Source organism: Candidatus Thiothrix phosphatis (genome assembly GCF_035668035.1).
Taxonomy (GTDB): Bacteria; Pseudomonadota; Gammaproteobacteria; order Thiotrichales; family Thiotrichaceae; genus Thiothrix; species Thiothrix phosphatis.
Window position 1 is genome coordinate 1 of the sequence record NZ_JAYMYJ010000140.1, and the last position, 46,874, is coordinate 46,874.

44 protein-coding genes and 2 tRNA genes are annotated in these 46,874 nt (G+C 51.9%); 23 read left to right on the forward strand and 23 right to left on the reverse strand.

Annotation, left to right across the window (positions count from 1 at the left end):
- Positions 1–71: 71 nt before the first annotated feature.
- The 3 genes from VSS37_RS16605 to VSS37_RS16615 all read right to left on the reverse strand — a co-directional run bounded on the left by VSS37_RS16605 (position 72) and on the right by VSS37_RS16615 (position 2,569).
- A complete protein-coding gene (locus tag VSS37_RS16605; RefSeq protein ID WP_324697006.1) occupies positions 72–959 on the reverse strand; it encodes a hypothetical protein in 888 nt (295 codons plus the stop codon).
- Positions 960–1,055: 96 nt separating this feature from the next.
- Positions 1,056–2,267: a tyrosine-type recombinase/integrase gene (locus tag VSS37_RS16610; protein ID WP_324697008.1), complete on the reverse strand. Its 1,212-nt coding sequence runs from the start codon at positions 2,265–2,267 to the stop codon at positions 1,056–1,058.
- 228 nt (positions 2,268–2,495) lie between these two features.
- A tRNA-Gly gene (locus VSS37_RS16615) sits at positions 2,496–2,569 on the reverse strand.
- Between the two features lie 54 nt (positions 2,570–2,623).
- On the opposite strand from VSS37_RS16615, the gene mutY reads away from it, so the two are divergent.
- Positions 2,624–3,667, forward strand: a complete 1,044-nt coding sequence (mutY, locus tag VSS37_RS16620) for an A/G-specific adenine glycosylase (protein ID WP_324697010.1) — start codon at positions 2,624–2,626, stop codon at positions 3,665–3,667.
- A gap of 22 nt (positions 3,668–3,689) precedes the next feature.
- Positions 3,690–3,956 carry an oxidative damage protection protein gene (locus tag VSS37_RS16625; protein ID WP_324697012.1) on the forward strand — a complete coding sequence of 89 codons (267 nt, stop codon included), beginning with the start codon at positions 3,690–3,692 and terminating at the stop codon, positions 3,954–3,956.
- A 36-nt stretch (positions 3,957–3,992) separates the two neighbouring features.
- Here the strand turns inward: VSS37_RS16625 and VSS37_RS16630 are convergent, their stop codons facing one another.
- Complete coding sequence (locus tag VSS37_RS16630) at positions 3,993–4,586, reverse strand: DUF1131 family protein (protein WP_324697015.1); 594 nt, start codon at positions 4,584–4,586, stop codon at positions 3,993–3,995.
- Between the two features lie 112 nt (positions 4,587–4,698).
- On the opposite strand from VSS37_RS16630, the gene VSS37_RS16635 reads away from it, so the two are divergent.
- Positions 4,699–5,577, forward strand: a complete 879-nt coding sequence (locus VSS37_RS16635; RefSeq protein ID WP_324697017.1) for a 5'-3' exonuclease — start codon at positions 4,699–4,701, stop codon at positions 5,575–5,577.
- A 4-nt stretch (positions 5,578–5,581) separates the two neighbouring features.
- Here VSS37_RS16635 and VSS37_RS16640 read toward each other — a convergent pair whose 3' ends face one another.
- The 4 genes from VSS37_RS16640 to VSS37_RS16655 form a co-directional block, all read right to left on the reverse strand.
- A complete protein-coding gene (locus VSS37_RS16640; RefSeq protein ID WP_324697018.1) occupies positions 5,582–7,483 on the reverse strand; it encodes an ATP-binding cassette domain-containing protein in 1,902 nt (633 codons plus the stop codon).
- A gap of 3 nt (positions 7,484–7,486) precedes the next feature.
- Positions 7,487–7,900 carry a type II toxin-antitoxin system VapC family toxin gene (locus tag VSS37_RS16645; protein ID WP_324697020.1) on the reverse strand — a complete coding sequence of 138 codons (414 nt, stop codon included), beginning with the start codon at positions 7,898–7,900 and terminating at the stop codon, positions 7,487–7,489.
- Positions 7,897–8,136 (reverse strand): hypothetical protein, encoded by a 240-nt coding sequence (locus tag VSS37_RS16650; protein WP_324697022.1) that lies wholly within the window; start codon positions 8,134–8,136, stop codon positions 7,897–7,899. Before VSS37_RS16650 ends, VSS37_RS16645 begins: the two co-directional genes overlap by 4 nt.
- A gap of 78 nt (positions 8,137–8,214) precedes the next feature.
- Positions 8,215–9,120, reverse strand: coding sequence for an Lcl domain-containing protein (locus VSS37_RS16655; RefSeq protein ID WP_324697023.1), 906 nt, complete (start codon positions 9,118–9,120; stop codon positions 8,215–8,217).
- A 198-nt stretch (positions 9,121–9,318) separates the two neighbouring features.
- Between VSS37_RS16655 and VSS37_RS16660 the strand changes: the two genes are divergently transcribed.
- From VSS37_RS16660 to VSS37_RS16680, 5 genes are all read left to right on the forward strand, one after another.
- Positions 9,319–9,552 carry a DUF2789 domain-containing protein gene (locus VSS37_RS16660; RefSeq protein WP_324697024.1) on the forward strand — a complete coding sequence of 78 codons (234 nt, stop codon included), beginning with the start codon at positions 9,319–9,321 and terminating at the stop codon, positions 9,550–9,552.
- A gap of 313 nt (positions 9,553–9,865) precedes the next feature.
- Positions 9,866–10,072: a hypothetical protein gene (locus VSS37_RS16665; RefSeq protein ID WP_324697026.1), complete on the forward strand. Its 207-nt coding sequence runs from the start codon at positions 9,866–9,868 to the stop codon at positions 10,070–10,072.
- Positions 10,073–10,362: 290 nt separating this feature from the next.
- Positions 10,363–11,301: a nucleoside recognition domain-containing protein gene (locus VSS37_RS16670; protein ID WP_324697028.1), complete on the forward strand. Its 939-nt coding sequence runs from the start codon at positions 10,363–10,365 to the stop codon at positions 11,299–11,301.
- A 46-nt stretch (positions 11,302–11,347) separates the two neighbouring features.
- Complete coding sequence (locus tag VSS37_RS16675) at positions 11,348–12,238, forward strand: ABC transporter ATP-binding protein (RefSeq protein ID WP_324697030.1); 891 nt, start codon at positions 11,348–11,350, stop codon at positions 12,236–12,238.
- A complete protein-coding gene (locus VSS37_RS16680; protein WP_324697032.1) occupies positions 12,235–13,272 on the forward strand; it encodes an ABC transporter permease in 1,038 nt (345 codons plus the stop codon). The genes VSS37_RS16675 and VSS37_RS16680 overlap by 4 nt, the downstream gene beginning before the upstream one ends.
- A 34-nt stretch (positions 13,273–13,306) precedes the next feature.
- Here VSS37_RS16680 and asd read toward each other — a convergent pair whose 3' ends face one another.
- Entirely contained in the window at positions 13,307–14,428 is a 1,122-nt protein-coding gene (asd, locus tag VSS37_RS16685; RefSeq protein ID WP_324697033.1) for an aspartate-semialdehyde dehydrogenase, read from the reverse strand.
- Between the two features lie 289 nt (positions 14,429–14,717).
- Between asd and VSS37_RS16690 the strand changes: the two genes are divergently transcribed.
- Entirely contained in the window at positions 14,718–15,938 is a 1,221-nt protein-coding gene (locus VSS37_RS16690) for a GGDEF domain-containing protein (protein ID WP_324697034.1), read from the forward strand.
- Between the two features lie 100 nt (positions 15,939–16,038).
- Here the strand turns inward: VSS37_RS16690 and VSS37_RS16695 are convergent, their stop codons facing one another.
- The gene (locus tag VSS37_RS16695) at positions 16,039–16,455 is read right to left on the reverse strand and encodes a hypothetical protein (RefSeq protein WP_324697035.1); all 417 of its coding nucleotides are present in this window, start codon (positions 16,453–16,455) and stop codon (positions 16,039–16,041) included.
- Between the two features lie 420 nt (positions 16,456–16,875).
- On the opposite strand from VSS37_RS16695, the gene VSS37_RS16700 reads away from it, so the two are divergent.
- Positions 16,876–17,652: a hypothetical protein gene (locus tag VSS37_RS16700; protein ID WP_324697037.1), complete on the forward strand. Its 777-nt coding sequence runs from the start codon at positions 16,876–16,878 to the stop codon at positions 17,650–17,652.
- Positions 17,653–17,768: 116 nt separating this feature from the next.
- Here VSS37_RS16700 and VSS37_RS16705 read toward each other — a convergent pair whose 3' ends face one another.
- Entirely contained in the window at positions 17,769–18,215 is a 447-nt protein-coding gene (locus VSS37_RS16705; RefSeq protein ID WP_324697039.1) for a hypothetical protein, read from the reverse strand.
- A 52-nt stretch (positions 18,216–18,267) separates the two neighbouring features.
- Here VSS37_RS16705 and VSS37_RS16710 point away from each other — a divergent pair, with 52 nt between their 5' ends.
- Both VSS37_RS16710 and hrpA read left to right on the forward strand, forming a co-directional pair.
- Positions 18,268–19,014 carry a trypsin-like serine peptidase gene (locus VSS37_RS16710; protein ID WP_324697040.1) on the forward strand — a complete coding sequence of 249 codons (747 nt, stop codon included), beginning with the start codon at positions 18,268–18,270 and terminating at the stop codon, positions 19,012–19,014.
- 79 nt (positions 19,015–19,093) lie between these two features.
- A complete protein-coding gene (hrpA, locus tag VSS37_RS16715) occupies positions 19,094–22,828 on the forward strand; it encodes an ATP-dependent RNA helicase HrpA (RefSeq protein WP_324697041.1) in 3,735 nt (1,244 codons plus the stop codon).
- 1 nt (position 22,829) lies between these two features.
- On the opposite strand, the gene VSS37_RS16720 is transcribed toward hrpA, so the two are convergent.
- From VSS37_RS16720 to wecA, 12 genes are all read right to left on the reverse strand, one after another.
- Complete coding sequence (locus VSS37_RS16720) at positions 22,830–25,088, reverse strand: GumC family protein (RefSeq protein ID WP_324697042.1); 2,259 nt, start codon at positions 25,086–25,088, stop codon at positions 22,830–22,832.
- A 120-nt stretch (positions 25,089–25,208) separates the two neighbouring features.
- Positions 25,209–26,672: a mannose-1-phosphate guanylyltransferase/mannose-6-phosphate isomerase gene (locus VSS37_RS16725; protein WP_324697044.1), complete on the reverse strand. Its 1,464-nt coding sequence runs from the start codon at positions 26,670–26,672 to the stop codon at positions 25,209–25,211.
- A gap of 20 nt (positions 26,673–26,692) precedes the next feature.
- Positions 26,693–27,661: a GDP-L-fucose synthase gene (gene fcl, locus VSS37_RS16730; protein ID WP_324697045.1), complete on the reverse strand. Its 969-nt coding sequence runs from the start codon at positions 27,659–27,661 to the stop codon at positions 26,693–26,695.
- A gap of 6 nt (positions 27,662–27,667) precedes the next feature.
- Positions 27,668–28,816 carry a GDP-mannose 4,6-dehydratase gene (gene gmd, locus VSS37_RS16735; protein ID WP_324697046.1) on the reverse strand — a complete coding sequence of 383 codons (1,149 nt, stop codon included), beginning with the start codon at positions 28,814–28,816 and terminating at the stop codon, positions 27,668–27,670.
- Positions 28,817–28,828: 12 nt separating this feature from the next.
- Positions 28,829–29,641 (reverse strand): glycosyltransferase, encoded by an 813-nt coding sequence (locus tag VSS37_RS16740; protein WP_324697048.1) that lies wholly within the window; start codon positions 29,639–29,641, stop codon positions 28,829–28,831.
- Positions 29,634–30,122 carry a PssE/Cps14G family polysaccharide biosynthesis glycosyltransferase gene (gene pssE / locus VSS37_RS16745; protein ID WP_324697049.1) on the reverse strand — a complete coding sequence of 163 codons (489 nt, stop codon included), beginning with the start codon at positions 30,120–30,122 and terminating at the stop codon, positions 29,634–29,636. Before pssE ends, VSS37_RS16740 begins: the two co-directional genes overlap by 8 nt.
- Positions 30,097–30,582, reverse strand: a complete 486-nt coding sequence (pssD, locus tag VSS37_RS16750) for a PssD/Cps14F family polysaccharide biosynthesis glycosyltransferase (protein WP_324697051.1) — start codon at positions 30,580–30,582, stop codon at positions 30,097–30,099. Before pssD ends, pssE begins: the two co-directional genes overlap by 26 nt.
- The gene (locus tag VSS37_RS16755) at positions 30,536–31,816 is read right to left on the reverse strand and encodes a hypothetical protein (RefSeq protein ID WP_324697053.1); all 1,281 of its coding nucleotides are present in this window, start codon (positions 31,814–31,816) and stop codon (positions 30,536–30,538) included. Before VSS37_RS16755 ends, pssD begins: the two co-directional genes overlap by 47 nt.
- A gap of 144 nt (positions 31,817–31,960) precedes the next feature.
- Positions 31,961–33,112, reverse strand: coding sequence for a glycosyltransferase family 4 protein (locus VSS37_RS16760; RefSeq protein WP_324697054.1), 1,152 nt, complete (start codon positions 33,110–33,112; stop codon positions 31,961–31,963).
- A 17-nt stretch (positions 33,113–33,129) separates the two neighbouring features.
- Positions 33,130–34,611, reverse strand: a complete 1,482-nt coding sequence (locus VSS37_RS16765; RefSeq protein WP_324697056.1) for an oligosaccharide flippase family protein — start codon at positions 34,609–34,611, stop codon at positions 33,130–33,132.
- A 74-nt stretch (positions 34,612–34,685) separates the two neighbouring features.
- A complete protein-coding gene (locus tag VSS37_RS16770; protein WP_324697058.1) occupies positions 34,686–35,807 on the reverse strand; it encodes a DegT/DnrJ/EryC1/StrS family aminotransferase in 1,122 nt (373 codons plus the stop codon).
- A 29-nt stretch (positions 35,808–35,836) separates the two neighbouring features.
- The gene (gene wecA, locus VSS37_RS16775) at positions 35,837–36,877 is read right to left on the reverse strand and encodes a UDP-N-acetylglucosamine--undecaprenyl-phosphate N-acetylglucosaminephosphotransferase (RefSeq protein ID WP_324697060.1); all 1,041 of its coding nucleotides are present in this window, start codon (positions 36,875–36,877) and stop codon (positions 35,837–35,839) included.
- 918 nt (positions 36,878–37,795) lie between these two features.
- Between wecA and ruvB the strand changes: the two genes are divergently transcribed.
- From ruvB to VSS37_RS16830, 11 genes are all read left to right on the forward strand, one after another.
- The gene (gene ruvB, locus VSS37_RS16780; protein WP_324697062.1) at positions 37,796–38,863 is read left to right on the forward strand and encodes a Holliday junction branch migration DNA helicase RuvB; all 1,068 of its coding nucleotides are present in this window, start codon (positions 37,796–37,798) and stop codon (positions 38,861–38,863) included.
- On the forward strand, positions 38,847–39,266 hold the full coding sequence (gene ybgC, locus VSS37_RS16785) for a tol-pal system-associated acyl-CoA thioesterase (protein WP_324697063.1): 420 nt from the start codon (positions 38,847–38,849) through the stop codon (positions 39,264–39,266). Before ruvB ends, ybgC begins: the two co-directional genes overlap by 17 nt.
- Positions 39,263–39,949 carry a protein TolQ gene (gene tolQ / locus VSS37_RS16790; protein WP_324697064.1) on the forward strand — a complete coding sequence of 229 codons (687 nt, stop codon included), beginning with the start codon at positions 39,263–39,265 and terminating at the stop codon, positions 39,947–39,949. The genes ybgC and tolQ overlap by 4 nt, the downstream gene beginning before the upstream one ends.
- The gene (gene tolR, locus VSS37_RS16795) at positions 39,946–40,374 is read left to right on the forward strand and encodes a protein TolR (RefSeq protein WP_324697065.1); all 429 of its coding nucleotides are present in this window, start codon (positions 39,946–39,948) and stop codon (positions 40,372–40,374) included. The genes tolQ and tolR overlap by 4 nt, the downstream gene beginning before the upstream one ends.
- A gap of 45 nt (positions 40,375–40,419) precedes the next feature.
- Complete coding sequence (gene tolA, locus VSS37_RS16800) at positions 40,420–41,718, forward strand: cell envelope integrity protein TolA (RefSeq protein ID WP_324697067.1); 1,299 nt, start codon at positions 40,420–40,422, stop codon at positions 41,716–41,718.
- A gap of 5 nt (positions 41,719–41,723) precedes the next feature.
- Positions 41,724–42,953, forward strand: coding sequence for a Tol-Pal system beta propeller repeat protein TolB (gene tolB / locus VSS37_RS16805; protein ID WP_324697069.1), 1,230 nt, complete (start codon positions 41,724–41,726; stop codon positions 42,951–42,953).
- A gap of 23 nt (positions 42,954–42,976) precedes the next feature.
- A complete protein-coding gene (gene pal / locus VSS37_RS16810; RefSeq protein WP_324697071.1) occupies positions 42,977–43,561 on the forward strand; it encodes a peptidoglycan-associated lipoprotein Pal in 585 nt (194 codons plus the stop codon).
- A gap of 4 nt (positions 43,562–43,565) precedes the next feature.
- Positions 43,566–44,471, forward strand: a complete 906-nt coding sequence (gene ybgF, locus VSS37_RS16815) for a tol-pal system protein YbgF (RefSeq protein WP_324697073.1) — start codon at positions 43,566–43,568, stop codon at positions 44,469–44,471.
- Positions 44,472–44,581: 110 nt separating this feature from the next.
- Positions 44,582–44,800: a hypothetical protein gene (locus tag VSS37_RS16820; RefSeq protein WP_324697075.1), complete on the forward strand. Its 219-nt coding sequence runs from the start codon at positions 44,582–44,584 to the stop codon at positions 44,798–44,800.
- Positions 44,801–44,806: 6 nt separating this feature from the next.
- Entirely contained in the window at positions 44,807–46,663 is a 1,857-nt protein-coding gene (locus tag VSS37_RS16825) for an AAA family ATPase (RefSeq protein WP_324697076.1), read from the forward strand.
- Between the two features lie 134 nt (positions 46,664–46,797).
- A tRNA-Lys gene (locus VSS37_RS16830) sits at positions 46,798–46,873 on the forward strand.
- The last annotated feature ends 1 nt before the right edge of the window (position 46,874 follow it).

The following is a 46,874-nucleotide window of genomic DNA, read 5'->3' on the forward strand; positions in this document are numbered from 1 at the left end:
TTACACTCCTATCATGGGTAGGCAATCCCTATGCTATGGGTATGTAAGGTGGGTATGTCGATAATTTTCTATTATCCCGCTCTATCCTGCCCAAGAAAACCTAACGCCCTACGACAAGTATTAAAGGTTGACGCCGCTACTCCTGCTTTTAATGCATCACCCCTGAAAGACTTTAATTGTTCATCACTCATTGGAGTATTCGATACAATTCCGTTTTCACTTGCATAACCTTTCATCCATGTTGTTACCTTTTCCGTGGTATTGAGCTTTGTATCATTGTTATTCATGGGAAAAGATTTACGGTTTTCTCTCGCATCTCCACCTTGCAAGGCTGATTCAAAATCTTCCTTCCATACCAACAAATCAGCCAGCCTTATAGGCAAGCTATCTTCCCGCGATTGCCCGTCTAAAGTTTTGCGCCATTCCTCACGGTTGGATTCTTCCCCGTCTATCCAGTCCATTGTTACATGGTAATCGCTGGCAAGCTCAAACCGCCGGTATCCACCACTCCAAGATTCATCAGGCACATAGAAAACACTGCACCTCACTTCCTGAATATCAGAGTTAGCCAATGCGCTGACCGCGCCAGCAGGCACAAAGAACACCCCCCAGCGTTGCCCCAGGTAATCGCCCTGTCCCATGATTGGCTCGGCCACCATTTCGCAATTGTCGCAAAATTCCGGAAATTCGCTTTCGTCCGCATCCTCCAGCGCCAGCCGTTCGCGTTCCTCATGAATGGCAACACACTGTCTGCAATTCGCTCCCTCTTGCAGCTCGTGTTCGCGCTCCCAGGTATTCACGGGGTAAGTAACCCGGATGCAAAACCGCGTAAACGATTCAAGGCAAAACAGCAGCGCCCAATGTAGATCAGCATAACCGTTATCCACTTCAGCAAGGCGATGTGCAGCCTGTTCCAGCGTAATCAGCTTGCCTATCTGCATGGTTTCGATTGCGGACATAACACCCCTTCATGGTGTTTCCTTCAAATAAAACCAGCGTCAGGCGGGTTGAAGGTTTCCCGCTTTTCGGTAGCTACCCTAGACGCTGGACTTAAACTATAAACCGTTACGTGCCTGGAACGGCATCACCTTCTCCCCTGCCTTTTGCGAGTCGAGAAAATTAGCCCACCATTGCATCAGCTCGACACGCTGGGGCATGTATTGCGCCATGTAATTGTAAGACCCGGCTATCTTGTTGCGCTCGGCATGGGCAAGCTGTTTTTCAATATGGTTATGGTCAAAGCCAGCATCATGCAAGGTGCTGGAAGCCAGCGCCCGGAAGCCGTGTATGGTGGTGCGGTCGCTCCACCCCATGTGACGCAATACCGACAACAGCGCGTTGGAGCTTAACGGCTTGGTGCGGTGGTAGGTGTAAAACATGTACTTGGAATCACCAGTGAAAGGCCGCAACTCTTCCAGCAGTTGCAGCGCCTGCCGTGGTAGCGGGATTATGTGCGGGTCGCCCAGCTTCATGTGTTCGCCTGGAATGTTCCACAGCGCGTTTTCAAAGTCGATTTCATCCCATTCCGCCGCAATGATTGATCCAGTACGGGCAAAGGTGATCAGGGCGAATTGAACCGCCCGCCGCATCACTTCGGAACGGTAGGATGCAAGATCATTCAGGAAATCGGGCAGCTCTGCCAATTTCAGCGCCTTGAAGTGCTTGCCGGTTTCCTTCGCCTGCATGGCTTCGGTCAGATCGGGCACGGGGTTATATCTGGCCTTGCCGGTCGCCACGGCGTAGCGCATCACAGCGCCCATACGTTGCTTGATCTTTCGCGCCTTGTCCAATGCGCCGCGCCCTTCCGCCCTGCGGATGACTTGCAGGAAATCCGGCGCTTCCAGATCGGCAATAAGCCGCCCGCCGATATAGGGGAAAACATCGTATTCCAGACACGCCAGCACTTGCGCCGCATTGGTCTTGCTCCACCTGGCTAACTGGTTCTTGTGCCATTCCAGCGCCATATCCTTGAAGGTTTCACCACGCCCGCGAATCCTGGCCCGCTTCTTTTCGGTGTTAGGGTCTATGCCCTGCTCTATCAGCCCCTTTGCATCCAACATGGCCACCCGCGCCTGCCGTATCGTCACCCGTGGGTATTCGCCTATGGTAAGGATGGATTGATTACGGGTTGCCGGGTTGCGGTAACGGTGAATCCATACCTTCTTGCCGTTTGGCCTGATCTCCAATTGCAGACCGTCACCATCGTTGATACGGTACGGCTTATCTTGTGGCTTGGCGTTGTCGATGTGTATATTTTTCAGGGACATGGAGGAACCATACATTAAGTATTAACAGTAGGTTACAAGCTTTCATACACACCGGAACACACGCGCCAGCAGTACGACTGAGAACCATACTAACTTAACACACAGAATTACACACGTTTTTGCTGGCCGTTAGCGTCCATTGCCGGACTTTACGGAACAAACGAAGCAACTTAACTACTGGTTTTTATATGAATTTAGGACTTTTTCGGACTTTGCAGGAAGCAAACTTGGAGCGGGTGAAGGGAATCGAACCCTCGTATGCAGCTTGGGAAGCTGCCGTTCTACCATTGAACTACACCCGCATGCTGAAATGTCGCGTAAGCCCGCAATAGTAAAATGTTTGCAGCAAGATAACAATGGCAGAAAACGATTTCTCCGCCCGTGTGTTGGCGTGGTTTGACCAGCATGGACGCAAGGATTTGCCGTGGCAGCACAACCCCACCCCTTACCGCGTCTGGGTGTCGGAAATCATGCTGCAACAAACCCAAGTCGGCACGGTCATCCCCTATTTTCAACGGTTCATGCAACGCTTCCCGGACATCCAAGCTCTGGCGGACGCGCCGTTGGATGATGTGCTGCAACACTGGGAAGGGCTGGGCTACTACAGCCGCGCCCGCAACCTGCACAAGACAGCCCAAATCGTAAGCAGCCAGCATGCAGGCGAGTTTCCCGCCGATATTGACGCAATGGGGACACTGCCCGGCATTGGCCGCTCCACCGCAGGCGCCATTCTTTCCCTCAGCCTTGGCCAGGCACACGCCATTCTGGATGGCAATGTCAAACGGGTGCTCGCCCGTTACCACGCCATTGACGGCTGGCCTGGCGAACCCCGCATCCAGAAAAGCCTTTGGCAATACGCCGGACAACACCTGCCCGCCCAGCGCAACGCCGATTACACCCAGGCGATGATGGACATGGGCGCAACCCTTTGCACCCGCAGCAAACCGGCCTGCCTGCTATGCCCGCTGCAAACGGATTGCGCGGCACGCCAACAGGGCAATCCGCAAGACTATCCAGGCAAACGCCCCAAAAAAGATTTGCCGGAAAAAACCGCCATCGCCCTGCTGTTGCGCAATGCCTGCGGCGAAATCCTGCTACAGAAACGTCCGCCAACCGGCATCTGGGGCGGGCTGTGGAGTTTCCCTGAATTTGCCGACGCAACCGGCATGGCCGAATGGCTACAACAAGCACACGGGCAAACCCACATCATTGCGCAGCGACTGCCCGCCCTCACCCACACATTTTCCCATTACCGCCTGCATTTGCAGCCCTTGCAGGTCGATTTCGACACGCAGCCAGCGCGGATAATGGAAGGTGATGGCTGGCTCTGGTATAAAGCAGGCACCAAATTGAACGGCGGGCTGTCAGCGGCAGTCCGCCAGTTTTTCCGGAACACATGATTGTTAAACCTGAGGAATTCCTATGACACGCATGGTGAATTGCGTCCATTTGGGACGCGAAGCAGAAGGGCTGGAACGCCCGACCTACCCTGGCAAACTGGGGGTACGCATTTATGAACATATTTCCAAGGAAGCGTGGGGGCAATGGCTGCGCCAGCAGACCATGCTGATCAATGAATACCGCCTCAGCCCAATCAACCAGAAAGACCGCAAGTTCCTGGAAGAGGAAATGGAAAAGTTCTTCTTTGGCGATGGCACCAGCAAGATCGACAATTACAAACCGGAATAACCGCTGTGGGGCGTCGGTTGCGCCCCATGCCTCCCCTCAGTTCCTGGCAGGCGGCTTCCAGATAATGGCTTCCAGCCGCCAGTCCGCCAGCACATCCTTGGGTGGGACAGACCCATCCGGCCCATTCCAGTTACCGCCAAACAGATAAAGGACATTGCCGGTTTTGGGCGCATAGCAGAGCGTCTTGCCGGACAGCTCTTCCGCACCCGCCGCGCATTCTTCAGTGCTGCCAGCCGCATAAATGTCGCGGAATTTGGTACCGATGCTGTGGCCGAGACGGTTGCCGATCAGGTTGTCCTGCACCATGACGGAAAAGATTTTTTTCTCCTGCGCATCCGGATTGATGGTCAGCAACTCCTTGATGTCCTTCTTGACCGTGATGACATGGTACGGTCGGCCTTCGCTGTAATTGGTCTGTTCCGTCACATTCAAGCTTTGGAATGCCATGCCAATATCATGCAGGTTGAACGGCGTATTGGCATTGATTGGCCCCACCCCATCCACTGACAGCATTTCCAGCGGCGTCACTTCGGGCAGTGTGTTCACTGCCGCTTTCTCATTGCATCCTGCCGCCGCCAACAGTGTGGAAACCGCCACAACCATCCGCCATTTCACGCATAACTTCAGCATACCTGCTCCTCTAATTCATGACCTGAGCCATTCTTTCATAAAAACCCCACCCATGCATTTCTATAGCTGTATGTTTTATAGTCTGTAATTCACCCTGCAAGCGGAAAAACCCATGCCTGAAAATCCTGCCTGGTTGGTTGACGCCAGCATTTACGTGTTCCGCCCGTGGTTCGTGCGTGACCCTGTCCCCTTGGATCGACAGGGCAATCCGGCCAACGCCGTGCTCGGCTTCCTGCGTTTCACCTACAACCTATTGAAGACCGAACAACCGCAGCAGATCGGCTTTGCCTTCGACACCAGCCTGCATACCTCCCAGCGCAAGGCCATTTACCCCGGCTACAAAGCCAACCGCGCTTCGGCGCCGGACGAATTGAAACGCCAGTTCCAGCTTTGCCGCGATTTTCTGGATGCGCTCGGCATTGTGCAGGCCGCCAGCCACCATTATGAAGCGGATGACATTGTGGGCGCGTGGGCGCAACGGCAGCGGGAAAGCGGCCACGCCTGCATGATCATCAGCGGCGACAAAGACTTGGCGCAACTGGTCGGCGAACACGACATCTGGTGGGATTACGGCAAGCGCAAACCACTGCCGCCCGGTGGCGTGAAAAAGGAATTCGGCGTATGGCCACAGCAGATTCCTGACCAATTGGCGCTGGCGGGTGATGCGGCGGACAACATTCCCGGCGTTCCCGGCATTGGCATGGCAACTGCCGCCAAGTTGTTGCAGAAATTCCAGACGGTGGACATCCTGCTGTCACGCATCCCCGAAATCGGGCAGATGAAAACGCGCGGGGCCAAACGGCTGCAAGCGCTGGTGGATGAGCATCAGGCGACTGTGCGGCTGGCGCGGCGGCTAACCGGCATTGAATGCGAAGTCCCGGACATCCCGTTGGATTTATGGAGAAAGGAAAAGGATTTGCCCCGCCTGCAAGCATTATGTGAACTGCTGGGCCTTTCTGACCAGCAGTTCAGGCTATGGGCAGCGGTCTGACGCATCACAATTCAGACATTGCCGCGTCGTACTCCTCGCTGGCCTCCATCCATTCCAGCTCGACCGTTTCCAGGTGGGCGTCAAGGGCGGCTTTGTCCTGAAGGATTTGTTTCAGCTTGACCTTGTGGCCTTCGGTATAAAGCTCCGGGTCGCCAAGCAGCCCTTCCAGCAGGCGTTTTTGCTGGTTGAGCTTGTCCATGTCGGCTTCGAGCTTTTCCACTTTGCGCTTTAAGGGCTGGAGCTGTTTGCGCTTTTCGGCAGCTTCGCGGCGCTGGTCCTTGCGTCCGGCGGCGGTGTGCGCGGCGGCGGGTTCGTCTGACGGCTTGGCGGTGGCGGCCTCTTCAGCGCGGAAGCGGTTTTGCAGCCACACGGCGTAATCATCGAGGTCGCCGTCAAATTCGGCAGCTTTGCCGCCATCAACCAGCAGCAACTTGTCAGTGACGGTTTTCAGCATGTGACGGTCGTGCGAAACAATCACCATCGCACCCGAAAACTCCTGCAAAGCCATGCTGAGGGCAAGGCGCATTTCCAGGTCAAGGTGGTTGGTCGGTTCATCAAGCAACAACAGGTTAGGCCGTTGGTAAATCAGCAGCGCCAGCGCCAGCCGGGCTTTTTCACCGCCAGAAAAGGGCGCGACCGCTTCATCCACCCGTGCACCCTGGAAACCGAAGCCGCCAAGGAAATTGCGCAAATCCTGTTCCCGCGCCTGTTTGTCGAGTTCGCGGATATGTTGTAAGGGCGTGTGCCCAGGATCGAGCTGTTCCAGTTGATGCTGGGCAAAGTAGCCGATCTTGAGGTCTTGCGCCTGCCAGCATTCGCCGTCTTGCGCGGGCAGTTCCGCAGCGAGGAACTTGATCAGGGTGGATTTGCCCGCACCATTGGGGCCGATCAGGCCGATACGCTCACCGGCGAGGATTTGCAGTTTCACCCCGGCAATGATGGTTTTGTCGCCGTAACCAACTGCCACGCCCTGCATATTCAATAACCGCTCGGGCAACTTCTCCGGGTCGCGGAAACTGAAGTGGAATTGCGAATCGACGTGCGCGGCGGAGATCACTTCCATCCGTTCCAGCGCTTTCAGGCGGCTTTGCGCCTGCCGTGCTTTCGTGGCTTGGGCGCGGAAACGGTCGACATACTTTTGCATGTGTTCGCGTTCGCGCTTCTGCTTTTCGTAAGCCGCTTGTTGCTGCGCAAGCTTTTCCGCGCGGGTGATTTCGAAGGTGGAATAGTTGCCGGTGTAGAGCGTGAGCCTGCCCTGCTCGATATGGGCGATGTGGGTGCAGATGGCGTCGAGGAATTCGCGGTCGTGCGAAATCAGCAGCAGCGTGCCCCGGTAGCTTTTCAGCCAGTCTTGCAGCCAGATCACGGCGTCGAGGTCGAGGTGGTTGGTTGGTTCGTCGAGCAGCAGCAGGTCGGAACGGCACATCAGCGCCTGTGCGAGGTTGAGGCGCATCCGCCAGCCGCCGGAAAAGCTGCTGACCGGGCGGGTGATTTCCTCCGGCTTGAAGCCGAGGCCGTGCAACAAGGTGGCCGCGCGGCTTTCCGCCGTGTAGCCGTCAATGGCGTCGAGGCGTGCGTGCAGTTCGCCGAGGTGCGCGCCATCGGCCTGGGCGATTTGCGTTTGCAGGCGGATGTATTCTTCGTCGCCGTGCAGGGCGTAGTCGAGCGCGGTCTGCTGGCTGGAAGGCGTTTCCTGCTTCACATGCGCCAGCACCCAGCCGGGCGGCTTGCTGAAGTTGCCGGAATCCTGCGCGAGCTCACCCCGGATCAGGGCGAACAGGCTGGATTTGCCCACGCCGTTCGCGCCGGTCACACCGACTTTCTGGCCGGGGTGGATGGAGAAGGAGGCGGATTCCAGCAGCGGCTTGGAGCCACGGCGGAGGGAAAGGTCGGAGAAGACTAGCATGGGTCAGTGGGATTCTTTGCCAAGGAAAATGAGGTTTTGCGGGATATTTAACTGGCGCGCTTTGTTACGCATCCGGCGATCAAAGGTAACAAAGCCTTTCACATCATGGCTGGTGGCAAAATGCAGGGCATCGGCAAAATCCATCCCCCCTTCATACCATTCCAGCGCCTTGCCGACAGCCTTTTCATCCCGTATTGAGACATTGGGCAAACCCAGAATACGTCGAATCCAGCTTACGACTTCTTCTCTTGGCATGTTATACGTGCTTTTTGCCGCCAACACCCACACCGTTTCGAGTAATACCGTGTGCTGTACAAGACAAGGGTTTTCATCGAAAAAAGTTGCGGCGACCAGAGCTTGCTCCCGGTCGTCATTGACCACGTAACGCACCAGCAGGTTGGTATCAACAGCAATCATTTATGTAAACCAGCCTGTTCCTCGATAGCGGCATCCATTTCCTCAATCGTCAGGACTTTAGCTTGATAAGCAGGTCTGTTTTGCGGCCAATCTATTTGCGTGGGCGGAAACACGGGCTGTGGTTTCTGGGCATCAGACTGTTTACTCAGCAAAAAATCCAGAAAATCCGCCAACTCCAGCAACCGAAAGGCATCCAGTTGTTGCGCTTTCTGGAAAATCATCTCTGCATTGACCATTTGAATTCTCCCGGCTTTAACCATAGCGCGAGTATATCACCGAACTCACACTGACTACCGCAGAAGCAAAAAGCAAAATCACTGACCGGAACGGACTAACCGCACAGAAAAGTCAAAGTTGCGGTTGCTCCAAAGGTCGAGACCGCTGCCGAAGTAGACAACCCAGGCGCCGGATGCATCTTTTTCTGTTGATGACCAATACCACCGTGCCGGGGTATTTGGAAATGCCGTTTGGTTAATGGCCGGATGCTGCTTTTTATCCACCAGGGTTTTCAACTCGTCGATGGTTGGCATCCGCCAGTCGCTATAACCCGCAAAGCTTACCCCCTTGCCAAATTTCGACATGGCGTCATCCCATGTGTATGTGGCAGGTTCGCCACCGCAATCCACACCAGTTTGCCCTTCGCTACAACGCTTCCACATCAGTCCGGTTTCGGTATCGGTTACCGTGCCGTTGTTGTGGATCATGTAGCGGCCTGCAACGAGTCCATTCCGTTTCCCCTCTTCCATCTGGCGGGGCGCAGGCACTTCCGCAGGAGGCCTGGGTGTTGCGGGGCAGGAGGAGGCGGGCAGCCCCGCTTTCACCGCCAGCAACGCCCGCCAATCCCGTGCCCCGCAAAAATCCAGCACCTGCAAATGCCGTAGCCACAGCGGATAACGCACCTTTTCCGCCAGCACCGGGATCACAGGGATGCCGATTTCTTCCGCCATGCTGACTTCGTTATGCACCCATTTGGAAGTACGTATTTTTTCGGAGACAACCAGCACCATCACGTCGCTGGTTTCCAGTTCAAACTCCAGTTTGTGATACCAGACATCGCCGGGTTTCAGGCCAATCACATCGCGGAACACGGCAAACCCGGCAGACTGCAACTGCTGCTGGATTTCGGCTGCCAGATTTTCACCGTGGCTGCCGTCGCGGGCGTAGCTGATAAAGGCTTTGGGTATAGGAATGCTGATGGATTGAGAAAATGGATGCTGCATTAATAGCAGACAAACGGCGGGATGTGAATGCTGGTATACACGCCTTCCGGATCTGGACACTGATTCAACTACGCAAAGCAGCGGAATTAAGGCATGAGGCCATGATGTGGGATTATGGAACACCCGACGCCCACCAAGATTGACAATGGCGGGACGCCTCGGAGCCACAATGTCGAAACATGACGGAGGACTTTCCCCATGATGACTGAGCATATCTACCATATTTCCACCTTGTTTGAGCAGCTTGGCTTGTCCGGCGAGCACGAGGCCATTGACAGTTTCATCAATGACCACCCGCTTCGGCATGATGAGTCGTTAATCGAAGCCCCATTCTGGACGCCTGCCCAGGCTGGTTTCTTGGCGGAAGGTTTACAGTTGGATTCCAATTGGGCGGAAGTGATCGACGAACTGAATGTCCGCCTGCATGGCTGACTGGCCTCATCGCAATTGTTGGCATTCGATTCCGCAGGGGCACACATGCAATTTTCACAGCGCCCGCCACGCCGGGCGCAAGGCAGTCATTTTAGGCCTAAAACTGATTGCTCAGGTTAAGCAGTCAGAAGCTGTATTAATATCAGCATTCGCCTGATTATGAAGGCAAATTTCAGATTGGACAGAAAATAATCGCAAAACCCTGGAAAATGTGTTAACCATCACGGAATTCCTCGAATACCTCCCGCATAATTCACCCCATGCAAGACGCACTACCCTGACTGACCCAATAAATTTTTGAGGAGCCACTAAAATGATCAAGATCGTTCTGACTGTTACTTTATCCCTGATGATGTTCGCTGCGGTGGCAGCTTCTGACCAACTGACAGCGAATGCATCCTCTGCTCATAAGCTCCAAGTCATCGTCCAAAATGAAACCATTGGCCCTGGTGCTTGCCGTCTCCATTTTGAAGACAACACCACTAAGGACGTGGCCTGCGCACTGGTCGAAGGCAAATGATTTTTTGATCCTTCATCCTGCCCCTACCGGACTCCAGGGGCGGGATGAAGCTTGTCCCCACCTCCCCACGCTCATCCTCCCCTATATAAGCCACCCGTTCTGGCGCAACTCAAGCCAACAAAAACTCACCATCACCTTGCCAGTAACCGGCACCCCTTCCCAGCAGATTTATTTTACAAAGGTAAGCCCAGTAGCCGTCTATTTCCAAGATATAACCCATCTTGGCTCCTTCAGGCAGGGAATATGTGCCATTATCCCTGCAACTTCCCCAATATCATACTGAAACGCGCATGGAATCCATTATTCAGGTCATCCTGGAGGCAGGCCGCACCGGCGTTGACCTTGCCCTCTACACGCTGTTGCCCATCATGGTGGTGATGCTGGCGCTGATGAAGCTGCTGGACGCCTGGGGCGTGCTCCTGTTCATTGCCCGCCTGCTCAGTCCGGCGCTCAAACCGTTCGGCATTCCCGGCCTGGGAATTTTCGCCGCCGTCAAACTGCTGCTGGTCAGCTTCGCCGCCCCGGTGGCGACCTTCGCCCTGATGGGGCAAAACGGCGTCTCCCGCCGCCATCTTGCCGCCACCCTGGCGATGATCCTGGTCATGACACAAGCCAATGTGCTGTTCCCGCTGGCAGTTTTCGGGCTTGATGTCGGCGTGGCGCTGGCCACCTCCGTCATCGGCGGCCTGCTGGCGGCGGCCATCACCTACCACCTGTTCGCCCGCCAACCCGGTTGGGATGAGGAAACCACCAGCGCGGATGCAGCGCCACCCACTTCCCATGCCCACAAGAACGCCATCCGCATCCTCTCGGACGGCGGCCTGGAAGGGCTGAAAATCGTGGTCAACTCCATCCCCATGCTGGTGCTGGCGCTGTGCTTCGTCAATGTGCTCAAAGCCAGCGGGGCGATGGCCTTGCTCAGTGGCTGGCTGGCACCGCTGATGGCCTGGCTAGGGTTGCCGGAGGCTGCCGTATCGCCCCTGGTCACCAAATTCATCGCTGGCGGCACCGCTTTTATGGGCGTCGCCATGGATTTGCTGCGGCAAGGCAGCCTGACGGCAACAGAACTCAACCGCATGGCCGGTTTCGCCACCAACCCGCTGGATATTGTGGGTGTCGCCATTTTCGCCAGCGCAAGCCCGCGCGTCGCCGAAGTTGTCCGCCCCGCCCTGTTGGGCGCAGGCGTCGGCCTGCTGGCACGGGGCGTAATTCATCTGCTGATGTATTGAATTTGTGCCATCATTCCCCCCGTTACCCATCACTGACAGCATGAACATGAGCATTCCGATTCTCGAAGTCCGCAACCTGCGCAAGCATTATCCCGGCGTCAAAGCCGTCGATGGCGTGGATTTCGCCGTGCGCCAGGGCATCTGCTTCGGCCTGTTGGGGCCCAACGGGGCGGGCAAGACCACCACCATTGAAATGATGGAGGGCATCACCAAACCCACCTCCGGCGACATCCTGTACAAGGGTGAACCGCAAGGCGCGCGTTTCCGCAATGAGGCGGGCATCCAGTTCCAGTCGACGGCGTTGCAGGATTTCCTCACCGTGCGCGAAAACCTCAAGTTCTTCAGCAGCCTGTACCCCAGCGGCCTGCCGCTGGAGGAACTGGTGGACATTTGCCGCTTGCGTGAATACCTCGACCGTGACGCCAGCAAGCTGTCCGGCGGCCAGCGCCAACGCATGCTGCTGGCGCTGGCGCTGGTGAATGACCCGGACGTGGTGTTCCTCGACGAACCCACCACCGGCCTTGACCCGCAGGCGCGGCTGAATTTCTGGGAACTGGTCAACAGCATCAAGGCGCGCAACAAGACCGTGCTGCTGACCACGCATTACATGGAGGAGGCGTACAATTTGTGCAATGAAATCGCCATCATGGACCATGGCAAAATCATCGCGCACGGTTCCCCCGACGACTTGCTGGCGACACATTTCAAGGATGTGATCATCGAATTGCCGCAGCGCGACTTCCCCGCCGCTGCCCACAGCATCCCGCACCGTCACCTCGACAAGGTGACCGGCACGGTGGAAATCGTCACCCAGGATGTCAACGGCACATTGGCGCAGCTCATGCAGCATGGCGCGTCACTGGCGGGGTTGCAGGTGCGCCCACGCACCTTGGAAGACTTGTTTCTGGAACTGACCGGCAAGGAGTTGCGGGCATGATCAAACGCATCTGGGCAACCTTTTTCGCCCGCACCCTGGAATTCGTGCGTGACCGCTCCACGCTGGGCTGGAATTTCATCCTGCCGGTGGCATTGGTGTTCGGGCTGGCATTCGTGTTTTCCGGCGGCGGGCAACCGCTGTTCAAGGTTGGCGTCGTTGCTGACCACCTCAACGCCGCAGCGCAGCCGGACACCAACTTACACCCTTTCCTGCAAACCCAGCATGTGGATTTCTACACCGTCCCGGTGGATGCCGTGGACGCCGCCGTGCGTAAAGTAGGCAGGCATCAGGCCGACATGCTGCTGGATTTGCGCGCCGGGCAGATGCATTACTGGGTCAACGACGATTCACAGAAAGGCTATTTCCTCGCAAAACTGCTGGCGGCAAGCGATGGTTCCAAGCTGACGCAACAAAGCGTGCGGGGGGAAGAAATCCGCTACATCGATTGGGTGGTGCCTGGCATCCTGGGCATGAACCTCATGTTCAGCTGCCTGTTCGGGGTTGGCTTCGTAATCGTGCGCTACCGCAAGAGCGGCTACCTCAAGCGCCTCAATGCCACACCGCTGAATGCGGCTGAATTCCTGCTGGCGCAAATTTTTTCCCGCTTGCTGCTGGTCATGTGCGTCACCAGCATGGTGTTTATCGGCACCAACCTGTTCATGCATTTCACGATGGAAGGCAGCTACCTGAACTTGCTGCTGGTGCTGTTTGTCGGCGCTTTCTGCCTGATTTCACTGAGCCTGCTGGTGGCCGCGCGGGTGAGCAGCGAGGAATTGGCGGGCGGCCTACTCAATCTGTTGACGTGGCCGATGATGGTGTTGTCCGGCGTATGGTTTTCGATGGAGGGGACTAACCCGGTCATGCAGTGGTTGAGCCAGTTGTCACCGCTGACCCACATGCTGACGGCGGCGCGCGCCATTATGCTGGACGGGGCGGGGCTGGCTGACATTACGCCCCAGTTGCTGACACTGGCGGGAATGGCGGTGGTATTCCTGCTGGTGGGTGCCGCCACCTTCAAGTGGACAACGGACTAGGAGGGAGCACACTCCCTCCTACCGCCATCACTGGTTATTGGCCTGTAAATTCCAGTGCGATCTTGAGCATGCGGCGCACAGGCTCCGCCGCTCCCCACAGCAACTGGTCGCCGACGGTGAAGACTGTGAGGTATTCCGGCCCGATATTCATCTTGCGGATACGGCCAACCGGAATATCCAGCGTGCCGGAAGCCTGCACCGGCGTCAGGCCGTGCAGGGTCGATTCCTTGTCATTCGGGATGACTTTGACCCATTCGTTGTGGCTGGCGATGATGGCTTCAATTTCCGCCAGCGGCAGATCCTGCTTCAGCTTGATGGTGATGCCTTGGGAATGGCAACGCATCGCGCCGATACGCACACACTGGCCATCCACCGGAACGGTGTCGGCTTCAGCCTTGCCCAGAATCTTGTTGGTTTCCGCAATGCCTTTCCACTCTTCCTTGGTCTGGCCATTCGCCCACGCCTTGTCGATCCACGGGATCAGGCTGCCAGCCAATGGCGCGCCGAAGTTGGCGGTGGAAAGCGAGCCATCATTCAATTTGGCCGTCACCTTGCGGTCAACATCCAGGATGGCGGAAGCCGGGTCAGCCAGCAGCTCGCCCACTTCGCCATGCAGTTCGCCCATCTGGGTCAGCAGTTCACGCATATTCTTCGCGCCCGCGCCGGAAGCCGCCTGATAAGTCATGGAGCTGACCCACTCAACCAGCCCTTTTTCAAACAGGCCGCCCAACGCCATCAGCATCAGGGAAACCGTGCAATTGCCGCCGATATAGTTTTTGACGCCATTTTGCAAACCTGCGTCAATCACCTTGCGGTTGACCGGATCCAGCACGATGATGGCATCGTCTTTCATGCGCAAGGTGGAGGCGGCGTCAATCCAATAGCCATCCCAGTCAGCACGCAGCTTGTCATAGACAGCACTGGTGTAGTCGCCGCCCTGACACGAGAGGATAATGTCCATTTCCATCAGTTTGCTGATATTCATGGCATCTTCCAGCGGTTGCGCGCCAAAACCGACATCCGGCCCAGGCTGACCGGACTGGGACGTGGTAAAGAAGACCGGTTCAAATCCCTGGAAATCATTTTCGGCACGCATCCGTTCCATCAATACGGAACCGACCATACCACGCCAGCCAACAAAACCTACTTTGAGCATTGCAAACTCCGTCAATCAAGGAATACAGGCAGCCCCACTGTTGCGCCCGGGGATAAACGGGCGATTGTAGCACCCTACCAAGTGGAGAAAAATAGCTGAAATTTATCCTAACCCCAATCAATGAGTAGTTTTTGTGCTTGTCATTGATCATAAATAAAATCTATTATTATCCGCGTAAAACCAAATAAATAGGCAATCACCAACGAGATGCACTATATTCAGCTTTGGCTTTGACAGGGGCGTCATACCAAGGCACAGTAACCGATGCAACAACCATGACACGATTTCAATGAATAAGAAAAAAGCAAGCTCACCCTTGCACACATCGCCACTGATCCTGCAAGGGCAAATAACCTTTTTATCCCGCCATGGCTCCATATGGTTTTGGGGCAACATATTTGCCGCCAACCTATTTGTGCTGCTGCGCTGGGTGGAAGGTGGCGAAAGCATGGCTTTATTGCTGGTTTGGCTTATCGCCATCGTCGGCACCAATATTATGCGCTGGACATTTGGCCAACATTTCCTGCCTTCCCAACACTACTCTCCAGAAGAATTGCAACAATTCGGGCAACGTTATCTGATCTATTCAACCCTGATCAGCGCCTTGTGGGGGGTTTCCGGCTTTATCCTGTTTTCGCAGGACACGCTAGTCCAGGCCATGCATGTCATCCTGCTGGCAGGCGCTGTCGTCGCCGCCATGCCAGTCCTGGCCCTATCGGGCTTTGCCTTGTATGTACAAATCGGCGCCATTCTGTTGCCCATCACCCTAAACCTACTGCTCATGGGCAATTCCGTCACCCAGCACTCGCTGGCGATGGCGGTGACGCTACTGGGTGTTTTGCTGGCGATGGCATCCCGCTCCATCACCAGCCTGCTCAATGATTTGCACGCCGTGCAGATACAAATGCAGGAGCAGGCTCATACCGACCCGGTCACCCAGATTGCCAACCGCCGATTTTTCGATAATATTTTCAAGACTGAATGGCGACGGGCAGCCCGTGATGGCCATGCCCTCTCCCTATTGATGATTGATGTTGACCACTTCAAACGCTACAACGACCGGCATGGGCACCATGCAGGCGACCAATGCCTGCAAATCATAGCCCAATGCATCAAGGCCGTGGCGCGTCGGGCATCCGACGTGGTGGCCCGTCACGGAGGGGAAGAGTTTGTGGTCCTGCTGCCTGACACCAGCTTGGACGATGCCTTCACATTGGCGGAACGCTTGCGTAAGAGTGTTGAGGAGCAACGCATTCCGCATTCTGACGGCTCCATTCCGCGAATTGTGACTGTCAGTGTCGGCGTTTCCAGTTGCACACCCAATACGCCCCGCGAGACCCAGGTCATGGATGACAGCCCGGTTACGTATCCTGCCATGCTGCTCAACACCGCCGACCGCGCCCTGTACCGCGCCAAACGCAATGGGCGCAATCAGGTGGCCAAGGAAAATTGTGGCGATGGCGTCATCGTGCTGTCAACGCCGCCAGCCAGCGCCACCCATGCGGCTTGAACGGCAGAATGCACCCAACCATTTGAAATAAGTATGGAACATATCAGTCAATAATATTTTTCTTCAGAAAAAAACATGCTATAAAGCATTTAGCTGCTTTTCAGGAAAGCACAAGAATACGGGGAATGTGCTGGTCTTCATGAATATAGATAAAGAACAAGTGATTGCAGAACTGGAACGCATTCTTAACAGCCCCCAGTTTCGTTCCAGAAAACTGATCAGGACATTCTTGCACTACGCCGTTCATGAAACCCTGGAAAACAGGGGGGACAACCTGAATCAGTACACGATTGCAATCAATGCATTGGGCAAGACGGCCGACTTCTCCCCTGTCTACAACCCAGTAGTCCGTATCGAAGCGGGGCGTTTGCGTAAATTGCTGCACGACTACTATAGTGAAAACGGCAGACACAACCTGATTGCCATCAGTATGCCAAAAGGGTCTTATCAGGTCAGCTTCCGGATAAACAACCATTTCCTGTCTGTTCTCTCCGCACAAGAAAACTTGGCGCCGCATGTGACGGAAGGCCCCCGGATAGCTGTACATTGTCAGGCAACTGACCCACAAAATGACGGAATATATTCTGTCTGCCATAAAGTGCGTAATGATTTGCTCCTGATCATGAGCCGTTTCCGCAATATCCGGCTGGTATCATCCCTGCCTGACGCGGCTCCGCCATCCCCTCCCCCTTCACTGGACTCCCTGCAACAACACAGGGTCGATTATATTCTGGTCTGCAATGTCCAGACGCACACATATAGCCTAGAACTGTTTTGCACCCTTACCCATATTCCCAGCAATGAACTGGTATGGACAGACATGCTCTCGCTACCGGCGCCATTTGAGCAAACTGACCTGGATACAGCCTACCTGCAAATAACCGCCAACACGATTACGCTCCATTCCGGCGCAGCATTGACGCATTGGGCAGGATATATGCAAAGCCTGAAGCTGTCGCCTCTCCCCGCCCACCACCATGTGCTGGTGTCTTACCTGGAATTCTTACGGAATGTCAGCTGTGAGAACTTTGGCAAAGCGCTCAAAACATGCCAGCAACGCCTCGAGCGCTTCCCGGCTGACGCCATGGCTCTGACTATTCTTGCCCGCCTGTGCGGCTATGATTATGTGCTGCAATACAATCTGGTCGCTGATAGGGAAACTGTCTGGCTGCATGCATCCCGCATGGCCATGAAGCTGGATCCCGGCGGGGCCGAGCCTCATTCTGTTTTCGCCCATAATTGCTTCTGGCGTGGTGACGCCGAGCTGTGCCGATCAGAACTCGAAATTGCCAGAAAAATCAATCCATTTGACACATCCATAGAATATCTTTACGGGCTTGGCCTATATCTGCTGGGCGATCAGCAAGCGGGCATGCAAGCCATCAATACATTGATGGCGATCCCATTCGCCCATCCAGACTGGTACCATATCCTGCCGTTCCTGCATGCATTTGATCAAGGCAATTATCAGGAAGCGCTGGCTTTGGCGGAACGTATCCAGCAATTTGGGTTATGGGGGGAACTGGCACGCTGTGTGAGCTATTTTAAGCTAGGGCAGATTGGACGCAGCATTGAAGAACTACAGAATTTATCCCGGCATAATACCAACTTGCCAGATAGCGGCATCACGGACAAACGGTCAATATTTTCATACAAAGCATTTAAAAAACTATTAGATACATTGATAGAAATGCAACAAACTTTACCAAATTGATAATACTATTGATTAATATGCAGATTAACCCATATTCTTCAATTATTAATGCTGAATGAATTAATTTATTGTATCGACTTGTAAAAAAATTAATTTAATTTATTGCCAAAAGAATCCTATAAATCAGCGTAGTTTATCCAACGATGATCGCGGGGATTTTTTATTATGCACATGAGTTCGCACGCAAATGCGCGACAAACAGCTGTATTGGCAATTTTTTCAATAATAACAACGCTGGTGACAGGCTGTAACCAGCAGGATGCGGCGAATGCCGTCCTACCCACCAGTACAGCGGCGGCGGCGCTGGCGGCCCCTACAATAACCACCGCATCAGTAGCCCCCACGGCAACATCCTCCAGCCCAACAGTAGCTGCGGCATCCACCACTACCGTCACCTCCAGCCCGACAGTCGTGGCCGCATCCACCACCACCACAACCCCAACAGCTGGCTCAGAAACTACAACCAACAACACTTCGCCAAGCGCTTCAAGTTGGCAGTATGGGTTGATTTCCAGCAACGGCAAGAGCTTCAACGCCAATAGCCTGAACCAAAACAGCTCCATATCAGTCGGCTCCACTGGCGCTAACGGCAGGCCTGAACTTGAAGGTGCCGACATGACGCCCCTGACGCCGGAAGAGCTGACCGCCATAGACGCCAACGCCCCGGCAGCGCGGATCATTTATGAATCCATTTTGGGGGCCGACACCCGCTTTCAGGTAATGCCCACCTCCTACCCGGAGCGCGCCGTTTCCCTCATCACCTATAATGGCAGCACTCATTGCACCGGCTGGCTAATCAGCAAAGATACCCTGGTCACCGCAGGCCATTGCGTCCATAGCGGCGGCTCCAGCGGCAAATGGGGAAGCACCGCCGCCTTCAGGGTTTACCCAGGATACTCCAGTAGATATGCGCCTTATGGTTTTTGTGACGCCAGGGAGTTGTACTCATCCGCCGGTTGGGTTTTGTCAGGCGACAGCAACGCCGATATTGGGCTCATCAAGCTGAATTGCTCTGTAGGCAATTCAACCGGCTACTTCAGCTATTTTGTAGCCGACGCTGGGGATGGCAAACTGGTCACAATCAACGGCTATCCTGGCGATAAAGAGGACGCCCACCAACAATGGGCAAGTTATGGCACCATACTGCGCTCTACCGCCACTAGGCTTTATTACGACAACGACACAACAGGCGGCATGAGCGGTTCGCCAATTTGGGTCAGAGGCGTGGATAACAGCATCGCTTGGTCAATCGGCATTCACACCAATGGGGAAGACTCCGCGCTGTCCCCCAACAGCAACTCTGGAACCCGCATTTCACAGGACATTTTTGACCTGATGACAGCTGTGAAAAACCTGCCATAACAGAATGTCCGCAACGGCAGGTGAATCAGGCAAAGCGGCGCGCTACAATGCCCGCTTTGCCTGATATAGTCGTTTCGCTGTGAGTAAAGCTGACCAACGCCGCCTGCTGCGCCTGCAAAACCTGCCCAAACCGGAGTATCCTGAAGAACTGCCGGTCGCGGCGCGCCGCCAAGAAATCATCGCGGCCATCGCCAAACATCAGGTCGTCATTATCTGCGGCGAAACAGGCTCCGGCAAAACCACCCAGTTACCCAAGATGTGCCTGGAACTGGAGCGGGGCATCAATGGCTTTATTGGCCATACCCAACCGCGCCGCATCGCCGCCCGCAGCGTCGCCGCCCGCATTGCAGAAGAACTCAAAACCTCGCTGGGCCAGCAGGTAGGCTACAAGGTGCGCTTTCACGACCGTTGCTCGCCGGACAGCTACATCAAGCTGATGACGGACGGCATTCTGCTGGCTGAAATCCAGCAAGACCGTTTCCTCAGGCAATACGACACCCTGATCATCGACGAAGCGCATGAACGCAGCCTCAATATCGATTTCCTGCTTGGCTACCTGAAATGGCTGCTGCCGAAACGGCGTGACCTGAAAGTCATCATCACCTCCGCCACCATTGACCCGGAACGCTTTTCCCACCATTTCAACGGCGCGCCCATCATCAATGTTTCCGGCCGCACCTACCCGGTGGAAATCCGCTACCGCCCGCTAGTGGACGTGGATGGCGAGGAAGAATTCGAACGCGACCAAACCGAGGCCATCCTCGACGCCGTGGATGAATTGGGACGTGAATCTCCCGGCGACATTCTGATCTTCCTGCCCGGAGAACGTGAAATTCGTGAAACGGCAGAGGCATTACGCAAGCACCATCCGCCCGCCACCGAAATCCTGCCATTGTATGCACGCCTATCCTCAGAAGAACAACACCGCATTTTCGAGCCGCATGGCCGCCGCCGCATTGTGCTGGCGACGAATGTGGCGGAAACCTCGCTCACGGTTCCCGGTGTCAAATACGTGGTGGATAGCGGTTATGCGCGCATTTCCCGCTATTCCTGGCGCGCAGGCGTACAGCGCCTACCGATCGAGAAAGTGTCACAAGCTTCCGCCAATCAACGCTCCGGGCGCTGTGGCCGGGTCAGCAACGGCATCACCATCCGCTTGTACAGCGAAGAGGATTTCAATAACCGCACGCCCTTCACCGAGCCGGAAATCCTGCGCACCAATTTGGCGGCGGTCATCCTACAACTGGCGACCATGTGGAATGCGGATGTTGAGGATTTCCCGTTTGTTGAACCGCCCGACACCCGCCTGATCCGCGACGGCTACAAGCTGCTGTTTGAACTCGGTGCGGTGGACCGGAACTTTAATGTCACCCACATCGGCCATCAACTGGCGCAGTTGCCCCTGGATCCGCGCTTCGGGCGCATGCTGCTGGCCGCGCAGGAAAACGCCGCGCTACGGGAGGTGCTGATCATTGTCAGCGCCCTGACATTGCAAGACCCGCGTGAACGCCCGTTGGACAAGCAACAGGCTGCTGACGAAAAGCACAGCCGTTTCAAGGATGAGCAATCGGATTTCCTGGGCTTCCTGAAATTATGGGATTACTTCCATGAACAGCGGAAACACCTGTCACAGCGCAAATTCCGCGACTTATGCAGCAAGGAATTCCTCTCATTCATCCGCCTGCGCGAATGGCGTGACATTCACACCCAGTTGCACCAGATGCTGGTGGAAATGGGCGGCAAGCCAAACACGGAAGAAGCCAGCTATGACGCCATTCACCTCAGCTTGCTGATGGGCTTGCTGGGCAATATCGGCTTGAAGGATGAAGACCGCGAATATCAAGGTGCTGGCGGCCGCAAATTCCACATTTTTCCTTCCTCCGGCCTGAAAAAAAAGCTGCCGCAATGGATAATGGCGGCGGAATTGGTGGAAACCTCACGTTTGTTTGGCCGCACCAGCGCCCGTATCCAGCCGGAATGGGTGGAAAAACTCGCCTCCCACCTGCTTCGCCGCCATTACAGCGAAGCACATTGGGAGCAACGGCCTGCACAAGTGGCCGCATTTGAACGCACGACCCTTTACGGCATCACCCTCACCCAACGCCGCAAGGTCAGTTATGGGCGCATCGATCCACCGGTTTGCCGGGAATTGTTCATCCGCCACGCACTGGTGTACGGTGAGTACCACACGTCCGCCCCATTCTTCCAGCACAATGCCAACCTGATCGCTGAAATTGAGGTGTTGGAAGCCAAAGCCCGCCGCCGCGACATCCTGACGGATGAGCAATGTTTATATGACTTTTATGACCGGCTGGTTCCCGCCCATGTTGTCAACGGCCATTCGTTTGAACGCTGGCGTAAAAAAGCTGAACAGACGGCTCCCCAACTGCTGTACCTGACCCGCGATTACCTGATGCAACGCGCCGCCGCGCATGAAACGGGCAACCAGTATCCAGATCACTTGCAGACACAAGGTTTGAGCTTGCCCCTTAGCTATCATTTTGACCCCACAGCGGCGGATGACGGCGTGACAGCGCGCATTCCCCTATTGGGGCTGAACCAGCTTGCCCCGATCCGTTTCGAATACCTGGTGCCTGGAATGCTGGAAGAAAAAATTACAACCCTGATCCGCAGCCTACCCAAACAAGTACGCAAACAGTTCGTTCCAGCACCCGATTATGCCCGCGCCTGCATGGAGGCCATCCAACCAAGTGAATCCGTTCCCCTGCACATTGCTGTGGAACAACAGCTGCTACGCATGACTGGCAGCCGCATTCCTCCTGAAGCTTGGGCAGAGATGGACTTGCCCCCATACCTGCTGATGCGTTTTGAAGTGGCGGATGAAACCGGCAAGGTTATCCGCAGCGGACGCGATCTGGATGCGCTACGTGGCAAAGTGCGCCAGCAGACGCGCCAGGAACTCGCCACCCGATCCGCCCAGTCCATTGAGCGCAGTGGCATTACGGCCTGGGACTTCGGGGATTTGCCGGAAATACACTGGCTGGAAGCAAGCGGAGCCAAACTGCGGACTTGGCCTGCCCTGGTTGACGCCAGCTCCCCCAACGGGAACCAGCACGTTGCCATCCGCCTGTTCGACAATGAAACCGACGCCGCCGCAGCGCATTGGCAAGGCGTACTGCGCCTATTCCTGCTGGCTTTGCCTGCTGAGACAAAAAGTTTGCCGAAGCATATACCGTACATGCAGACCCTATGCCTGCACTACGCCGCCACTGGCAAATGTGAAGAATTAAAGGAAAGCATCACCCGTTTCGTCTTTCGCCAAACCTTTTCAACCCATCTGACAATCCGTCAACAGGGCAGCTTCGAGCATGCATTGGCGCAATGCCGCCCGCAAATTTTCCCCCAAACCCAGGAAGCAGCCCGCCTGCTGACGCCTGTACTGGCCATGCACCATGAGTTACGTAAGCAGTTGAAAAGCAGGACGCCGCCCTCCTGGCTGGAGGCGCTGAACGACATCAATGACCAACTCGCTCATCTGGTGTATCCCGGTTTTTTGGATACAACTTCCCCCGAGGAGTTACGGCATTTCCCGCGTTACCTCAAAGGCGTTCAAAGGCGTTTGCAAAAACTGGCCGAGAACCCGGCCAAAGATAGGGCGTTACGGCTGCAAGCACAGCCCTACTGGGATCAGTGGAAAGAACGGCAGAAACCGGAGGGAAACAATCCAGCGCTAGCAGAATACCGCTGGATGTTGGAAGAATTTAGGATTTCCCTGTTTGCGCAGGAATTGGGAACCGCAAGGCCGGTATCGGCCAAGCGGTTGGATGAATTATGGAAACAGTTGGCGCGCTGATCTAGTGAGTCGCCACCATAGCTGTCTGGCTACTGCGCGGATAGCGGCTAGGGTAACCATAATACTTATTGGAAACTTCCGGCGACTTCATCTTGGTCAGTACAGTGCCAATAACATGGCATTGCGCCTGCCCCAACCGCCCGAAGGCATCCTTTAGGTTACGCTTGCGCGTCTGGCTGTAAGCACTGACGAAAATGGTGTTGCCTGCGCGATTGGAAATGATCAACGCATCCGCCAGCCCCATGACAGGTGGGCCATCAACGATGATATGGTCAAACATACCTTCCGCTTCGCTCAACAACGCCGTGAAACGCTCACCCGCCAGCAGCTCGGTAGGATTGGGAACCGCAGAGCCTGCTGAAATGGCAGAAAGATTCTGTACGGTTGTTTCCTGAATGATGTCGCCAATCTCCTTTTCACCCAGAAGAAAATCACTGACACCCATACGATTCCCCAACCCAAGTTTGTTATGGGCCTCAGGATGACGCATGTCGCAATCAACCAGCAGGACTTTCTTGCCTGTATAAGCAAAAACCGTAGCAAGATTAACTGCTGTAGTAGTTTTGCCCTCTCCTGGGGATGGGCTGGTGACATTCACCACCAACCCCAAACCATGGTGTGAAGGAGCCTTCATCATAAGAATGTTTTCACGCAATGATCGGAAAGCCTCAAGCATGAAAGAACTGCCCACCTGCCCCCGCAGCGCCAACACATTCTTGTTATTCCGGCCAGAGATATAAGGGATGACACCCAACACAGGCAAAGAACCGACAGCCCGCTTCATATCTTCAACGCTTCTCAAACGGTCATCCATAATGTCAGCCAAAATAGCGGCCAATAGCCCCAGCAACAAACCGATAGCGGCCCCCATGCCCAGGTTCATTGGAATATTGGGGGCATATGGCTTGCTAGGCACACTGGCTTTATCAACAATCGCCACATTGCTCGCCCCGCTATCTTCCGCTAACCGGACTTCATTTAATCGCGTCAGCAAGCCTTCATAGTTACGGCGGTCTGCCTCAACCTTACGCTGTAGGGTATTGTAGTCAACCGACTTATCACGTTGACCCATCAACACCCCTTCCTGCCGTTTGACCTCAGCCGTAAGCTCCCCTTCGCGTTGTTTGGCAGCCTCATATTCCGCTTTCAACTTGCTGCGGGCAGTTGTGTCAATACTGGCGGATTCCCTGGCAATATTACTGCTCAGTTCATTAATTCGGCCTTGCAACTGCTGCATTTCCGGGAAACCTGGCTTAAACAGACGGGACTTATCATTATATTCCGCCTGTGCCTTCGCCAATTCCTCCTTGAGAATTTGTATCGCCGGGTTTTCTAATGTCCTGTCGGCACCCGCCACATTTTTGGAACGATTATAAGCTGCCTCAGCCGCAATCCTCGCCCCTTTAGCATCAGTCAAAGCTGCATTCAAAGAATCCAATACACCCGATGCTGAAGAACGGTCACCATCCAACGTAATAATTCCCTGAGATTTAGCATACTTCACTAATTTACTTTCAGAGGTTTCCAGTTCTTTTTTAGCCTCTTCCAGTTTTTTGGATAATGTCTCTTTAGTATGGGCAACCCGTTCATTGCGCAAATCAAAACTCATTTGTTTGTAGCCGTCAGCCAGGGTATTCACCACATCGGCTGTCAACTTAGGATCTGTATTATCAAAACTAATTTTGAAAATCTGTGAGTTTTCAACTGGATAAACGGATAAGAAATGTTTGAAGTTTTCTTCAACTGAACTGAGCTTATGCTCAACCTGGCTATCGCCACTAATGCTTTGTTTAACCCCTGTCAACCAGCCATAAAGTTTTTCCTTCAATGAGTCACCACCTTCAAAACGGGAAGCAACGCCCAACTTGTCGATAGTGCTTTTGGTTAACCTCTCGCTGTTCAAGAGTTCCGTTTGGGTTTGGTAAAACTCACGCTCACTCATAGGGGCACGGGCGGCATCCGCCCCATCACCCAAGTTCAATACCCGCGCATCATCTGGTGTTACCTGCAAAGTTGTGGTGGCACGGTACACATTTGGAGACAGAAGTGTAATAATAACGGCCAGAGTAAAAACGCTAATAGCAGTACCCAACAGTAACCATTTTCGCTGCATCAGCCTACGCCATAACTCCCCAAACCCAAACTCTTCAGTTTGGGGGCGGGGAGACACATCCTCAATAGGAATGTACTCAATAACCTGACCGCCGCCTGTTGCCCTTACATCGAGACTTTTCGATTGGCTTGTATAATAATTTTCCATTTCTGCTCCTTGAGCATTACTGCTATCGACCGATTTTTTCCATCTATTAGAAATTTCTGTAATAGACTCAATAGTAGTACATTATGAAACCCAGATGATGCCTGAAAGTTACCCTATCGTTCAGGATGGCTCGTTACGGCCATATTGATCCTCCAGCCGAACAATATCATCCTCACCTAAATAACTGCCTGACTGGACTTCAACCAATTCAAGTGGAACCTTGCCAGGATTCGCAAGGCGATGTGTACTGCCAAGCGGTATGTATGTCGACTGGTTTTCGGTAAGCAAAAACGTCCTATCATCACACGTAACTTCTGCCGTCCCCTTCACCACAATCCAATGTTCCGCTCGGTGATGATGCTTTTGTAGGGACAATTTCGCACCCGGCTTGACTGTGATCCGCTTCACCTGGAAGCGCTCGCCCATATCTACAGAGTCATAACAACCCCACGGACGGTTTACCAAACGATGGACGATGGCTTCGCTACGGCCTTCTGCTTCCAGCGCGGAAACAATTCGTTTGACATCCTGTGCCTTATTTTTATGGGTGACCAATGTCGCATCTTTGGTTTCTATCACCACCAAATCATCCACGCCAACCAGTGTAACCAAACGGTCTTCCGTAAACACCAAATTATTACCAGCATCGTGTACCATAACGTTGCCGCGCAATACATTATTAGCAGCATCACGCGGACAAACATCCCACACCGCCGACCAGGCACCAACATCATTCCAACCTGCACTCAGTGGCACCGTTGCCGCATGATGGGTATGTTCCATCACTGCATAATCAATGGAATCAGAAGGACATGTCGCAAATGAGGCTGTGTCCAAACGGATAAAATCCAGATCCCGCTGCGCCAGTTTAAATGTTTTCTGGCAAGACTCGAGAATATCCGGTCGAAATGCCTCCAGTTCATGCAAAAAGACGCTCGCTTTGAACATAAAAATGCCTGAATTCCACAAATGCCTGCCTCCATGCAGGTAGGCAGTGGCGGTTTCGACATCCGGTTTTTCTGCAAAAGCGGCAACCTGCCAAGCATTCTCAAATCCCACAACCGCTGAACCCCGCTCAATGTAGCCATAGCCGGTTTCCGGTGCGGTTGGTGTAATTCCAAACGTCACCAGATAGCCATTCTCCGCTAAAGCACTGGCATCCAATATGGCTTTCTGAAAAGCACCCACATCAGGAATGACGTGGTCAGCAGGCAGCACCAGCATGACAGGATCCTGCTTCACTACCCCATCACCCTGCTGTCCAGCCCTTTCCAACAGGCACAAGGCAGCCACGGCCACAGCAGGTGCCGTATTACGCCCTACCGGCTCCAGCAAAATCCCCTGGTGTTCCTGACGAATGCCCTGCAACTGCTCGGCCACCATAAACCGATGTTCTTCATTACAAACAACAACTGGCAATTGTTTGCCAGGAATTCCATCAAGACGGTCTAGCGTGGATTGAAACAGGGTGCGGTCTTCCTGAATGAGAGGCAGGAATTGCTTAGGACGCAGTTTGCGTGAAACAGGCCACAAGCGGGAGCCGGAGCCACCCGACAAAATCACAGGGGTTATTGGGGTTGTCATCTCTACACCTTCTTTAGTTTTTAAGATTGGCGGAAATCGCCTTGATGCTCCACAAACCATTCATAGGTTGCCCGAAGACCATCAGGCAATGTGATTTGCGGCTCCCATCCCAAACTTTTGAGACGGGATACATCAAGCAGTTTACGGGGAGTCCCATCTGGCTTGCTGGCGTCAAACACGATCTCACCCTCAAATCCGACCACCTCCGCCATCAACTCTGCCAATTGGGCAATGGTACAATCTGACCCTGTACCTACATTAATATGTGAAAGCATTGCAGGAACCAGTTCTTGGTATCCAACATCGTCCATTTCCATCACATGGATACTAGCGGCCGCCATATCGTCGACATGCAGGAATTCACGCCGTGGCGTTCCTGACCCCCACACCACAACCATAGGAGCTGCGGCCAGCTTAGCTTCGTGGAAGCGCCGCATCAACGCTGGAATCACATGCGAGTTTTCCGGATGAAAATTGTCATTAAAACCATAAAGATTAGTCGGCATGACACTACGATAGTGAACGCCATATTGACGATTATAAGACTCGCACAATTTGATACCCGCAATCTTCGCAATTGCATAGGGTTCGTTAGTGCATTCCAAAGCCCCCTGTAACAATTCAGATTCTGCAATAGGTTGCTTTGCAAACTTTGGATAAATACAGGATGAACCAAGGAAAAGCAGGCGTTTAACGCCTGCTTTATACGCTGAATGGATGATATTGCTTTCGATCATCAGATTTTCATAAATGAAATCTGCTGGATAGCTATTATTGGCATGAATCCCCCCGACCTTTGCCGCCGCCAGATAAACCTGATCGACTTTCTCCGTTTCAAAGAACGCATCAACCTCTTGTTGACAAGTCAGGTTCAATTCCTGCCGCGAGCGCAGCACCAACTCAACATCTGGACGCTGGGATAGTGCACGGACAAGCGCGGAACCAACCATCCCACGATGACCGGCGACATAAATACGGGTTTTTTTCATGCTCAATTACTCGTGATAGGACATGATACGATGGCCATGGTCTTTTAAATGCTTTTCCTTCAGCATCAACTTAAGGTCAGAAGCCATCATGTCCTGCACCAAAGAACTCAGGTCATGTTTTGGCACCCAACCAAGTTTTTCCTTGGCTTTGGTTGGATCACCAATCAGCAATTCAACCTCAGTCGGGCGGAAATAACGCGGATCTACCGCCACTACTTCACGACCAGCCTCCAAGCCGTGCTGTTCTGGTTGTGCGCCGGTGGCCGCTTCGTAAACATCACGGTCAAAACCAGCTATGATTCCTTTTTCATCAACACCTTCGCCCTGGAAGTCAATGGTGATGCCAGCACGCGCAAAAGCCATGCGTACAAACTCGCGCACTTCGGTTGTCACCCCAGTCGCAATCGCCCAATCTTCAGGGTCAGGAGCTTGTAGGATCATCCACATCATCCTGACATAATCCTCTGCATGTCCCCAGTCACGTTTGGCAGACAAATTCCCAAGATAAAGATTATCTTGTAAACCTAACGCAATTCGGGAAGCTGCACGGGTAATTTTACGGGTTACAAAGGTTTCACCCCGTAATGGCGATTCATGATTAAACAGGATACCGTTGCAAGCAAACATATTGTAGGCTTCCCGGTAATTGACCGTAATCCAGTAAGCATACAGCTTCGCTACAGCATAAGGAGAGCGAGGATAAAACGGGGTTGTTTCTTTTTGTGGAATTTCCTGAACCTTACCAAACAACTCTGATGTGGATGCCTGATAAATACGAGTTTTTTCTGCAAGATTTAGAAACCGAACCGCCTCTAGAATACGTAGGGTGCCAATACCATCGGCATTTGCCGTATATTCTGGAGTATCAAAAGACACATGAACATGACTCATCGCCGCCAAATTATAAATTTCATCCGGTTGAGCCTGACTGATAATACGAGTCAGGTTCATACTATCGGTCATGTCTCCATAATGGAGGAAGAACCTTCGGTCAGAAGCGTGAGGATCTTGGTACAAATGGTCTATGCGATCAGTATTCAACAATGATGACCGGCGTTTGATCCCATGTACGGTATAACCCTTTTTCAAAAGAAACTCGGCCAGATAAGCACCATCTTGGCCAGTGATTCCGGTAATTAAGGCTGTTTTGCTCATAATTATTCCCTATCAGATAACTTGATTGTTAAAAGTTGTTTTGCTACGCATAAACAAATATAACGGGTAAGAAAATTGTTTCAAACCCATCAGACAAATGGAGCGAGCAGCATACAGCCCTGAAGACAGATATGAACAGAGGTCATTTTCAACCCTGAGCCTGAAATCCTCCATAATGCCAGAAATACGTCTACTGTTTGAAACGCCCGTCATGTCAAAACGTGAGATAACCATATCCAACATTTTTATACTGGATTGATCACCAAGCATTTTTACCGCCCGAATAATATAGTCGTAATCAGCTGAAAGCTTATACTCAAGGTCATAGCGCAACTGCGCATAACGGTAATGAAAAAGCATCGACTGATGATGACAGAACATCCCCTTTTCCAAATTGATTTCACTGTTCGCCGGTTTGACGATTTCTTTACCTTGAGCAAACTCCTCGCAAGCATGCCCATATACAATAGCTGGTGGCTTCTCTCCGAACACACTGATTTTCTTATTCAATTCAACAAGTGTCTCCGCCTCAAATAGAGAGTCACCGGAATTCAGAAAGCAAAAATAATCACACTCTGTCATTCTTTCAATGCCTTTATTCATCGCATCATAAATGCCACGATCCGACTCTGAAAACGATTTGATATTTTCGTGCTCACTAGACAACTGCTCAAGATAAGCCTTGCTACCATCATTGGAATCGCCATCGATAATAACGCACTCCCAATATTGATAAGATTGAGCAAGCAAGGAGTTAACTGTACGTTTCAAACCTGATAGATTATTATAACAAATTGTCACAAAGAAAAACTTTTTATTATTCATAGATATACCTCAAAAGGTCACGTACCGCATTGAACTCCACTTTTTCATAGGGCTGTAAATTCTGGGTCGTTCTGTCTATTTCAGTAATCGCCATAGCAACATCACTAACGTTCTGGCAAACAGCACACAAATTATTAGACTTTACATACTGGGCTAACTCTATCTGATGCTTATCTGCACGTTCCGTATTGGGAACAACAAGCACACGCATCTTTTGCTCCAACAACATGAAAATAGTCCCAGCTCCAGCATGGGTAATGAAAAAATCATACTCGGATAATCTGTTTTTCAATCCTTTATCAAAATCAAAAAATGACTTATACCTAGGTTTATATGCGCCATCTCCCGTTTGCAGAGTAATATCAAATCCACCCTCCAACTCCCGGTTTTCATCAATGTTTCGGACAAGCGAATCAAAACCGGTAGTTCCCGTTATAACCAAAATCCGCTTTCTTTTAGAGGCGCCCTGCAAATTCGGCATCGCGATACAACTCCTTCAATGATTCATTCTGTACAAAAAATTTCGTACTAAATGGGGAACATGCTTTTCCCGATAGACTTTTGCTGGTGAATCGACACCAATCCTCAAAGAAAATTCGTTTTTTGACATTAAGCAACTTGCAGACCATAAATACAGGAATACAAATACCAGGGCCAAACCCGATGACAGCCTTAGGCTTATATTGATGAACTAATGTTACTGTCAAGGCTACTGCTTTCAAATAGGCGCTAGCAAAGCTGAAGGGATTGAAGGAAGCATTTTTATGGCGAATGGGCGTAACTGTATAAATTTTTTCAATTGAATCAGCTTTCATTGTCACTGTGTCAGTCACATGAATAAATTCAATTTTTGGATCAATCGCCTGCATCTGTCTCATCAAGCGCATAGCTTGGTCATGATGACCACCCTCGCCGTACACAAGCAATATACTTATGTTCATAGCTCACTCCTTGTAATCTGGTTAATATTATTAGAACTGCAATTCCTTCAGCGCCACGTCCTAAAATATCGCCAAATGGAATCAACATGAAGTTGGCTATCAGTAATGCCATGAAAATAATCGAAAAATCATTTTTATACTTCAAGTACAAAAAGTATGCAATCATAATTAAGAGAAAACATAACGGTAAAAGTAAAATACCATACTTAAATAAAAGCCCTACCAATCCGACATCTGATACATACATGTTAATGCCATAAATTGATAAAAAACCGCCTGCAAACTGTAAGGATACTGCTCCATGAGGCAAAAAGAAATCACTCAAAGTTTCACCCAACATAACCTGAAACTCACGATTTCTCTGAAAATCATAAAAAAACACCGGATCATGAAAGGCATATGCGTAAAGATAATAAGCAAAATAGCCCAACAAAAATAATACAGGAACAACTATCAATGCACTAATATTAACCTGTTCAACTCTACGACGAAGGACAATTATCCAAAAAAAAGTCAAGCCAATAACCAAAGATAAACTGCGCGTTTGGTTAATATATAACATATATAAAGCTAATAATAAAATCGGCAGCCCCATTTTCAACCATTTGCCACGAACAGCTAAATAGTATGGATACAACATTACTAAGAAACCGCCCTCCATAAACCTAGTTTCAAAACGTGTATCTGTTGCAACGAAGCCTTTTTCAAACTGTTCTGCATGAATTGAAAATGAAAAACCTGAGTTGCGAGGAATCCATCCATAGGCATTAGCTACAGACCAAAATAAAGCAAGATAAAAAAGGTACATCAATACATTTTCAAGGTCGATTTCCCCATAGCCTTTCCTTGATCCAATAGATGCCATTACTAAGAAATAAGCCAGGAAAAGGAGAGTGCGCCGTTCTTCCAAAAAACCGAAAGATAATGGCTGGTGATAATGTAAATAAGCAAAGATAGGCGGCATCAGGAACAACGCACCTACCATCGCCAATAAATACCAGTCAGCAGTATCTAGCTCGCCCCTCCTCAGCATAAGCACATAGGCAACCGCCAACAGTGAAACGGCAATTACGCCCTCCCGCAGAAAAACCAAACCAAAACGATGATCGTCACTAAGGAAAAAAAGGCCAGACACTACAGCAAGTATTACCACCAGCATGAATTTATCAAGCATAGACGCAACCAGTGCTGTAGACGGAAGCGGTAGCTTCAATACTGTAGCTTTAGGATGCATATGAATTCCTATCCATTAAAGCAAAGTAACATATAAATAGCACTCAAATGCCATAGCAAAAGATTGGCACCTTGACTTGAGCGCCAGTCCGGAATTAGGGCTATGAAAACCGTTAACCTGATAAAGCATAAAATTTTAGCCGAATCACATATCAATTATACTAATAATTTTCTTTGCGTAACCCTTGTGGTCAAAATTCTCAACTCGCTGTTTACCTCTTACAGCAAGCTCTGCCGCTAAACGATCATTACGCAAGATTTCCAATATTTTTTTAGCCATATCATCTGCATCGTTCGGATCAAAGATTAATGCCGCATCGCCAACCTGCTCTGGTAAAGCTACAACGTTTGAGCAACATACAGGCACACCCAAAGCAAATGCTTCATAAATTGGTATGCTTACACTTTCAAACAACGTGGGCATAACTAACATTTTTGCCATTTGATACAAATACGGTATGTCCTCGTAATCAACATAACCTAAATGCTTCACCTTGTGCTCAAGCCCCAACTCCTTTATCTTTGCAACAAGTTGGGGATAATTATCTTGTTGGGAGCCGGACAAAATTAGACTAACATCCTCATCAGTCTCCCTGACAATAATATTGAAAGCCTCCATTAACTTGACATGATTCTTGTGAAACCAACACTGGGCAGGATAAAATACATAGTGATCTGGCAAGCTATACTTATTTTTAACCATCTCAAAGTTATCAACTTTAGTCTCATAACGCAGCAAGAAATCAGGTGGTGGTGATTGTATAATCGCAACTTTCTCACTTTTTACGCCTAAAAAATTCATGATGTCATTTTTGACGTAATTTGATTCGCAAATAACTGCATTGGCCGACTGAGCTAATGCTTGATTTCTTAGCTTACGTTTAAAGCGCTCGATCCAGGAAAAAGCATGAGGGTAATATCTCTCCTGCATATCATGCAGCGTAAAAATAAACGGCTTTTTTACAAATAAATGAGGGTATACCGAAGTCGCTGGTGAGACAAACAAATCAATATCAGCAAATGCATCCCTTTCTTCTTGACTAATAAAGAAGGGACTATGCATTTTCAATAATAATTGGGAGAAAATGATGATCTGATTAACTACCGAACGATTCGAGGGCGTAAGCTTTCTGACCTCCAAACCATAACCATCGAATCTATTATCATCTTTGTCTGCAAAAATAATGTAGGTGTTCGACTCATCATTTGCAAGCGCATCAACCATTGACTGGATATACTGAAAAATCCCTCCGCCATGCATGGGATAAAACGTTAAAATGCCCACCTTTTTTTTCATATTTCACAAACAACTCTTTAGTTATTAATTATTTGTCCAAACCGAAGCCGTACTTTCTCTCTAAAAAAGAAAAGCAGCGATACCGAGGCAATTCCAGTCAAAATCAGACCATCAGTCAGGATAATCAGTATTTTACTTATTATGTGGAGATGCACCTGGCCAAGCACAAGCACAATAAATGCCCCACAAACGACAAATAAACCAGTCAAAAGTAAATACTCACTAAACTTATGACCGATATTACGTTGCACCCACATATAAAAGAATGGCATTGGCGTCAACAAAAGAAACAATGACATTGCTGCACCATTATAGCCATAACGGTCAGTCAGAAAATAAATACCTATAATATAGGCAACAGTCCCCAGAGCAGAGCTAATCGCTGTCACCTTAGCATTGCCCATACCCTGTAATGCCCAATACGCCACGACAGTGTTGGATTGAAAAAAGAAGTAGAGTGCTATAATTTGCAACGTCAGTGTACTTTTAGTAGCGAACTCTTCTGAAATCCATATTCCAAGAAAAGCCCCTCCAGAGGAAATCAACGCTACGTTAATAACCATACTCGCAAGAAACACCATCAGCATTGACCGCTTATAGAGCATCAGTTTTCCTACGCTATCATTTAAGGAGGATAATTCACTAAAGCGTGGGAAAGTAATCTGGCTAAGAACCTGGATGATTCCATTTGCCATTTGAGCGATAGTATGAGGAATCTGGTAATAAGTGACGGCCTCTGTTCCCAAAATTGCGCCGATGATAAACTTATCCAGCCTTGACACCATTCCACCCAAAAAGTTGCTGACAAAGGTATAAATGCTGAACCCAATCATTTCAGCGAAGATATGCTGGTCAAATGACAAACCCAGACTCACACCTTTGGGCAGAACCTTTTTACCTAACACATAGCCACTAACCAATGCCACCACCTGTATGAAAACATATCCCCACAGGATAACCGGTAAGGAATATCCCATGAACAACAATGCCGTTGCCAACACCACCCCTGCAATATTGGCAGAATTCTGGATAACAGCCGGAACATCAAATCGATGATAAGCCCGAAAAATGTTCATAAAGAACTGATTGATGTAGCTGAGAAGAAATGCCAAGGCTGTAATTGACAACGCTTTGGCAGCTAAGGCGGCCTTCACTGTATCATTATAGATCAATCCACCCAAGGAAGAAGAAAAGACGATCAACAATATAGCGATAAATAAGCCCAACACGACATACATCATCAGGGCAATATCCAGCACTGGCTTGATTTTCGCACGCTCTCCCTTCGCCTCATATTGAGATACATACTTAACGATGGCTTGCCCTACGCCGAGATCGATGAAATTCATGAAACCGATGAGAGAAATACAAATGATGTAAAGGCCATACACATCCTCTCCCATGAACCTGATCATCAGAGGGATGGTGGCCAAAGACGCCACTAGCGGCAAGATATAACCGAGGCCACTGAATGCAATGTTCCTGTAAATATTTTTCATTATTTAAGCAACTCTAGGGGTTTGGCTGTTCAGGCCTCCATCTCGAGGCCTGATGTCAACATTCTAGCTTCTTATCAGAACATTTCCATACATTTCCTGACAGCCGAGCACACACGTTCAACATCCCGCTTTTCCATATCGAAGTAAGATGGGAGATTTATGCCCATTTTGTAAATCCGATACGTGACTGGCGTATCAACATCTGGATAATCGTTCATCGCAGATAACGGGTAAAAGAAAGGGCGACTATCTACGTTAAACTCACGCAAGTTTTGCATAAATCTATCTCGGCTGGACTCATCAGCCCCATCAATTTCCGCGATAATCATCCAATATACATTCTTAGCCCAAGTTGCTGTCCTATTGAGATGAATACCAGGAACATCCGCCAAGAACGCTTCATACCAAGCAAAAATATCCTGTTTTTTCTGAAGAATCTCATCAATACGCTCAAGCTGGGCCAAGCCCAAAGCCGCTTGCAAATTAGTCATTCTGTAATTAAATCCAACCTCGGTATGCCAGTAACGCTTGGTTGGACTCATGGCATGGTCACGCAAATATTTCGCATGCAAGTATAATGATTCATCATCAGTGGTGATCATTCCACCTTCACCGGAAGTAATGACTTTGTTTCCATAAAAACTGAAGCAAGCACAGTCACCCCAAGAACCCACTTTTTTCCCATTTACTTCAGCACCATGAGCTTCCGCAGCATCCTCAACGACTAATAAATTGTGCCGATGGGCAATCTCCATGATAGCAGGCATATTAGCCGGGTGGCCATAAAGATGGACTGGAATGATAGCCTTGGTCTTATCAGTGATAGCTGCTTCGATAGCGGCAGGCGCAATACACAACGTTTCGGCATCAATATCCACCAACACTGGCACCGCTCCGATGTACTTGACCGCATTGGCTGTTGCGACAAAAGTCAAATCAGGAATGATCACCTCATCCCCTGCCCTGACACCTAATGCAACCAACGCGAGATGAAGTGCGGTTGTGCCATTGCTGCAGGTAAGCGCATATTTGCTACCGCAAAATTCAGCAAATTTTTCTTCAAATGCAGTGATATATTCACCCAGCGACGAAACCCACCCCGAGGCAATAGCCGCAGTCACATACTCAATCTCTTTTTTGGTGATAGAAGGTCTGGAGACGGGCAAAAAACCATTGTTCTGTTGTAGTTGGGTCATTTGGTTTGTTTCCTTATATTTGGATGACTTTATTGAGACAACTGTTTATTCAAACGTCTTATTCTGAAGGTATACAACGCGAAACCGGCCAGGAAGACACTGAAGATAATAACCTCTCGCACGCCACTTACCTGCATCGCGATGCCTGCAACCGCAAAAAACGCCGATAAAGTGCAAATTTTCAGAAGGGCTGCACGTTTGTTGTCATCGCAGGAATCCTGCAGGATATGGTGGAGATGCGACCTATCAGCGCTGAATGGTGACTGACCACGGCGGAGCCTGTCCACAATAACCCTCACCATGTCCATTAAAGGGAAAGCAATAAGCCACAAAGCTGTTGATGCTGAAAAGCTAGCCTCCCTATCGGCAGTTGACTGGGTTCCTTGAATCAATAACCAGACCACAGTGAAACCAATCAGCATTGAGCCGGTATCACCCATGAAAATCTTCTTGAAACGAACACCAAAATTAGCCATCAGATACGGTATGAGCGCCACAGAAAGAATTAAGGCAAGATTCATATTGTCCATATCATTATGGAGAAAAAATAAGATCCCCATACTTGCAAACGTGACAAGCGAAGAAACCCCTAACAGCCCATCAATTCCATCTATCATATTAAATGCATTGATTGCACCAATAACAGCTAGAACCGTAACAAAATACCCAGCAATGCCAAGATCAACATTTCCAAGCCCAAAAATATTGCCCAACGAGTGGATATACATACCACTGCCAGCGCACATGAGAGCAGCAACCACACTTTGAATCAGGAGCCGTAAACGCGGCGACAAATCTCGAGCATCATCTGCAACACCCAATACCACCAATAAACTGCTGCAAACAAGATAAGTGAGGGAACTACTATTTGGCGTAATGAATAGTGAAATCCCCATCACCACCCCGATATAAATCGACACCCCCCCAATCAGAGGAATGCGTCCATGATGGAATTTACGATGATCGTTTGGAATATCAACGAGGCCGAACTTCTCTGCAAATGGAGTTAACAGCAAAATCGACAGCGATGATATCAAGGAAACCAATAAAAAAATGCCTGCGATACTCACTAGAACCTCCTGTTCACAACAGCATATACGCCATTTTCACATCCACTGTACAAAACAGCTGATAAAACGCTACCGCCCTCCAAGGCTACCTCCTGGCGAATCAATATCGGACGGAAAATCTTCCTATTTCTCATAAACCATACACCCGAAGATTTGCGCCATGGCAGCCCATTCACACTCACCAACCCCCCTTACAAGTTCATTACAGTTAAGAGTATTTGTCGGCAAGTTTTCATATTTAAGACTATAATCAATAAGATGACAACATAGATAGCCACAAATAGAAGCCATCACAACCTCACCATTCATGATCAGTTCTCAAATGTGCGCCAAGGTGCGACTCCATGATAGAAAAAACTTATGACACTTCTGCCCCTTCATAAATTGCATCAATTAATCGATGCATAAGCATAGTATAATGTTTTATAGAAATATAGCAATGCTCTTTATTACCGGGTTCGGCACCATCATTAGAAAATAATATTAATCCCTGTTTATCAGCACTCATTACCGTGTTAACTGTTTGGATTTTTGATGGCAATATTCTATGAAAACATAAGAAAATCATATAAATATAAGAAACCTTAATGCCTTGTGACAAACTATAGTTCGTTTTTCCACAATTTCCGTTTATTTTTTCCTTTTTCGATTCATTATTTTGATCATAAGGGAGAGAATAATCTTCTTATCCGCTTATTTAGGCATTATGACTATTAATTGATCAGGAACATATGGCTTACCCTAGCTATTCTTAAAATTTATCGATGTGGCCTCACAATGAAACAGATGGTCAATGGGTCATAAGTAAATACATTCCAATAATTTAGTTTATGCGCCAACCCGCTTCCAACGGTGGCACATACAAGTTCAATGCCGCTAAAATGTTGTCGATAAATGGATACACAAGCACCCTTGATCATGGATAAACAAGATTCCCGCGTCATTTCTCCACAGTCCCTACGTGAAGAAGATCGGATTGATGAAAATATTCGCCCACGAAGGTTACAAGACTATATAGGCCAGCCTGTTGTGCGGGAACAGATGGAAATCTTCATCCATGCAGCCCGTCATCGCGGCGACGCATTAGACCATGTCCTCATTTTTGGGCCACCTGGGCTAGGGAAAACAACCCTTTCCCACATTATAGCCCACGAAATGGGAGCCAATCTGCGCCAGACCTCGGGGCCGGTGTTGGAAAAAGCTGGTGATCTTGCCGCCTTGCTAACCAACTTGGAGCCACACGACGTACTTTTTATTGATGAGATCCATCGACTCAGCCCAATGGTGGAAGAAATCCTGTACCCGGCGATGGAAGATTTCCAACTGGACATCATGATTGGTGAAGGGCCTGCGGCCCGTTCCATCAAACTTGACCTTCCACCCTTCACACTCGTCGGTGCCACGACCCGTGCCGGTTTGCTTACCTCGCCACTACGCGACCGTTTCGGCATCATCCAACGGTTGGAGTTCTACAACGAACAAGATCTTGCCTACATTGTCATGCGTGCGTCCGGCATTATCGGTGCCAAGATCGACCCTGATGGCGCACATGAAATCGCCCGCCGTTCACGCGGCACCCCCAGAATCGCCAACCGCCTGCTGCGCCGGGTGCGTGATTACGCCCAAGTCAAAAGTGACGGCGTCATCAGTTCCGAAATTGCGGACAAGGCCCTCAATATGCTGAATGTCGACCACCAGGGGTTCGACCACATGGACAGGCGGCTGCTGCTGGCGATCATGGACAAGTTTGACGGTGGCCCAGTCGGCGTCGATAGCCTAGCGGCCGCAATCGGCGAAGAGCGTGGCACCATCGAAGATGTGCTGGAACCGTTCCTGATCCAGCAAGGCTATCTGATGCGCACCCCCCGCGGACGGGTCGCCACCCGCAGGGCTTGGCAGCATTTCGGGCTGAACATGCCAAGCACTATTGAATCCATCACTGGCGACGATGACAAGGAAGGCAAAAACCTTGAGCTGTTCGAATGAGTTCACCCTGACAGTCCGTGTCTACTATGAGGACACGGATGCGGGCGGCGTAGTCTACCACGCCAATTATCTGCGTTTTATGGAGCGCGCCCGGACTGAATGGCTGCGCCAGCTGGGTTTCGAGCAAGACCAATTGGCCAAAGAGATGAATATTGTATTTGTCGTTGCGGGCTTGGAAATCACCTACCGTAAGCCTGCCCGCTTCAATGACGCCTTGCTGGTCAGCGCCGCCATCGAAAAAACTGGGCGCACCCAGATCATTTTCAGCCAAAAAATTTGGCGGATAAGCTCAGATAATTCGCCCGAACTATTGACAACCGCCAGCGTCAAAGTAGTCTGTGTCGACTTGGGCACATTCCGTTCAACAACTATTCCGGCACTAATAAGGGAACTCCTTCCGTGACAACTGACCTTTCCATTTTCAAGCTGATCATGGATGCAAGCCTGGTCGTCAAGATCGTCATGGCTTTGCTGGTGATGGCCTCCTTGCTATCGTGGACGCTGATTATGGTCAAATCCAGCGCCATCAGCTCCACCCAACGCAGCGTGGAAAAGTTCGAGGAACGTTTCTGGAGCGGCGTTTCCCTGAACTCCTTATATGAGGAGTTGTCCCAGAAAATGAACCGGCGCGGACTGGAGCGCATTTTTTTCGACGGCTTCCACGAATACAAGCGCGTGCTCAACGTCGACCCGACATCACGCTTGTCGGTGACCGACTCGGTGCAACGCGCCATGCGGGTGGCAGCCGCCAAGGAAGTGGACGACCTCGAGCAAAACTTGGCTTTTCTGGCCACAGTAGGCTCCACCAGCCCGTATGTCGGCCTGTTTGGGACGGTATGGGGAATCATGAACTCATTCATTTCACTAGGGCAAATGCAGCAGGCCACCCTCGGGGTGGTCGCCCCCGGCATTGCGGAAGCGCTGATCGCCACCGCCATCGGCTTGTTCGCCGCCATCCCGGCGGTCATTGGCTACAACCGCTTCAGCGACAAAATTGACCGTCTGATCGTCAATTACGACAACTTCCGGGAAGAGTTCACCGCATTGCTGGAACGCCACGCCTCGGCGCAAAGGAAAAGCGCGTGAGCACCCCTTGCCGCCGCAAACGCCGCGCCATGGCGCAGATGAATGTGGTTCCCTACATCGACGTCATGCTGGTGTTGCTGGTGATTTTCATGGTGACCGCGCCAATGATGCAGACCGGCGTCAAGGTTGACGCACCGGATGCGCAGGCGGAAGCGCTAGACGCCGACAACCAACAGGAACCCTTGACCATTTCAGTTGATGCCAACGGGCATTTTTTCCTGGATGACGGCTCCGAAGTCCCAGCGGACGGCGTTACCCGCTATGTCAGCTCCCAACTGGACGACAAGGCTGAACGTCCTGTCTATGTACGGGCGGACAGCACGGTGGAATACCGTTACTTAATGAATGCAATGGTCGCGGTGCAACAGGCAGGCGCAAAAAAAATCGGCTTGATGGCAGACCCCACGCCTCCCGACCAACGCTGACCACCTGCAACCGCAATGATCTGAGAAGGGCTAACACAAAAGATCATGTTTAAAGAAATACGCAACAAACCACAGGCGCTACTTTGGGCCATTCTACTGCACGTAGTCATCGTGCTGGTGCTATTACTCAGCTTCAAATTGACCGACCGTCCGTCCACAACCTCAGACAATGTCCCTGTACAGGTCGTCACCCCAGATGGTGAAACAACCGAGAAACCAACCGAAGACGAAGCTGCCCGCACCGGCCTGACCGCCAAGGAACAGGACGCCTCACCGCAGCAGCCTGACAAACAGGAAGCAAGCGCCGAGCAGGCACGCCAGCAACAAGAGGCCGAACGGAAAGCTGAAGCCGAACGCCAGCAACAGGAAGCGGAACAGAAAGCGCAAGCCGAAGCCGAACGCCAGCAACAAGAAGCACAACGCAAAGCCCTGGCAGAACAAAAAGCACAGGCGGAAGCCAAAGCCGAACGCCAACAGCAGGAAACACAACGCAAAGCCTTGGCGGAACAAAAAGCGGCGGCAGACAAAGCCAAAGAAGCCGCCCGCCAGGAGGCCGCCGAGGAAGAACGCGCCAAAGCCGAAGCCCACCGCCGCGCCGAGGCCAAGGCGGAAACCCGCCGTCAAGCGTTAGCGGAAGAGAAGCGCCAGCAACAGGAAGCTGAACGCCAAAAAACCCAAGCCGCCAAGGCCAAGGCGGAAGCAGAAGCCGAAGCGCTGGCGGACAGGAAAGCCCGGGAAAAAGCCGCCGCCAAAGCCAAAGCTGCGGAAGAAGCAAAAGCCGCCGCCAAGGCCAAAGCCGCGGAAGAAGCAAAAGCCGCGGCCAAAGCCAAGGCTGCGGAAGAAGCAAAAGCCGCGGCCAAAGCCAAGGCTGCGGAAGAAGCAAAAGCCAAAGCGGCCGCAGACGCAGAAGCCAAAGCCAAATCTGAAGCACTGGCGCGCAAAAAAGCCGCTGAAGAAGAAGCCCAACTGGCCGCCGAACGCGAACGCTGGAAAGCGGCCGAAGCCAAACGCAAGGCTGCCGAAGACGAAGCCCGCCGGGCTGCCGCTGCGGCAGCAGCCGGCCCCAGCGCCAGTGAGTTGGGTTCCGCCCGTTCCGCCTGGGCCAGCGCCATCCGCCGCAAAGTCAAAGGCAACTGGAACCAACCATCCGAGCATTTCGGCATGTCCGGCACTGCCCGCATCAGTGTGCGCTCACCCGGAACCATCAACCGCTTTTCATTGTCCTGTAAAGGCAGCCCTGCGTTCTGTGAATCACTCAAAGCCGCCGTCCACAGCTCTGATCCGTTGCCCAAGCCGGAATATAGCGAGCTTTACGGCGATACCCTTGTCATTACGTTTGAGTAACAGTCATGAAAAAGAAACTGCTGACAACCCTCCTGCTTTCCGCCAGCGTCTTGCTTCCAGCCCTGACAGCGGCGGAGGAATTGCATATCCGCATCGACAGCGATGCTTCGGCGGATGGCACCCGCATCCTGGTGACGCCTTTCAGCCCCTTATCAAAAGTGATCGAAGCTGACCTGCAACGCAGTGGCCGCTTCGCCCTGGTTGACCCGACCCGCGCTGGCGGCAGTTCCTCACCCGAAGCCCTACGGGCGGCGGGCGCGGAATACGCCGTGGTGGGCAGCCAATCCGGCGGGCTGGATTTCCAGCTGATCAATGTCAACAGCGGCCAGGCAGTCGGCTCATTCCGCATACCGTCCCACCCCAACCAACGGCGCATGGCACACAAAGCCGCCGATCTGGTCTTTGAAAAACTGACTGGGGTGAAAGGCGCATTCGACACCCGCATTGCCTACGTTTCCGCCAGTGGCCCGGCCCGCAACCAGACCTACCAACTGATCGTGTCGGATTCTGACGGCTTCAACCCGCGCACCATCGTGTCTTCACGCAAGCCGGTCATGTCGCCAAGCTGGTCGCCGGATGCCCGGCAACTGGCTTATGTGTCCTACGAAAGCGGGCGTCCGGTCGTGTACGTGCAAGATTTGGCATCCGGCGGCAAACGCGCCATTTCCGACCCGAACCGCTCCAGCATTTCACCCTCATGGTCACCGGACGGAAACTCAATCGCCTACAGCGTGGCGGATCGGGGCAACTACAATATCGTGGTCGCCAATGCCAGTGGCGGCGGCGCGCGCCAGATCACCAATACCCGTGGCATCAATGTGGAGCCACAATGGGCCAGCAGCAATACGCTGGTGTTCACCTCTGACCGTAGCGGGCAACCCCAGCTTTACCAGACCGCCGCCACTGGCGGTGGGGAAAACCGCATCTCCTTCTCGGGCGGCTATAACGCGGGCGCCAGCATCGCTGGCAACACCGTGGCAATGGTGCAGGAGAGCGGCAACACCTCCAAAATCACCCTGATGAACGCCGCCACCAAGGAAACACGCACCATTTCACGCGGCAGCCAGGATGATTCACCCGCCATTTCCCCGAATGGCGTGATGGTGCTGTACGCCACTGACGCAGGTGGGCGCGGCTCATTGGCGGTGGCCAGCGATAACGGCAAGGCCCACCAGATCCTGTATTCACAGGCGGGCGATGTACGCGACCCTGCCTGGTCCCCCTATCTTGATTGATGACGAATAGCGAGATGAGTGTCATGAACATGAAATTATTGGCTTCTTCCGTACTGGCTGTTGCGCTGGCCGTATCCGGTTGCGCACCCCAAACAACCGCGCCGGGAACAGGCGGCGGCGCAACCGGAGGTTACGGCGCAGGCACTGGCGGCGCTGGCAATAACAACCCCTACGGTTATGGTTACGGTTCTGGGGCTGGCGGCTCTGGCTCCAATTACGGGGCTGGCAGTGGCGTTTACACACCGGCGGAGTTGAGCAACCCAAACAGCATCCTGGCGCAGCGGATCATTTATTTCGACTTCGACAGCTCCAACATCCGCCCGGAATACATGAATATCCTGAACGCCCACGCTTCCTTGTTGAGCGCCTACCCCAACTTGCGGGTGCGCCTGGAAGGCCATGCCGACGAGCGCGGCTCGCGTGAATACAACGTCGCCTTGTCTGAACGGCGCGGTTATTCCGTACTGGATTATTTGCAAGTCAAGGGCGTGCGCGCCAATCAAATGGACGTCATTGGTTATGGGGAAGAAGTTCCTGCCGACTTTGGGCATAATGAAGCAGCGTGGGGCAAGAACCGCCGCGTTGAAATCAAATATGCCGGAGAATAGGACAATGCAGAACACACTGAAGCGTAACGCACTCAGCATCCTGACCGCCGCCGCCTTGGCGGCGCCAGCTTGGGCGGAACCGCTGCCGGACGAAGCAGCCGTCCAGTTGTTGCAACGGGTCAATGAGCTGGAGCAGGAACTGAAAAACCTGCGGGGCGACAACGAAAATTTGCAGAATGAGCTGGAAACCCTTAAAAGCAAGCAGCAGGAAAGCTTTCAGCAAGTGGATGAACGCATCGACAATTTGAAAGAACCTGCCGACGACAACGCCAAAACGCCTCTCCCCACCGCCGAAACCAGCAAACCCGCCCCGGAAAAAAGTGACCCAAACGGTTTTTACAGCTACGGGACAGGCAAGTTGGACGATAAAAATCTGGGGACTGACAAACCCGCCGCCGACGCTGACAAACCCGCTGCCGACGCTGACAAGCCCGCCGACAAGCCTGACCAGGATAAAGATACGTCGACCAAATCGACAGATACAACCAGCAGCAATAAAAATGACCCTGCCTCCCCACCAGTGGAAGACGAACGCTCTGTCTATGACCAGGCGTTCCAAACCCTGTTGCAAGACCCCAAAGAAGCTGTCCCGGAATTCCGCTCCTTCCTCAAGGAATATCCCAACAGTTCACTGGCCTCCAGCGCCCAGTATTGGATAGGCGAAGCCCTCTATGCCGAAAAGGATTTCAAGGGTGCCGTCGAAGAGTTCCTGGTGGTGCTGAAAGAACATAAAAGCAGCGACAAGGCGCCGGATGCCGCGCTCAAGCTCGGCTACAGTTTTTACGAACTGAAAGAATGGGAAAAGGCCCGCCAAACCTTGGAGGATGTCATCACGTTCTTCCCAAACAATACCGACACCACCAAACTGGCCAAGGAACGCCTCGACAAAATGAAAACTGAGGGGCATTAACCCCTCCCTTTTCGTTTTTTAACCACTGTTACCAGCTTCCCCGGCAAAATTCAGGTTCTTTGCATATAGTTATCTGGCAAGGATGATGACAAATAGCAGCGGAGAAGCGCATGTTTGGAAAAAAAAGCCCAAAACCCTCCCCTTTGCCCGATATTTTGCAGGCGGTGCAACCAAACCAGCTGAAAACAGCAGCGGCGCGCCGCTTCATGGAGTTCTGCCGCCAGGATTATCCGGCGCATGCCAACGCCGATGGTTTCGACCCCAATGTGTACATTGACGCTGTCAAGCTGGTGCTCACCCGTTTGGAAGCCACCCGGCATATGGAGTAAGCGGGCATGATTATCCTCTCCATTCACGCAGAAAATTTCCGCAAATATACCCAATTGCGTTTGGACAACTTGCCGGAACGCGGCCTGTTGGCGGTGGTGGGCGGCAACGAATCGGGCAAAAGCAGCATTGGCGATGCGATCCAGTTTGGCCTGTTTGGGCGCACCACCCAAATTCCACCTGAAGAAGCCGCCAAATTGATTCATTGGGGAACGGATAAGGCCAGTGTCTCCTTACGGCTTCAGCATCGGGGGCATGAATACCGGCTGGCACGCTCCATCAACAGCGCAGGTGAAACCGCCGCCACCCTGTTTTCCACGGAAGAGGAAACCACGTTGGCGGATACGCCCGAAGGGGTGGAGCGTCAGCTTAAGGCCCTGCTGGGTTATCACTACGACGCATTCGCCAAAGCGTTTTACTGGAGCCAACAAAACAGCAGCTCACGGGAAGGCGACAGCGACGCTTTACGGGCGCTGGCTGGCCTCAAGGAACATGCCCGCCTCAGCAGCCAGTTGGAGCACGAACAACAAGATCGCCTGGCCACCCTGGAAGAACTGGACGCCAAACGCCAGCACACTGCCGGAGCCATTGAAGCCCTGCACATTGACGAAGGCCAGCTTCCCCACCTGAACAGCATCGTCACCGACCTGGATGAACATCAGCAACGTCTGTTGTTGTTAGAGGAAAAATTAGACAAAGAAACCGTTGTCTACCCCAACAACCTGCGACGCTTCCAGCAGGCCAGCCAACGTAGCCGCAAAATCTCACGCTGGACAAAAATAGTTCTGCTGATTTTTTTAATTACCCTGTTGGTTGGCTTGTTTCTGCTGTTCACACCAGAATGGGGCACGCACTTCCTGACGGCAATGACTGAAGGGATCCGTGACCTAACAGGCAGGACCAGCATCCGGCTGGCCTCCATCGCCGCCCTGATCGGAGCCTGCCTGCTGGTCTACGGCTGGTATGTCGACGTCCGCCATTTACGCCCGTTGCAACGGCAGGCCAGAAACCTCGCCAGTGTTATGGATGAAAGCTATCAGGTCTGCACCCAACCGGTTTCCCGCCTGCTGCAAACTGACAGCACTGATTACCTGTTGGCGAAGCATCTGGAACTGCCGGAATCCAGCAACAGCCACGCCGACATGGCCGCAGTCCCAGACTGGAAACAGGCTGCGCTCCACTATCAGGCCAAAGCGCTGTATGTGCACAGCGCCGCTGATACCTTGCATACCGGCCTGACCAACCGTAACCAGGAGTTGCAAAACTATCAGGCGATGGCCAAGGCCGATATCCAGACTGAACAAACGCATCTGCAACAGCGCGCCCAACTGCAGCAATTGTTGCAGCAACAGGAACATGATCTGGAGCACGAACGCCGCGAACAGGTCGTGGCCAGCACCGCCATCGACCTGTTGCAGCGGGACGCTAGCCGCTCCATCGGGCGCTTCAATCAGATGGTGCAAGCCCGTTGCCCTGAATTCCTGCAACGTTTTACCCAATCACATTACAAATCGCTGGAAATCCTGCCGGATTTTAGCCTCAAGGTGCTATCGGAAGAAAAAGGCGATTTCCTTGATTTCAACGAAATCTCCACCGGCACCCAACGGCAGGTGGCGCTGGCCATGCGGATCACGCTGGCCAACGCGCTGACTGACGCCACCAAGGCGGACGCTCAGATGATATTTTTGGATGAGCCTTTCGCCTTTTTTGATCCGGAACGCGCCAGCAACACCCTGCAAAGCCTGCAAGAAACCAGTAAAGGGGCAGTCAGCCAAATTTGGCTGACTGCCCAGACAAAACCTGAAGGGATATCATTGGCGCAGGTTATCCCTTGCCCACAGGGAAACCCAGTGCTTAAGCTCTAACAGCCGCCTTTATTACCGTGCTTTCAGCATCAGAAGATTGATGTTTAGCTGGAATGACAGGACGAAGAAACTAGAGAAAAAGTCCGAAAAAAGGCTTGAAACCAAAAGCTGCTTCCGTATAATAGCGCGTCTTCGGGACATTAGCTCAGTCGGTAGAGCATCTGACTTTTAATCAGGTGGTCGTGCGTTCGAGTCGCACATGTCCCACCAT

Coding starts and splice junctions, on each gene's coding strand:
- VSS37_RS16605 (WP_324697006.1), bottom strand. CDS start 959: ATGTCCGCAATCGAAACCATGCAGATAGGCAAGCTGATTACGCTGGAA.
- VSS37_RS16610 (WP_324697008.1), bottom strand. CDS start 2,267: ATGTCCCTGAAAAATATACACATCGACAACGCCAAGCCACAAGATAAG.
- mutY (WP_324697010.1), top strand. CDS start 2,624: ATGGCAGAAAACGATTTCTCCGCCCGTGTGTTGGCGTGGTTTGACCAG.
- VSS37_RS16625 (WP_324697012.1), top strand. CDS start 3,690: ATGACACGCATGGTGAATTGCGTCCATTTGGGACGCGAAGCAGAAGGG.
- VSS37_RS16630 (WP_324697015.1), bottom strand. CDS start 4,586: ATGCTGAAGTTATGCGTGAAATGGCGGATGGTTGTGGCGGTTTCCACA.
- VSS37_RS16635 (WP_324697017.1), top strand. CDS start 4,699: ATGCCTGAAAATCCTGCCTGGTTGGTTGACGCCAGCATTTACGTGTTC.
- VSS37_RS16640 (WP_324697018.1), bottom strand. CDS start 7,483: ATGCTAGTCTTCTCCGACCTTTCCCTCCGCCGTGGCTCCAAGCCGCTG.
- VSS37_RS16645 (WP_324697020.1), bottom strand. CDS start 7,900: ATGATTGCTGTTGATACCAACCTGCTGGTGCGTTACGTGGTCAATGAC.
- VSS37_RS16650 (WP_324697022.1), bottom strand. CDS start 8,136: ATGGTCAATGCAGAGATGATTTTCCAGAAAGCGCAACAACTGGATGCC.
- VSS37_RS16655 (WP_324697023.1), bottom strand. CDS start 9,120: ATGCAGCATCCATTTTCTCAATCCATCAGCATTCCTATACCCAAAGCC.
- VSS37_RS16660 (WP_324697024.1), top strand. CDS start 9,319: ATGATGACTGAGCATATCTACCATATTTCCACCTTGTTTGAGCAGCTT.
- VSS37_RS16665 (WP_324697026.1), top strand. CDS start 9,866: ATGATCAAGATCGTTCTGACTGTTACTTTATCCCTGATGATGTTCGCT.
- VSS37_RS16670 (WP_324697028.1), top strand. CDS start 10,363: ATGGAATCCATTATTCAGGTCATCCTGGAGGCAGGCCGCACCGGCGTT.
- VSS37_RS16675 (WP_324697030.1), top strand. CDS start 11,348: ATGAGCATTCCGATTCTCGAAGTCCGCAACCTGCGCAAGCATTATCCC.
- VSS37_RS16680 (WP_324697032.1), top strand. CDS start 12,235: ATGATCAAACGCATCTGGGCAACCTTTTTCGCCCGCACCCTGGAATTC.
- asd (WP_324697033.1), bottom strand. CDS start 14,428: ATGCTCAAAGTAGGTTTTGTTGGCTGGCGTGGTATGGTCGGTTCCGTA.
- VSS37_RS16690 (WP_324697034.1), top strand. CDS start 14,718: ATGAATAAGAAAAAAGCAAGCTCACCCTTGCACACATCGCCACTGATC.
- VSS37_RS16695 (WP_324697035.1), bottom strand. CDS start 16,455: ATGCGGCGCCAAGTTTTCTTGTGCGGAGAGAACAGACAGGAAATGGTT.
- VSS37_RS16700 (WP_324697037.1), top strand. CDS start 16,876: ATGCAAAGCCTGAAGCTGTCGCCTCTCCCCGCCCACCACCATGTGCTG.
- VSS37_RS16705 (WP_324697039.1), bottom strand. CDS start 18,215: ATGGAGCTGTTTTGGTTCAGGCTATTGGCGTTGAAGCTCTTGCCGTTG.
- VSS37_RS16710 (WP_324697040.1), top strand. CDS start 18,268: ATGACGCCCCTGACGCCGGAAGAGCTGACCGCCATAGACGCCAACGCC.
- VSS37_RS16720 (WP_324697042.1), bottom strand. CDS start 25,088: ATGGAAAATTATTATACAAGCCAATCGAAAAGTCTCGATGTAAGGGCA.
- VSS37_RS16725 (WP_324697044.1), bottom strand. CDS start 26,672: ATGACAACCCCAATAACCCCTGTGATTTTGTCGGGTGGCTCCGGCTCC.
- fcl (WP_324697045.1), bottom strand. CDS start 27,661: ATGAAAAAAACCCGTATTTATGTCGCCGGTCATCGTGGGATGGTTGGT.
- gmd (WP_324697046.1), bottom strand. CDS start 28,816: ATGAGCAAAACAGCCTTAATTACCGGAATCACTGGCCAAGATGGTGCT.
- VSS37_RS16740 (WP_324697048.1), bottom strand. CDS start 29,641: ATGAATAATAAAAAGTTTTTCTTTGTGACAATTTGTTATAATAATCTA.
- pssE (WP_324697049.1), bottom strand. CDS start 30,122: ATGCCGAATTTGCAGGGCGCCTCTAAAAGAAAGCGGATTTTGGTTATA.
- pssD (WP_324697051.1), bottom strand. CDS start 30,582: ATGAACATAAGTATATTGCTTGTGTACGGCGAGGGTGGTCATCATGAC.
- VSS37_RS16755 (WP_324697053.1), bottom strand. CDS start 31,816: ATGCATCCTAAAGCTACAGTATTGAAGCTACCGCTTCCGTCTACAGCA.
- VSS37_RS16760 (WP_324697054.1), bottom strand. CDS start 33,112: ATGAAAAAAAAGGTGGGCATTTTAACGTTTTATCCCATGCATGGCGGA.
- VSS37_RS16765 (WP_324697056.1), bottom strand. CDS start 34,611: ATGAAAAATATTTACAGGAACATTGCATTCAGTGGCCTCGGTTATATC.
- VSS37_RS16770 (WP_324697058.1), bottom strand. CDS start 35,807: ATGACCCAACTACAACAGAACAATGGTTTTTTGCCCGTCTCCAGACCT.
- ruvB (WP_324697062.1), top strand. CDS start 37,796: ATGGATAAACAAGATTCCCGCGTCATTTCTCCACAGTCCCTACGTGAA.
- tolA (WP_324697067.1), top strand. CDS start 40,420: ATGTTTAAAGAAATACGCAACAAACCACAGGCGCTACTTTGGGCCATT.
- tolB (WP_324697069.1), top strand. CDS start 41,724: ATGAAAAAGAAACTGCTGACAACCCTCCTGCTTTCCGCCAGCGTCTTG.
- pal (WP_324697071.1), top strand. CDS start 42,977: ATGAACATGAAATTATTGGCTTCTTCCGTACTGGCTGTTGCGCTGGCC.
- ybgF (WP_324697073.1), top strand. CDS start 43,566: ATGCAGAACACACTGAAGCGTAACGCACTCAGCATCCTGACCGCCGCC.
- VSS37_RS16820 (WP_324697075.1), top strand. CDS start 44,582: ATGTTTGGAAAAAAAAGCCCAAAACCCTCCCCTTTGCCCGATATTTTG.
- VSS37_RS16825 (WP_324697076.1), top strand. CDS start 44,807: ATGATTATCCTCTCCATTCACGCAGAAAATTTCCGCAAATATACCCAA.